53 protein-coding genes and 1 riboswitch (1 of these 54 running past the window's edge) are annotated in these 56,916 nt (G+C 70.5%); of the genes, 27 read left to right on the top strand and 26 right to left on the bottom strand.

Annotated elements, in window-relative coordinates:
- The 6 genes from ABD108_RS03415 to ABD108_RS03390 form a co-directional block, all read left to right on the top strand.
- On the top strand, positions 1-1,023 hold the 3' portion of the coding sequence (locus ABD108_RS03415; RefSeq protein WP_305110028.1) for an amino acid permease. The gene continues 477 nt to the left of window position 1, outside the view; only the last 1,023 of its 1,500 coding nucleotides appear in the window; its start codon lies beyond the left edge, outside the window; its stop codon occupies positions 1,021-1,023.
- Positions 1,024-1,208: 185 nt separating this feature from the next.
- Positions 1,209-3,341: a DUF6421 family protein gene (locus ABD108_RS03410; RefSeq protein ID WP_255585503.1), complete on the top strand. Its 2,133-nt coding sequence runs from the start codon at positions 1,209-1,211 to the stop codon at positions 3,339-3,341.
- Positions 3,338-4,051, top strand: coding sequence for an SDR family oxidoreductase (locus ABD108_RS03405; RefSeq protein ID WP_343929334.1), 714 nt, complete (start codon positions 3,338-3,340; stop codon positions 4,049-4,051). The genes ABD108_RS03410 and ABD108_RS03405 overlap by 4 nt, the downstream gene beginning before the upstream one ends.
- On the top strand, positions 4,048-5,100 hold the full coding sequence (locus tag ABD108_RS03400) for a threonine aldolase family protein (protein ID WP_343929332.1): 1,053 nt from the start codon (positions 4,048-4,050) through the stop codon (positions 5,098-5,100). The genes ABD108_RS03405 and ABD108_RS03400 overlap by 4 nt, the downstream gene beginning before the upstream one ends.
- A 272-nt stretch (positions 5,101-5,372) precedes the next feature.
- Entirely contained in the window at positions 5,373-6,098 is a 726-nt protein-coding gene (locus ABD108_RS03395) for a hypothetical protein (protein WP_343929330.1), read from the top strand.
- Complete coding sequence (locus tag ABD108_RS03390) at positions 6,095-7,678, top strand: DNA polymerase Y family protein (RefSeq protein WP_343929328.1); 1,584 nt, start codon at positions 6,095-6,097, stop codon at positions 7,676-7,678. The genes ABD108_RS03395 and ABD108_RS03390 overlap by 4 nt, the downstream gene beginning before the upstream one ends.
- A gap of 2 nt (positions 7,679-7,680) precedes the next feature.
- On the opposite strand, the gene ABD108_RS03385 is transcribed toward ABD108_RS03390, so the two are convergent.
- The 3 genes from ABD108_RS03385 to ABD108_RS03375 all read right to left on the bottom strand — a co-directional run bounded on the left by ABD108_RS03385 (position 7,681) and on the right by ABD108_RS03375 (position 11,396).
- Positions 7,681-9,075 (bottom strand): hypothetical protein, encoded by a 1,395-nt coding sequence (locus ABD108_RS03385; RefSeq protein WP_343929326.1) that lies wholly within the window; start codon positions 9,073-9,075, stop codon positions 7,681-7,683.
- A gap of 90 nt (positions 9,076-9,165) precedes the next feature.
- Positions 9,166-10,434: a serpin family protein gene (locus ABD108_RS03380; RefSeq protein ID WP_305110021.1), complete on the bottom strand. Its 1,269-nt coding sequence runs from the start codon at positions 10,432-10,434 to the stop codon at positions 9,166-9,168.
- Positions 10,435-10,490: 56 nt separating this feature from the next.
- A complete protein-coding gene (locus tag ABD108_RS03375; protein ID WP_343929324.1) occupies positions 10,491-11,396 on the bottom strand; it encodes an amidohydrolase family protein in 906 nt (301 codons plus the stop codon).
- A gap of 174 nt (positions 11,397-11,570) precedes the next feature.
- Between ABD108_RS03375 and ABD108_RS03370 the strand changes: the two genes are divergently transcribed.
- The gene (locus tag ABD108_RS03370) at positions 11,571-12,068 is read left to right on the top strand and encodes a MarR family winged helix-turn-helix transcriptional regulator (protein WP_220656379.1); all 498 of its coding nucleotides are present in this window, start codon (positions 11,571-11,573) and stop codon (positions 12,066-12,068) included.
- Here the strand turns inward: ABD108_RS03370 and ABD108_RS03365 are convergent.
- Positions 12,036-13,079 carry an FAD-dependent oxidoreductase gene (locus ABD108_RS03365; protein WP_343929322.1) on the bottom strand — a complete coding sequence of 348 codons (1,044 nt, stop codon included), beginning with the start codon at positions 13,077-13,079 and terminating at the stop codon, positions 12,036-12,038. The two genes, ABD108_RS03370 and ABD108_RS03365, sit on opposite strands and share 33 nt — an antisense overlap.
- 44 nt (positions 13,080-13,123) lie before the next feature.
- Here ABD108_RS03365 and ABD108_RS03360 point away from each other — a divergent pair, with 44 nt between their 5' ends.
- Entirely contained in the window at positions 13,124-13,666 is a 543-nt protein-coding gene (locus tag ABD108_RS03360) for a TetR/AcrR family transcriptional regulator (protein WP_343929320.1), read from the top strand.
- Here the strand turns inward: ABD108_RS03360 and ABD108_RS03355 are convergent.
- Positions 13,644-14,204 (bottom strand): GNAT family N-acetyltransferase, encoded by a 561-nt coding sequence (locus ABD108_RS03355; protein ID WP_343929318.1) that lies wholly within the window; start codon positions 14,202-14,204, stop codon positions 13,644-13,646. The two genes, ABD108_RS03360 and ABD108_RS03355, sit on opposite strands and share 23 nt — an antisense overlap.
- Positions 14,191-14,520 (bottom strand): YnfA family protein, encoded by a 330-nt coding sequence (locus ABD108_RS03350; protein WP_220656375.1) that lies wholly within the window; start codon positions 14,518-14,520, stop codon positions 14,191-14,193. Before ABD108_RS03350 ends, ABD108_RS03355 begins: the two co-directional genes overlap by 14 nt.
- Positions 14,521-14,604: 84 nt before the next feature.
- On the opposite strand from ABD108_RS03350, the gene ABD108_RS03345 reads away from it, so the two are divergent.
- The 3 genes from ABD108_RS03345 to ABD108_RS03335 all read left to right on the top strand — a co-directional run bounded on the left by ABD108_RS03345 (position 14,605) and on the right by ABD108_RS03335 (position 18,731).
- Positions 14,605-17,886 (top strand): error-prone DNA polymerase, encoded by a 3,282-nt coding sequence (locus ABD108_RS03345; protein WP_343929316.1) that lies wholly within the window; start codon positions 14,605-14,607, stop codon positions 17,884-17,886.
- Positions 17,887-17,982: 96 nt separating this feature from the next.
- Positions 17,983-18,312, top strand: coding sequence for a nuclear transport factor 2-like protein (locus ABD108_RS03340; protein WP_343929314.1), 330 nt, complete (start codon positions 17,983-17,985; stop codon positions 18,310-18,312).
- Entirely contained in the window at positions 18,309-18,731 is a 423-nt protein-coding gene (locus ABD108_RS03335) for a nuclear transport factor 2 family protein (protein ID WP_343929312.1), read from the top strand. Before ABD108_RS03340 ends, ABD108_RS03335 begins: the two co-directional genes overlap by 4 nt.
- Before the next feature lie 234 nt (positions 18,732-18,965).
- On the opposite strand, the gene ABD108_RS03330 is transcribed toward ABD108_RS03335, so the two are convergent.
- The gene (locus ABD108_RS03330; protein ID WP_343929310.1) at positions 18,966-19,895 is read right to left on the bottom strand and encodes a patatin-like phospholipase family protein; all 930 of its coding nucleotides are present in this window, start codon (positions 19,893-19,895) and stop codon (positions 18,966-18,968) included.
- Positions 19,892-20,488, bottom strand: a complete 597-nt coding sequence (locus ABD108_RS03325; protein WP_220656370.1) for a CHAP domain-containing protein — start codon at positions 20,486-20,488, stop codon at positions 19,892-19,894. The genes ABD108_RS03330 and ABD108_RS03325 overlap by 4 nt, the downstream gene beginning before the upstream one ends.
- Positions 20,489-20,529: 41 nt before the next feature.
- Here ABD108_RS03325 and ABD108_RS03320 point away from each other — a divergent pair, with 41 nt between their 5' ends.
- Positions 20,530-20,763: a DUF167 domain-containing protein gene (locus ABD108_RS03320; protein WP_220656369.1), complete on the top strand. Its 234-nt coding sequence runs from the start codon at positions 20,530-20,532 to the stop codon at positions 20,761-20,763.
- A gap of 12 nt (positions 20,764-20,775) precedes the next feature.
- On the opposite strand, the gene ABD108_RS03315 is transcribed toward ABD108_RS03320, so the two are convergent.
- From ABD108_RS03315 to prpD, 4 genes are all read right to left on the bottom strand, one after another.
- Positions 20,776-24,162 (bottom strand): pyruvate carboxylase, encoded by a 3,387-nt coding sequence (locus ABD108_RS03315; protein WP_343929695.1) that lies wholly within the window; start codon positions 24,160-24,162, stop codon positions 20,776-20,778.
- Positions 24,163-24,448: 286 nt separating this feature from the next.
- Positions 24,449-25,567, bottom strand: coding sequence for a bifunctional 2-methylcitrate synthase/citrate synthase (locus ABD108_RS03310; protein ID WP_343929308.1), 1,119 nt, complete (start codon positions 25,565-25,567; stop codon positions 24,449-24,451).
- A complete protein-coding gene (prpB, locus tag ABD108_RS03305) occupies positions 25,564-26,481 on the bottom strand; it encodes a methylisocitrate lyase (RefSeq protein WP_343929693.1) in 918 nt (305 codons plus the stop codon). Before prpB ends, ABD108_RS03310 begins: the two co-directional genes overlap by 4 nt.
- 8 nt (positions 26,482-26,489) lie before the next feature.
- Positions 26,490-27,995 carry a 2-methylcitrate dehydratase PrpD gene (gene prpD / locus ABD108_RS03300; RefSeq protein ID WP_343929306.1) on the bottom strand — a complete coding sequence of 502 codons (1,506 nt, stop codon included), beginning with the start codon at positions 27,993-27,995 and terminating at the stop codon, positions 26,490-26,492.
- Positions 27,996-28,143: 148 nt separating this feature from the next.
- Here prpD and ABD108_RS03295 point away from each other — a divergent pair, with 148 nt between their 5' ends.
- Complete coding sequence (locus ABD108_RS03295) at positions 28,144-29,583, top strand: short-chain fatty acyl-CoA regulator family protein (protein ID WP_343929304.1); 1,440 nt, start codon at positions 28,144-28,146, stop codon at positions 29,581-29,583.
- A 40-nt stretch (positions 29,584-29,623) separates the two neighbouring features.
- Positions 29,624-31,582, top strand: a complete 1,959-nt coding sequence (locus ABD108_RS03290; protein WP_425579758.1) for an alpha/beta hydrolase — start codon at positions 29,624-29,626, stop codon at positions 31,580-31,582.
- On the opposite strand, the gene ABD108_RS03285 is transcribed toward ABD108_RS03290, so the two are convergent.
- Entirely contained in the window at positions 31,583-32,047 is a 465-nt protein-coding gene (locus ABD108_RS03285; RefSeq protein WP_220656365.1) for a tRNA (cytidine(34)-2'-O)-methyltransferase, read from the bottom strand.
- 51 nt (positions 32,048-32,098) lie between these two features.
- Positions 32,099-32,677, bottom strand: a complete 579-nt coding sequence (locus ABD108_RS03280; RefSeq protein WP_343929302.1) for an HdeD family acid-resistance protein — start codon at positions 32,675-32,677, stop codon at positions 32,099-32,101.
- Between the two features lie 87 nt (positions 32,678-32,764).
- On the opposite strand from ABD108_RS03280, the gene ABD108_RS03275 reads away from it, so the two are divergent.
- The 3 genes from ABD108_RS03275 (at position 32,765) to ABD108_RS03265 (ending at position 35,475) form a co-directional block, all read left to right on the top strand.
- Complete coding sequence (locus ABD108_RS03275) at positions 32,765-33,631, top strand: bifunctional methylenetetrahydrofolate dehydrogenase/methenyltetrahydrofolate cyclohydrolase (protein ID WP_343929300.1); 867 nt, start codon at positions 32,765-32,767, stop codon at positions 33,629-33,631.
- The gene (locus ABD108_RS03270) at positions 33,632-33,946 is read left to right on the top strand and encodes a DUF3017 domain-containing protein (protein ID WP_255585501.1); all 315 of its coding nucleotides are present in this window, start codon (positions 33,632-33,634) and stop codon (positions 33,944-33,946) included.
- 125 nt (positions 33,947-34,071) lie between these two features.
- Entirely contained in the window at positions 34,072-35,475 is a 1,404-nt protein-coding gene (locus ABD108_RS03265) for a hypothetical protein (protein ID WP_343929298.1), read from the top strand.
- Positions 35,476-35,485: 10 nt separating this feature from the next.
- On the opposite strand, the gene metX is transcribed toward ABD108_RS03265, so the two are convergent.
- Positions 35,486-36,640, bottom strand: a complete 1,155-nt coding sequence (metX, locus tag ABD108_RS03260) for a homoserine O-acetyltransferase MetX (protein WP_343929296.1) — start codon at positions 36,638-36,640, stop codon at positions 35,486-35,488.
- A gap of 8 nt (positions 36,641-36,648) precedes the next feature.
- Positions 36,649-36,769, bottom strand: a riboswitch (SAM riboswitch).
- Positions 36,770-36,929: 160 nt separating this feature from the next.
- Here metX and ABD108_RS03255 point away from each other — a divergent pair.
- From ABD108_RS03255 to ABD108_RS03225, 7 genes are all read left to right on the top strand, one after another.
- A complete protein-coding gene (locus ABD108_RS03255) occupies positions 36,930-38,075 on the top strand; it encodes an MFS transporter (RefSeq protein WP_425579757.1) in 1,146 nt (381 codons plus the stop codon).
- A gap of 10 nt (positions 38,076-38,085) precedes the next feature.
- Entirely contained in the window at positions 38,086-38,553 is a 468-nt protein-coding gene (locus tag ABD108_RS03250) for a guanyl-specific ribonuclease (RefSeq protein WP_220656359.1), read from the top strand.
- Positions 38,550-38,981 (top strand): barstar family protein, encoded by a 432-nt coding sequence (locus ABD108_RS03245; protein ID WP_343929292.1) that lies wholly within the window; start codon positions 38,550-38,552, stop codon positions 38,979-38,981. The genes ABD108_RS03250 and ABD108_RS03245 overlap by 4 nt, the downstream gene beginning before the upstream one ends.
- Positions 38,978-39,787 carry an exodeoxyribonuclease III gene (locus ABD108_RS03240; RefSeq protein WP_343929290.1) on the top strand — a complete coding sequence of 270 codons (810 nt, stop codon included), beginning with the start codon at positions 38,978-38,980 and terminating at the stop codon, positions 39,785-39,787. The genes ABD108_RS03245 and ABD108_RS03240 overlap by 4 nt, the downstream gene beginning before the upstream one ends.
- 214 nt (positions 39,788-40,001) lie before the next feature.
- A complete protein-coding gene (gene trpS / locus ABD108_RS03235; protein WP_220656356.1) occupies positions 40,002-41,027 on the top strand; it encodes a tryptophan--tRNA ligase in 1,026 nt (341 codons plus the stop codon).
- Positions 41,028-41,057: 30 nt separating this feature from the next.
- Positions 41,058-42,056: an inner membrane protein YhjD gene (yhjD, locus tag ABD108_RS03230; protein WP_220656355.1), complete on the top strand. Its 999-nt coding sequence runs from the start codon at positions 41,058-41,060 to the stop codon at positions 42,054-42,056.
- Positions 42,057-42,237: 181 nt separating this feature from the next.
- Positions 42,238-43,041 (top strand): DJ-1/PfpI family protein, encoded by an 804-nt coding sequence (locus ABD108_RS03225; protein ID WP_343929288.1) that lies wholly within the window; start codon positions 42,238-42,240, stop codon positions 43,039-43,041.
- Between the two features lie 4 nt (positions 43,042-43,045).
- Here ABD108_RS03225 and ABD108_RS03220 read toward each other — a convergent pair whose 3' ends face one another.
- The 4 genes from ABD108_RS03220 to ABD108_RS03205 are packed head-to-tail and all read right to left on the bottom strand — an operon-like array spanning position 43,046 to position 47,659.
- Entirely contained in the window at positions 43,046-44,530 is a 1,485-nt protein-coding gene (locus ABD108_RS03220; protein ID WP_343929286.1) for an APC family permease, read from the bottom strand.
- A gap of 1 nt (position 44,531) precedes the next feature.
- A complete protein-coding gene (locus tag ABD108_RS03215) occupies positions 44,532-45,833 on the bottom strand; it encodes a D-alanyl-D-alanine carboxypeptidase family protein (RefSeq protein ID WP_343929284.1) in 1,302 nt (433 codons plus the stop codon).
- A gap of 28 nt (positions 45,834-45,861) precedes the next feature.
- Positions 45,862-46,293, bottom strand: coding sequence for a MarR family winged helix-turn-helix transcriptional regulator (locus tag ABD108_RS03210; RefSeq protein WP_343929282.1), 432 nt, complete (start codon positions 46,291-46,293; stop codon positions 45,862-45,864).
- Positions 46,283-47,659, bottom strand: a complete 1,377-nt coding sequence (locus tag ABD108_RS03205; RefSeq protein WP_425579756.1) for an MFS transporter — start codon at positions 47,657-47,659, stop codon at positions 46,283-46,285. Before ABD108_RS03205 ends, ABD108_RS03210 begins: the two co-directional genes overlap by 11 nt.
- A gap of 28 nt (positions 47,660-47,687) precedes the next feature.
- Here ABD108_RS03205 and ABD108_RS03200 point away from each other — a divergent pair, with 28 nt between their 5' ends.
- From ABD108_RS03200 to ABD108_RS03190, 3 genes are all read left to right on the top strand, one after another.
- Entirely contained in the window at positions 47,688-48,575 is an 888-nt protein-coding gene (locus ABD108_RS03200; protein ID WP_343929278.1) for a ferredoxin family protein, read from the top strand.
- Between the two features lie 159 nt (positions 48,576-48,734).
- Positions 48,735-49,316 (top strand): PadR family transcriptional regulator, encoded by a 582-nt coding sequence (locus ABD108_RS03195; protein WP_343929276.1) that lies wholly within the window; start codon positions 48,735-48,737, stop codon positions 49,314-49,316.
- Between the two features lie 61 nt (positions 49,317-49,377).
- A complete protein-coding gene (locus tag ABD108_RS03190; RefSeq protein ID WP_255585716.1) occupies positions 49,378-50,838 on the top strand; it encodes a DHA2 family efflux MFS transporter permease subunit in 1,461 nt (486 codons plus the stop codon).
- A 60-nt stretch (positions 50,839-50,898) separates the two neighbouring features.
- On the opposite strand, the gene ABD108_RS03185 is transcribed toward ABD108_RS03190, so the two are convergent.
- From ABD108_RS03185 to ABD108_RS03155, 7 genes are all read right to left on the bottom strand, one after another.
- Positions 50,899-51,669, bottom strand: coding sequence for an ABC transporter permease (locus ABD108_RS03185; protein ID WP_343929274.1), 771 nt, complete (start codon positions 51,667-51,669; stop codon positions 50,899-50,901).
- Complete coding sequence (locus tag ABD108_RS03180) at positions 51,666-52,463, bottom strand: ABC transporter ATP-binding protein (RefSeq protein ID WP_220656346.1); 798 nt, start codon at positions 52,461-52,463, stop codon at positions 51,666-51,668. Before ABD108_RS03180 ends, ABD108_RS03185 begins: the two co-directional genes overlap by 4 nt.
- 28 nt (positions 52,464-52,491) lie before the next feature.
- Positions 52,492-53,337 (bottom strand): DUF4097 family beta strand repeat-containing protein, encoded by an 846-nt coding sequence (locus ABD108_RS03175; RefSeq protein ID WP_343929272.1) that lies wholly within the window; start codon positions 53,335-53,337, stop codon positions 52,492-52,494.
- Positions 53,338-53,432: 95 nt separating this feature from the next.
- Entirely contained in the window at positions 53,433-53,957 is a 525-nt protein-coding gene (locus ABD108_RS03170; protein WP_220656344.1) for a toxin-antitoxin system HicB family antitoxin, read from the bottom strand.
- A 91-nt stretch (positions 53,958-54,048) separates the two neighbouring features.
- A complete protein-coding gene (locus ABD108_RS03165) occupies positions 54,049-55,215 on the bottom strand; it encodes an SGNH/GDSL hydrolase family protein (RefSeq protein WP_343929270.1) in 1,167 nt (388 codons plus the stop codon).
- A gap of 75 nt (positions 55,216-55,290) precedes the next feature.
- Positions 55,291-56,061, bottom strand: a complete 771-nt coding sequence (locus ABD108_RS03160) for a succinate dehydrogenase iron-sulfur subunit (RefSeq protein WP_220656343.1) — start codon at positions 56,059-56,061, stop codon at positions 55,291-55,293.
- Positions 56,061-56,916, bottom strand: an 856-nt coding sequence (locus tag ABD108_RS03155; protein WP_343929268.1) for an FAD-binding protein, incomplete at its 5' end; no start/stop codon positions are given. The genes ABD108_RS03160 and ABD108_RS03155, both read right to left, overlap by 1 nt.

Below are 56,916 nucleotides of genomic sequence, written 5' to 3'. Positions count from 1 at the left end.
GCCTCGATCAAGGTGATCGCCGTGGTGGTCTTCCTCATCGTGGGCGTGCTCATGGTGTTCGGCGTGATCGGCGGCCCGTCGCCCGGTTTCCAGAACTGGACCATCGGCGATGCGCCCTTCGTGGACTGGCCGCTCGGCATGCTTTCGGTGTTCCTCATCGCCGGCTTCGCCTTCCAGGGCACGGAGATGATCGCCGTCGCGGCGGGCGAGGCGGTGGAGCCCAAGAGCGCCATCCCGAAGGCCGTGCGCACGGTGTTCTTCCGGATCCTGCTGTTCTACATCGGCACGCTCACGATCATCGCCTTCCTCATCCCGTACACGAACCCGGAGCTGCTCGACGCCTCCGATGAGAACGTGGCGGTGGCGCCTTTCACCCTGGTCTTCAAGCTGGCGGGCATCGACGCGGCGGCGTCGATCATGAACGCGGTCATCCTGATCGCCATCCTGTCGGCGGGCAACGCCAGCCTCTACGCCGCCACCCGCGCGCTGTACGGCCTCGGCGTCCAGGGCAGCGCCCCGAAGATCTTCGGCAAGGTCAGCAAGTCGGGCATCCCCGCGGCGGCCGTCGCGGCCACGGCGGCGATCGGCGCGCTGTGCTTCGTGGCGAGCCGGGTGGGCGACGGCACGGCGTACAAGGCGCTGGTGACGGCCTCGTCGGTGGCCGGGTTCATCACCTGGATCGGTATCGCGTGGGCGCACTACCGATTCCGGCGGGCGTGGAACCTGCAGGGTCGCTCGCTCGATGAGCTGCCGTACAAGGCGTGGCTGTACCCGGCGGGTCCGGCCGTCGCGCTGTTGATGTGCATCGCGGTGATCGCGGGCCAGTACTACGTCTCCGTTCGCAGCGGCTCGGAGGGTGGCTGGGAACTGCTGCTCACCTCGTACGCAGCGCTGATCCTGTTCCTCGGGCTGTGGGCCGGGCACAAGCTGGTCAAGCGCGATCCCACCGTGGATCTGCGCACCGCCGACCTGACGCCGATCACCGCGGCCTCGGCCCACCGCGACCCCGATCCCGTGGCGTGACCCACCCGGCCTGATCAGGCCCGTGATCTCCGGCCCCGCGGCATGCGCCGCGGGGCCGTTCGCGCTCTCGGCCCGGGGCCCGGCCGGTTACGTTCACGTTTCACCTCCGCATTCCGTTCGGTTCCGCGGGTTTTTGCCGCTAAGATCGCGTTAAGAGTTGTAAGAGGTAAACGATGGGAACGACTATGTCTGATGTCACCGTCTTCCCCCGCGTGCAGGTCGAACAGGCCCGAAGCAGCGCGTGGGCCACGACGATCGAGCGCGCCCGCGAGATGCTCCCGGTGAACCCGGAGGACGCCAGCCTCGCCGTCGCGGTGGACGCACTGCGCCGCCGCGGCATGACCGTCACGGATGCGACGGCACCGCAGGTCACGGTGGACGCGCTGCGCGCCGCCGATGTCTACGTGATCCCCCATCTGGCCCGCGCCGGCGTCGAGCGCGTCACCGGTGACCTGCCCCCGGTGTACGCGGATGCCGAGCTCGACGCGATCGAGCAGTACGTGCGCGGTGGCGGCGGCCTCGTGGTGCTCGCCGAGTGCGATACCGCCACCTCCGGAAGCAATCTCGCCGACCTGCTCGCACGCTTCGGTGTCACGGTGGAGTCGCTGGTGGTGCAGGAGGCCACGGGCGATCGCCGGTTCGGCGGCAACGCCACCTGGATCCGCTCCGTGATTGCCCCCGAGCTGCGCGGACAGGGCCTGGTCGCCGGTGTCGACGAGGCCTGTTTCTACCGCACCGGCGTGCTCGACGTGGGCCCTCCCGGCACCCCGGGCGTCAGCGTCCTGGCCCGCACCAGCGAGAGCGCGTCGCCCGCCGGACGGCCCCTCGCAGTAGCCCTGCAGGTCGGCCTCGGACGCGTCGTGGTCTTCGCGGACTCCGACCTCTTCGGCGACGATTCGATCGATGATTTCGATCAGCGCACGCTGTGGACCAACGTGGTCACCTGGGCCTCGGGCGCACACGGCGACCGCGGCGCGCGGTCCGTCTCGGCCGCCGCGCAGAGCGCCGACTGGGGCGCCCTGAAGGCCGCCGTCAACGAGCTGCGCGCCCTTCAGGAGGCCGACGGCTCCATCGCCGACGCCGCGGATCACGCCCGGGCCGGAGCGCTCGTGGACACGATCGTGGCCCGGATCGCGGCGCTCGCACCGCTGTTCGCGCACGACGCCGAGTACCTCGCCGCGCTGCCGCGCGACTTCCAGCGCTGGGTCGACGGCGGCTTCGGCAAGCCCCTGTTCGACGAGTCGCTGGCCGCCTTCCGTCCCGACCTCGACCGGGTGGACGGCGCGGAGCACCTCGTGGTCTTCCCGATGTACACGCAGAACGGCAACGCGGGCAAGGTCTTCGAGGCCGTCCTGCTCTCCGTGGTCTGGCCCACCTGGCTGGCCGATGTCGAGCAGCGCTTCGACAACGGCAAGTTCCTCGCGGTGGCCTTCGAGGACTTCACCCCCGGCTACGACACCGATTCCGCGGTGCTCTTCCCCGAGACGGTCACCGTGGAGAAGACGCCCGAGTTCCATTGGGGCGCCATCTTCTGCGACCGTGAGGCGGCCCGCTTCCGCCGGGTAACCGGCGCGGCCTCGGAGGTGCTCTCGCTGCAGCTCCCGCCCGACGGTGAGCGGCTGGTGGCCTCGCAGGCCCTGGCGCAGTCCACGTTCGCGATGTGGGATCTGATCCACGATCGCACCCACAGCCGCGGTGATCTGCCCTTCGATCCGTTCATGATCAAGCAGCGGATGCCCTTCTGGCTGTACGCGCTCGAGGAGCTGCGCTGCGATCTCACCACCTTCCGCGAGGCCTACGGCCTGCAGCAGGAGGGGCATCCGTACGGTCTGCCGGTGCAGCTGGCCATACTGTGCGATCGGCTCTTCCGCTTCCCGATCACCGGCAACCGCGTGCGCAACTACGACGGCCTCGGCGGTCAGCTGCTGTTCGCCTACCTGCACCGTCACGGCGCGCTGCGCTGGCGCGACAACCGGCTCTCCTTCGACTGGAAGGAGCTGCCGCTCCAGGTGATCCGGCTCGCCGAGGAGATCGAGGAGCTCTACCGCACCGGCATCGACCGCTCGAAGGTGGGCCAGTGGCTGGCCACCTACGAGTTCGTCTCCTCGTACGTGGTGCCCGCTCCCGGGTCCACCTGGGCGAAGGGCGCGCAGGCGTTGCCGCTCGACGGTGAGCCGCGCGGTCTGGTGGATCTCGTCCTGCCGGACGAGTTCCCGCTGAACGTCTTCTTCGAGGCCCTGCGCCGCAAGATGGGCGCCGTCGTCGATTCCACCCGCGGCATCACCGCCGACGCCGAGCAGGTCGGGGCCGGGGCGTGACCGGGGTCGCCGGGCGCACCGTCGTGGTGACGGGCGCGAACGGCGCCCTCGGACAGGCGGTCACCGCGCTGCTCGTCGAGCGCGGGGCACGGGTGGCCGTGATCAGCCGGGGCGAGGCGGATTCCGCTCTCACCGCGCTCGACGGCGTGCGGGCCTACCGGGCCGATCTCAGCGACGATGCGGCGACCGCCGAGGCGGCGCGGAGCATCGTCGCCGATCACGGCGGTATCGACGGTGTGCTGCACCTGGTGGGCGGCTGGCGCGGCGGTGTCGCGATCGAGGAGTCCGATCCGGCCGATTGGGATTTCCTGGACCAGGGCCTGATCCGCAGCCTGCAGTGCGTGACCCGGGCGTTCTACGCGCCGCTGGCGGCGAGCTCCGATGCCCGGTTGGCGATCATCTCCTCGACCGCGGTCGCGAAGCCGACCGCCAAGAACGCGATGTACGCCTCGGCGAAAGCCGCCTCGGAGGCCTGGATCCTCGCGCTCGCCGATGCCTTCGGCGACGGGGCCGCTGCGGCCACCGCGCTGCGGGTGATGGCGCTGCTCACCCCGCAGATGCGGGAGGCCTCGCCGGAGCGGAAGTTCCCGCGGTACACGCCGATCGAGACGGTGGCGCAGCGGCTCGTCGGGCTGTGGGACGTTCCCGCGGCCGAGCTGAACGGCACCGTGCACACCCTGATCCCCGGTGAGGAGAACACCACCGCATGACACAGCTGCACGATCCCGCCAAGCGGGGTTTCGCGAGCGACAACTACTCCGGCGTGCTGCCGGAGGTGCTGGCCGCGATCGGCGAGGCCAATCTGGGGCACCAGGTGGCCTACGGCGGAGACCAGTACACCGCCGCACTGGGGGAGCGGGTGCGCGAGCTGTTCGGTGAACGCGCGCAGGCCTTCCCGGTGTTCAACGGCACCGGCGCGAACGTGGTGGCACTGCAGGCCGTGAGCGACCGCTGGTCGGCGGTGGTGTGCGCGGATTCCGGGCACATCCACGTCGACGAGGGTGGCGCGCCCGAGAAGGTGGCCGGCCTCAAGCTCTTCGTGGTGCCCGAGGTGGGCGGCAAGCTCACCCCCGAGGCGATCTCGGCGGCGGTCCCGGACCGGGCCGGCGATGAGCACTGGGCGCAGCCGCGGGTGCTGTCGGTGGCGCAGTCCACCGAGCTCGGCACGGTGTACACCGTCGATGAGCTTCGTGCACTTGCCGATTACGCGCACGAGCGCGGCTGGCTGCTGCACATCGACGGTTCCCGGCTGGGTAACGCTGCGGCGAGCCTCGGGGTGGAACCGCGGGCCATCACCACCGATATCGGAGCCGACATCGTGAGTGTGGGCGGCACCAAGAGCGGTCTGCTGGGCGGCGAGCTGGTGCTGGTGCTCAATCCCGAGGCCACCAAGGGGATCGAGTACGTGCGCAAGCTGTCGATGCAGCTCGCCTCGAAGCAACGGTTCATCGCCGCGCAGTTCCTCGCGCTGTTCACCGACGGCCTGCACCTGCGGGTCGCGGGGCACGCGAACGCGATGGCCACGCTGCTGGCGGAGCTGGTGGGCGAGATCCCCGGCGTCGAGCTCACCCAGCCGGTGCAGTCCAACGCCGTCTTCGCCGTGCTCCCGCACGCCGCCTCCGAGGCGCTGATGCAGCGGGTCCCGTTCTACTTCTGGGACGAGGCCCGCGGTGAGGTGCGCTGGATGTGCTCCTGGGACACCACCGAACAGGACGTCCGCGACTTTGCCGAGCTGGTGCGGAGCGAACTGGCCTCGTAGGTCTGCTCTGGCGGTACCGGAGGCCCGCTCGGTGCGGCGGGTTCCGGCCGCCCACGGACGGTCGTCATTCCCGCTCCCGTTTCCGCTTCCCGCTCCCTTCGTATCAGGAGCGGGACGCGGAAACGGGAGCGGGAACAGCTCTCTTGACGCCGATCGGCACCCGGTCGTACTCTTGAATCAATCGAAAGCAGTTTCGAGTCGCGTCTTCCCCGCGGCTCCGCCGAGGGTGGTGAACCTCCGGCGGAAGAGAACCTAGGGGAGGGGTGCGACAGGTGATCAACAGGCTTTCCGCGGTGGATTCCGGCAGTCGCGAGGAGAAGCTGGCGGAGCTGCGCAAGAGGCTCGCGGCGCTTCCGGAACGGCATCAGCCGGCCGGTTCCCGCAGGCTCGCCGCGGCATCTCCGGAGCCGGAAGCGGGCTCATCGCAGCAGTTCACGCAGGGTGTGCTCCCAGTGCATCCGGAACTGGCCCGGCTGCTCCCGGGTGGTGGGCTGCCACGCGGCAGCGTCGCCACCGTCGAGGGCGCGGCCTCGCTCGCCGTCTCCCTGGTGGCCACCGTCACCGCGGCGGGGGCGCGCGTCGCGCTGTGCGGGGTCACGGGCTTCGGCATGGCCGCGGCACTCGAACAGGGGGCCGATATCGAGCGCATCGCGCTCATCGAAGGCCCGCTGGCCGATCCGGTCTCCGTGGCCTCCGTGCTGCTCGACGGTGCCGATGTGGTGCTCTGCGGGCTCGGCGGCATCGCCGTCCCGCCCAGCCGCGGCCGGGCGATCACGGCGCGGGCCCGCTCCAAGGGTGCGGTCCTGCTCGTGACGGGCGGCCGCTGGGAGGGCGCCGCCCTGCACCTCGGCGCCCGCGTGCAGGGCTACGCCGGGCCGGGCGGCCAACCGGGCCGGGGGCGCATCCGCGGCATCGACCTCGCCTTCTCGGCACGCGGCCGCGGCTGCCTGAACCCGTACCGCGGCCTGTCGGAACCGCGTGCGGCGGTGGCGCGATGAGCGAACGCGAACAGCGGATACTGGCGTTGTGGTGCCCGGACTGGCCGGCCGCGGCCGCCGCGGCCGATGTCGATCTACCGCCCGATCACCCCGTGGCGGTCCTGCACGGCAACCGGGTGATCGCGTGCAACGCCGCCGCCCGTGCGGACGGGGTGCGGCGCGGTATGAAACGCCGGGACTCGCAGGCGCGCTGCCCGGACCTGCACGTGACGGCGGCGGACCCGGGGCGCGATGCGCGGCTCTTCGAACCGGTGGCGGGTGCGGTAGCCGCGCTGATTCCGCTCATCGAGGTGCTGCGTCCCGGGTTGATCGTGATCCCGGCCCGCGGCGCCGCCCGCTTCTTCGGCGGTGAGGAGCAGGCGGCGGAGAAGCTGGTGGACGCCGCCTCCTCGGTGGGCGCCGAGTCCCTCGCCGGGGTCGCCGATGAGGTCTTCACCGCGGCGCTGGCCGCCCGCACCGGGGTGATCGTCCCGCCCGGAGGCTCGGCGGAGTTCTTGTCCCCGTTGGCCATCGCCCAGCTCGGTGCCGAGCCCGCGCTGTCCGCGGAGGACCGCACCGAGCTGATCGACCTGCTGCGCCGGTTGGGTGTGCGTACCCTCGGCGCCTTCGCCGCGCTCTCCACCTCGGACGTGGCCACCCGCTTCGGTGTGGACGCGATCGCCGCGCACCGTCAGGCCCGGGCTGTCGCCGATCGGCCGCCGTCCACCGCGCCCCTGCCGCCGGGCCTCGAGGCGGAACTGCAGCCCGATCCGCCGATCGACCGGGTCGACGCCGCGGCCTTCGCCGGCCGCGCGCTGGCGGCCGAACTGCACCGGAAGCTGTCCGCAGCCGGGGTGGCCTGCCTGCGGCTGGAGGTCTCGGCCGTCGCCGAGAACGGGGAGCGGCACACCCGCATCTGGCGCTGCGCGCAGCCGCTGACTCCCGACGGCACGGCCGACCGGGTGCGCTGGCAGATCGACGGCTGGCTCACCGGTGGCCGCGGCCGCTCGGGCGGCCCGGGCGCACCGATCACGCTGCTGCGGCTGGAACCGGTCGAGGTGGTCGATGCCGGGGCGCTGCAGGCCGGCATGTGGGGCGACGAGGGCGACGGTGCCGCCCGCTTCCGCCGGGCACTGGTGCGGGTGCAGGGACTCCTCGGCGGGGAGGCCGTGCGGGTGGGGACGCGCAGCGGCGGCCGCGGTCCCGCCGAACAGGTCACCTGGACTCCGCTGGGCGACGAGGCGGTGCCCGCCCGGGACCCCGCGGCGCCCTGGCCGGGCCGCATGCCGGAGCCGGCACCCGCGGTGCTGCTGTCCGGGGCCGCGGTCGCGGTGACCGATGCGGCGGGCTCCCCGGTGCGAGTCACCGAGCGGGGCGCCTTCACCGCCGAACCCACCCATCTGACCTGGGGCAGCCGCGGGTGGACACTGCGCTGGTGGGCCGGGCCGTGGCTGGTGGACGAGCGGTGGTGGGAGCCCGGCGCCGGAACCCTGCGCGCCCGCGCCCAGGTGCTGCTGGAGCCGGCCCCGAACAGGGACGACGGCCGCGCCCTACTGCTGCGCTACGCCGACGGCTGGGAGGTGGAAGGAGTGTACGAGTAGAGCTAGCTCGAACTGCCGGAGATCGATACCGACAGCCACGGATTGGTATCGGTGGAACGGTCGATCGCGAAACGTCGCCGGCCGGACTTGCTGCGCTTCCCCGGCTGGTCCGTCGCCTCGGCCTGGGTCTCGTTATCGGAGTGCGACTGTGCCGCAACGCCTGCCAATGTCGCATCAGCCGGCGGTGCCACGCGCCGGGAACCGGTCGGCAGCTCGTCGGCCTGCGCCTGATCGATCGTGAGGATGTCGCCCGATGTGGTCGCCGCCGCGAGTGCGGGGAGGGGGAGGCCGCGGGGCGTGGTGTCGGGTGCGGTCTCGGCACCGCCCGGATCGGCCGCCTCCGGTTCTCCGGCGGCAACGTCGTTGAGAGCGCCGTCGTTGAGAGCGCCGTCGGTGGGTGCCGCGTCGGTCAGGGTCTCGTCGGCTGCGGCGCGGCGGGCCAGACGGTGCGACAGGGCGAGCGAGAGCAGGTAGGTCAGGATGCCGGCGATGCCACCGACGATGAGCGCCCACGCCAGGGGCCGGGCGGTGCCCGGGTCCGGAGCGGGGGCGGGAGCGTCGGTCACCGACCGCAGGCGGGTCTGGGTGAGGGCGAGCTGCCCGTCGATCGCGCCGAGTGCGGTCTTGAGCTGGCCGACGCCCGTGGTGAGGTTCGCGACCGACTCGTTGACGTCCTTGCGGGCGCTCGCCAGTTTGCCGAGACCGTCGCGCAGTTGCCGTGCCGCGCTGCGCGCCGAGGCCAGCGACGAGTCCGCGTTGGCGGACGCACTCGACAGGCTGGCCGACATCGAGGAGAGCGTGCCGCGCAGCCCGGCCACATCGTTGAGGGCGCCCACGCCCTGGGAACTGCTCAGCGCGCGGTCGAGCTGCGCCACTGCGCCGGCCGAGCCGGGCGACGGGTTCTCCACCAGCCGCTGCCGCAGCACCACCAGCGTGCCCCGGGTGCCGGCCGCCACCTGCTGCAGGCCCTGCGTGCGATCGAGAGCGCCGCCCAGCGCCACGGACGCGCGGCTCACCTGGTTCAGGGCCACCGACAGCGACGATGCCTCGTCGAGCCCCGTCACCAGCTGGTCGGCGCCCTGCTTCGCGGTGTCGATGCTGTCGAAGATCTGCGGTACCGCGCCCGCCGAGGTGTTCAGTCCCGCACTCGCGGAGGTGAGGCCGTTGGACACGAGGCCGAACAAGGCCCGTGACTCGTCGGCCGCCTTGAGTGCCACCCGCGTGTTCTCGGCGTTGACCCGTTCCTGCTCCGGCGCGGGAGGCTTGGTGCCCGCGGCCACGAGGAAGGCGGTGCCGCCGGCGACGAGCGCCACCATGACGGCGAGGAGCGCGGTGCCGGTGAGGGCCCAGGCCGAACGAGCCGCAGCGCGAAGCGCGCGGGTCCAGGTCGAGGTCATGACCTCAACCTTAACCTGAAGTGGAGGGTTTAGCGAAAGATTAATCCGGGTAGACTTTTTGGAGACCGAATCTGCGCTCGCCGAAGGAACTCAGGATCCGGGGCGGTTCACCGTGCCCATGAGGAGGGAGAGCCCGGTGGCCGTGTCCACCACCGCGTAGGCGAACGCACGATCCGCGACGAAGGGCGCGGGACCGGGCGGCGGATCGAGTGCGGCGGATGCCGCAGCCGAGTCCGACGCCGTTCCCTTCTCGCCCACGGTCAGCACCGCGGCCGCGCGGGCATCGGTGAGTGTGGGCGCACCGTCGGCGATCCCGGTCAGTCCGTGCCCGCCCGGGAGAACCCCGGTCACGCCCAGCGCGCGCAGCGGCTCGGCCAGGCCCGTCCACGACGTGCTGCGCCACTTGGGCAGCGAGACCTCGTGCGCCGCCACAGGCGCCGCGGCCAGCGCCAGGCGCGCCGCGGTGAACCGCGATTCGGCGGTGACATCGGCGAGCGGGACGCCGGGGTTGGGCAGCAGGATCTGCAACGCCAGCGTGCCCACGCCGTAATCGAGTTGCAGTGCGGTGAAGCCGTCGCCACCCGCGACCCGGGCGGGAACGGTCCCCCGCATGGTGGGCGGTTCGACCACACCGCCGTCGACCGGGGTGAAGGGGCGCGGCCGGGTGTTCGCCGCATCGAACGGATACCGCCACGCCACCGCGAGGTAGGCGGTGGTGGCCGCAGCGAGCCGGGTGTCGTGATCGGTGCGCAGCGGCGACGAGGTCAGCGTGCTGCCCGTGTTCACCGCCACCCACTCGCCCAGGGGCGCCCCCACTCCACGGTCGAAGTCGACGGGGTACACACCCGTCCCGTAGTTCGTGGCGAGGGCCTCCAGGTACGACTCGCGCACTGCGGGTTCCTTCGCCGCCAGCAGTGCCACCTGCGATTGGAACAGGGGTGCGGCCGGGGGCGATCCCGCCGGCACGGTTCCCGGGTCGCCCGCCCACTGCGCGGTCTGCCCCGTGAGGGCCGCCATCGCGCGGGGCAGATCCCGTGCCGCACCCAGGCCCGCCGCATCGAGCTGGGCCGCCGTCGCACCGTCGGCTCCGGCGCGGAGCATCCCCAGCAGGGACAGCGCCGACCACGGGGAGACCGCGGTGGCGCTCGCGCGGGGATCGGGTTCCGCGAGCCGGGCGCCGATCCGGGTGGCCGCGTCCACCAGCGCGGCCACGTCGGTACGGGCGTCGTCGATGCCCACCTGGTTGAAGGCCGCCGTCGAGCGATCCAGGGCGAGCGGACCGGGCTCCGGCTGCGCGCCGCTGCACGCCGTGAGGGTGCCCGCCGCGAGCAGCGCGATCGCGGCCCGTCGGATCTGCATGCGCCCATCGTATCGACGGAGCGCCGCCGGGCCCCGGCCGCGGCACCGCGTGGTGCTCACCCGTCGTGCCCGAGCAGCCTCCGCCCGTTGTGCCACAGCACCTTGCGCATCCACTCGTCGCCGAGGTCGAGGCGCGCGAGACCGAACAGCTGATGCGCGTACTGATAGGGGATGTTCGGGAAGTCGCTGCCCAGCACCACGCGATCGGCGAGCCCGGCGAGCCGCTCCCGGTAGCCCGGCGGCATCGGCGCGAGTTCCTCCGTGAAGTCCGTCGCCGCCATCGTGGTGTCGAGGTGGACGTTCGGGAAGCGTTCGGCGAGATCGGCGAACTGGTCGTACTCCGGCATGCCGAGATGGGCGATCACCAGCGTCAGCTGCGGATGCCGGCGCAGTGTCTCGGCGACGTGAGCCGGCCCGGTGTAGGGACCCTCCAACGGACCGGACCCGGCGTGGATCACCACGGGCACCCCGGCGTCCGCGAGGGCGTCCCAGGCCGGATCGAGCAGCGGATCGTCGGGAGCGAAGACCCCCACCTGGACGTGCATCTTGAACAGTCGGGCACCGTCGGCCAGCGCGGCGGCCACGTAATCGCCCACTCCCGGTTCGGGATACAGGGTGGCGCAGTGGATCCCATCGGGAACCCGGCGGGCGAAATCGGCGCACCAGGCGTTGAGCCACTGCGCCATCCCGGGCTTGTGCGGGTAGCACAGCGCGGGGATCTCACGCACTCCCATGCCGCGGATCAGGTCGAGCCGGGTGTCCTCGTCGAACCGGTACGTGACCGGCCACTCCCGGCCGTACTCGACATCGGCGCGGTCGAAGAAGTCCCAGACCTTCGCCAGCATGGGCTCAGGGAGGAAATGCACATGGACATCGGCGAGGCCGGGGAGGCCGAGCGCCTCCAGGTACGCCGGGATCTCGGCGTCGGTCCGGGGTCCGGGGGTGGTCTGAGAGCCGCTCACCGATGCCAACTTACCGACCGGTCCGAACCGCTGTCCGGCGAATCCGCTCGCGGCGATCGGGCGATCAGCGCCGTCGAATCGATGCTCGTTTCCGGCCCGCGGCGGCGTATACAGTGGGGTCACGCGTCATTCGAGAAGCGCGGTGACGCCGATCATTCATGGGGGTGAATCATCGTGGGCCCGACCGACGACGTGCGATGGCTGTCCGACGCCGAGATGTCGGCGTGGCTTCCGCTGATCAACATCGCGATGCAGTTGCCGGCGAAGCTGGACACCCAGCTGCGGACCGACTCCGGTCTCACGCACTACGAGTTCATGGTGATGGCGCAGCTCTCCCAGGCGCCGGGGCGGCGGATGGGCCTGTCCGCGCTGGCCGAGGCCGCCAACTCCTCGCCGTCGCGGCTGTCGCACGTCCTGCGCAAGCTCGGGGAGTCGGGCTGGCTGGTGCGGCACGCGGCCGGCCGGTCGGCCTCCGCGGAACTGACCGACGCCGGTTTCGCGGTTCTCGACTCCGCGGCCCGCACGCACGTCGCGGAGGTGCGGCGCCGCGTCTTCGACGACCTCGACCCGGGTGATGTGGATGCCCTTGCCCGGATTCTGCCCAAGGTCAGCGCTGCCCTGGTCGATCGGCCGGAGAGCTCAGGCGACAGCGGCGATCCCGCGCAACAGTAGATCGCGCGGCGCACGCAATCTGCTGGTCAGCGCGGTGTAGCGCATCGCCCGTGACAGCAGCATCGTCCGTTGGCCGGCGAGCCTGCGGGCGCGTTCGTAGCCGGCCAGGGCCGCCGACGCGTCGCCGGAGAAGGTGTCGGCCGCACCGAGCGCATCGGCGAGGGCGGCGGCGTCGAGCAGCGTCTCGCACGCGCCGCGGCCGAGGTTCGGCGCCATCGCGTGGGCGGCGTCGCCGATCAGCGCCACGTTGTCACGGACGATCCGGGGCAGCCGGGGCAGATCGCGGGAGCGGTAGTGCAGCGCCGACTCGACCTCGATGCCCTCGATCGTCTCGATCACGCGGGGGTCCCAGCCGCGGTACGCCGCACGGAGGAAGCCGCGCGGGTCTGCGTCCGGATCGGGACACGCCGCCGGTATCGCCGCCGGATCGAACTCGGCGTACCAGTTGATGAAGCCGCCGTCGCGCGGTGTGACGCCGAACAGTCTTCCGGGGCCCCAGTATTCGGTGAAGACGTCGGTGCTGCCGGGGCATCTGCCGATGAGCACGTCCACGCCCAGCGGGCGCGGCTCCACCACGTGTCCGAGCACGTGCGTGCGGGTGATGCTGTTGATCCCGTCGGCGCCCACGATCACGTCGTGATCGAGCCCGTCGAGATCGGTGCGGCGCTCGCCGAACCGGACGGCCGGGGCGGCCGCGGCGAGGGATTCCAGCAGCCGCGGACGGGAGATGATCACGGTGGCGCCCTTCGCTTCGACCCGGGAACCGAGGCGGTGCCCCTCCGCGCTGCGGATCTCGGCGAACCGCTGGTCGATGCCGATCTCCCGCACGCGCTCCCCGGCGCCCGCCCGGTCCAGGACGGCGAGCGCCTCGGGCCACATCCCCAGTGCGGTCCCGGTACCGGGCAGTGACGGTGCCCGCTCGAAGACCTGCACCTCCCAGCCCTGCTCGGTCAGGAGTGCCGCGGTGGCGAGTCCGCCGATGCCGCCGCCGATGATCGCTGCTGTTGCCATGAATCCAACGTACTACAAATGTAGTGGCGGTACTGTCGGACCGCATGGGACGACGGGAAGAGGTGCTCGACGCGGCGATCGAGGTGGTGGGCACCCGCGGGTTGCGAGGCCTCACGCATCGCGCCGTCGACGGTGCCGCCGCTGTGCCGGCGGGCACCACGTCGAACCATTTCCGGTCGCGAGCTGCGCTGGTACGCGGGATCGTCGACCGGATGGTCGAGCAGGACCTTGCCTTCTGGGAGGGCTTCGACGGAGGCGTCGATCTCCCGGTCGAGGAGGTGACCGAGCGCCTCGTCGACTACGTGCGGTGGTCGGTCGGGCCCGGCCGGGTGCGCGGCGTCGCGCGCCTGAACCTGTTCGCGGCGGCGGCCGTCGACCCGGAACTGCAGGAGCCGCTCCGCCGCGGGCGCGCCGCCGTCGAGGCGGTGGGGATGGCGATCGGCGCGAGCCTGGGGCTCGACGGTGCCGCCTCGGCGCTGGTGATGGATGCGACCGACGCGGTGGTCATCCGGCAACTGGCGCTGCCGGCGGAGGATTTCGATCCGCAGCCGCCGCTGGCCCGGCTCATCGCCTCCCTGCGCGCATAGCGGGCCGGTCCCGGTTGCTGGGGATCTCGTAGATCAACTCCAGCCCGTCGTCCTCGTCGATCTGCGAGCCCACCTGGGCGAACCCGTACTGGGCGATCAGTGCCGACGATGCCGTGTTGTCCGGTGCCACGGTGGCGCGCACCGTCCGGACCGACGGTTCCCGGGCCGCCCGGTCGAGAAGGAATTCGAGGGCGCCGCGGGCGTATCCGCGGCGGCGGTACTCCTCGTCGACGGCGTATCCGATCTCCACGGTGCCCGCGGCGTTCGGCGGCGCGTGGTAGCCGGCGCGCCCCACCACGAGGCCCAGATCGCCGTCCACGATCGCCCCGGTGATCCAGTCCGCGCTGGCCGGGTCGTCACTGATCTGGCGGTCGCGTAACCGCCACAGGCGCACCGACTCCGGTGTGATGAACGAGGACGGAAGGTGATGCTCGCTGAACCGGTTCGCGCGCCGCAGATCACCCGCGGCGAGCGCCGATACCGTGCGGGGGTCGAGTTGTTCGACCAGGACGGCCGCGAGCGGTTCAGCGCGGCGCATACATGATCACCGCCACGCCGACGAGCGCGATCAGGGCGCCCGTCACGTCCCAGCGGTCGGGGCGGAAGCCGTCCACCGCCATCGCCCACAGGAGTGAACCGGCGATGAAGACGCCGCCGTAGGCCGCCAGGATCCGGCCGAAGTCCGCGTCCGGCTGCTGCGCCGCGACCACCCCGTACAGGCCGAGCGCGATCACGCCCGCGCCGATCCACAGCCACCCGCGGTGTTCCCGGATGCCCTGCCACACCAGCCATGCGCCGCCGATCTCGAACAGCGCGGCCACTCCGAACAGCAGGATCGACTTGGTCACCGTCACGGGGTCCACTCTAGGTGGGGAGCCCCTCGCGAGCGACGTTCGATACGAAGTATGAAATCGAACGTGTGAGCGTATGCTGAAGGGGTGGGTTGGAGTAACGGGCCCAGCTGGGCGGAGATGGAGCGGGTGCTCTCGGGGCGCGCGCCGGCGCGGCGGGAGGAGCCCCCGGGCGACGGTGGTGATTCGCCGGCCTGGTCGCGCAAGCGTGAGTCCTACGTGCCGGGCGAGCGGGGGCCCGGTGTCTCCCGGGTGCCCTACGCCGAGCTGCACGCCCACACCGCGTTCAGCTTCCTCGACGGCGCCGCGCAGCCCGAGGAGATGGTGGAGCAGGCGCACGCCCTGGGGCTGAAGGCCCTCGCCGTCACCGATCACAACGGCTTCTACGGGGTGGTCCGGTTCGCCGAGGCGGCGCTCGGCCTGGGCGTGCCCACGGTCTTCGGGGCGGAACTCTCGCTTCAGCACGATGCGGAGCGCACCGGCGCGGAAGACCCGGACGGCGAACACCTGCTGGTCCTCGCGCGCGGGCAGGAGGGCTACCGCCGCCTGTCCCGCGCCATGGCGCAGGCGCACATGGAGGCGGGGGAGAAGGGGCTGCTGCGCTTCCATCCGGACCGCCTGGCCGAGTGGTCCGGCGGGCACTGGCACATCCTCACCGGCTGCCGCAAGGGTGCGGTCCGGCGCGGGCTCGACGCCGCGGGGCCCGACGGTGCGGCGGCCGCCCTGGCGCAGCTCCTCGACCGGTTCGGTCCCGACCGGGTCAGCATGGAACTCACGGTGCACGGCGTCCCCGAGGATGATGAGCGCAACCACCTCCTCGCCGGGGTCGCCGCCAGGATGGGGGTGGGCACCGTCGCCACCACGGGTGCGCACTTCGCCCGTCCGGACCAGCGCCGCCTCGCGGCCACCCTGGCCGCGATCCGCGCCCGGCGCAGCCTCGATGAGCTCGACGGCTGGCTGCCCGCGGCCGGGGGTGCGCATCTGCGTTCGGGCGACGAGATGGCGCTGCTGCTGCCGGAGCATCCGGGCGCGATCGCGGGCGCCGTGGAACTGGCGGCCGAATGCGCCTTCAACCTCAGGCTGATCGCGCCGAACCTGCCGCCCTTCGACGTTCCCTCCGGCCACACCGAGGCCACCTGGCTGCGCGAGCTCACCCGCCGCGGAGCGCTCGGCCGATACGGTCCCCCGGAGTCGAATCCACAGGCGTACCGGCAGATCGAGCACGAGCTGAACGTGATCGAGGCCCTCACCTTCCCGGGCTACTTCCTCATCGTGCACGACATCGTGAGCTTCTGCCGCGATGCCGACATCCTGTGCCAGGGCCGTGGCAGCGCCGCCAACTCCGCCGTGTGCTTCGCGCTCGGGATCACCGCGGTCGATCCGGTCCGTAACGAGCTGCTGTTCGAGCGTTTCCTCGCCCCGGAACGCGACGGTCCACCCGATATCGATATCGACATCGAGTCCGACCGTCGCGAGGAGGCGATCCAGTTCGTCTACCGCAAGTACGGCCGCGCGTACGCCGCGCAGGTGGCCAACGTGATCACCTACCGCGGACGGTCCGCGGTGCGCGACACCGCCCGCGCCCTCGGCTATTCCCAAGGGCAGCAGGACGCCTGGAGTAAACAGGTCTCCAGCTACGGCTGGCGCAACGACCCGGTGCCCGACGGGGTGCCCGGCCGCGTGATCGATCTGGCCACGCAGATCGCCGATCTGCCGCGGCACCTCGGAATCCACTCCGGCGGCATGGTGATCTGCGACCGCCCCATCGCCGATGTCTGCCCCACCGAATGGGCCCGCATGGAGAACCGCAGCGTGCTGCAGTGGGACAAGGACGACTGCGCCGCCGCGGGGCTGGTGAAGTTCGACCTGCTCGGTCTCGGCATGCTCAGCGCCCTGCACTACGCGCAGGATCTGCTCAAGCAGCACAAGGGGATCGCCGTCGATTTCGCCGAGCTCGACCTCACCGACGACACGGTCTACGCGATGCTGCGCCGCGCCGATTCCGTGGGCGTCTTCCAGGTGGAGTCCCGGGCCCAGATGGCCACCCTCCCGCGGCTCAAACCGGAGAACTTCTACGACCTGGTGGTGGAGGTCGCGTTGATCCGGCCCGGCCCCATCCAGGGCGGTTCGGTGCACCCGTACATCCGCCGCCGCAACGGGAAGGAGGAGCCGCACGTGGAGCATCCGTCGATGTGGAAGACGCTCAGGCGCACGCTGGGTGTGCCGCTGTTCCAGGAGCAGCTCATGCAGCTCGCGGTGGACGTCGCCGATTTCACCCCGGCCGAGGCGGATCAGCTGCGCCGCGCCATGGGGTCGAAGCGGTCCACGGAGAAGATGGAACAACTGCGGGACCGGTTCTACGCGGGGGCGAAGCGGCTGCACGGCATCGAGGGAGAACTGGCCGACCGCATCTTCGAGAAGCTCGCGGCTTTCGCGAACTTCGGTTTCCCCGAGAGTCATTCGCAATCGTTCGCCTCGCTGGTCTTCTACTCCTCGTGGTTCAAGTGCTATCACCCGGCGGCCTTCTGCGCCGCCCTGCTGCGGGCGCAGCCCATGGGCTTCTACTCCCCGCAGTCCCTGGTGGCCGATGCGCGGCGGCACGGGGTCACCGTGCACGGTCCGGACGTGAACATCAGCCTGCCCTGGGCGAACCTGGAGAACGCCGGACTGGAGGTGCGGCTGGGTCTGGCCGCGATCCGCACCATCGGCGACGAACTGGCCGAGCGGATCGTCGCCGAGCGGGACGCGCACGGTGCCTACACGCGGCTCACCGATCTCACCTCCCGGGTGGAACTCACCGTGGCACAGGCCGAGGCGCTCGCCACCTCGGGGGCGCTCGACTGCTTCGGCCGCGACCGCAGGCAGGCGCTGTGGGAGGCCGGGGCGGCGGCGCGTGAGCGACCGGACCGTCTGCCGGGCACCGCGACCGCGGGCGCCCCGCCCGCCCTGCCCGGCATGAGCGAGACCGAACTCGCCGCCGCAGACGTCTGGGCCACCTCGGTCACCGTCGGGAAGTACCCCACGGAGTTCCTGCGCCCGAAGCTCGACGAGCTCGGGGTGATCACGGCCGATCGCCTGCTCTCCCTGCCCGACGGTGACCGGGTCCTGGTGGGTGGCGCCGTGACGCACCGGCAGCGCCCCGCCACCGCGGGCGGCGTCACGTTCATCAATCTGGAGGACGAGACGGGCATGGTGAACGTGGTGTGTAGTCAGGGTCTGTGGGCGCGTTACCGGCGGCTGGCGCAATCCGCGCCCGCGCTGCTGATCCGCGGCAAGCTGCAGAACGCCGAGGGCGCGGTCACCGTGGTCGCGGATCGGCTGCAACGCATGGACCTGACGGTGCCCTCGCGTTCGCGCGACTGGCAGTAGGCGTCACAAGGTCCGCTTGTGGGTATCTCGACACCGCGAGTACATAGGTATGGCGAACCTGAGTACGGTGGGAGGCACCCGACGATTGGAGTGAACATGTCAGACGTCACCGTCCCCGAACCTGTCGCGACGTTCATCGCCGCCGTCAACGCCGGCGACGAGCAGGGCTTCTTGAACGCCTTCACCGACACCGGATTCGTCGACGACTGGGGTCGGGTCTTCCCCGACCGGGCCGCGATCAAGAAGTGGAGCGACGGGGAGTTCCTCGGTGCCAAGGGCGTCCTGACACCCGAAAAGGTGACCGTGGACGGATCCACCATCGTGGTGATCGGCGACTGGCGCAGCACCCACGCGAACGGGCTCAGCGAGTTCACCTTCGCCGTGGACGGCGACAAGATCGCCTCCATGACGATCCGCGAGGGGTGACCGCGCTCGACCCGCGGGACATCGAGCGCGAACCGGATCGCACCACGGCGCGCGAACTGCGCGAGGTCCTCGAGGACCTGCGCCGTCGCGAGCCGATCTTCCATCGCCCGGAGTGGGGAACCACCCGGGAGGATTTCCTCGCCCTCACCGCCCCCGACTTCTGGGAGGTGGGCGCGTCCGGGAAGCGGTACAGCAGGGACTACGTGTGGTCGGTGCTCGAACAGCGATACGCAGATCCGGCGCTCGACGAATGGGAGACCAGCGACTTCCAGGTGCGCGCCACCGGTGCCTCGACCTACCTGCTCACCTACACCCTGATCCAGGGCGACCGGGTCACCCGCCGCCTCACCGTGTGGAAGCGCCGCGAGAACCGGTGGTCGGTGCTGTTCCACCAGGGCACACCCGTCGCCGCCGACTGAATCAACCGCGATAGCGGCGGAGGGCGTTCTCACGGTCGATCATTCGAGCCGATTCGCGGCTTCCGGTGTACACCTGCGGGTATCGCGCCGCCCGCCACTCCGGCCGCCGAGCGGACCGATTCCCCGGGCCGCCGCCGTCGAGCAGCATCAGCACGGCGTGCACGAGGACATAGCGTAGAAGAGACAGGACGTAGCGGGGGACCGCTGCGTACAGCGGCCGCCGTGGCAGCCCTGTCACGCGGAGCCCGTCTCGCGGTGTGCCGGTGCTGCGGCGGAGAGCACGTCCATCGCCGCAGCCCGGCCGAGCTCGACCGCGCGCGAGATGACCGCACCGTCGCGGGACAGGCGCCCCACCTCCGGGCCGCCAGCGGGTGACCAGATCTGCAGCACGGCGTGCTCGGCGATCCGGGCCGCCGGAGCATCGAAACCACTGGGTGCCGCGCGGAAGCGGCGCCGCGCGGCGAAATAGGCGTCCAGGATCAGTGTCTCGCCCCGCGAGGCGCGGGGCGGTGCGGACTCGGGAACCGTCCGCAGCATCACCAGATGCGTGGCGCCCTGCGCGAGCGGCGTCGCGAACGGCACCTTCTCGGCCAGGCCACCGTCGAACCACTCCCGCCCACCGAGCCGCACCGGCGGACCGGCGAGCAACGGCAGCGCAGTGGTCGCCCGCAGAGCGGACCGCAACGACGCGTGGTCGGTGATCAGCGGGGCGAGATCGGCCGCCTGTCGGGTGGCGGCATCCACGGCGAGTGGGTGCAGGGTGATCGGATTCGCCAGGATCGCATCGAAGTTCATCGGCGTCACCGCCGAGTACACCCGCTCCACCAGGTGCCGGGTGTCCACCACGACGCCACCGCGCAGCACGCGGCGCGGGTGCACCACCCGCTCGGCCAGCACATCGTCCCACCCCCACGAAGGCAACCAGGCCGAGCCTTCGCCGGACAGCAACCACGCCGCATTGAGCCCGCCGCCGGACGTGCCGTACACCGCATCGAAGGCGGGGAGCAGACCCAGCTCCTCCACGGCCATCGCCATTCCCGCCGAGTACGCCGAGCGCGAGCCGCCCCCCTCGATCGACAGCGCGATCCGCAGCCCGTCGGACCGTTCTCCGGGCCGGCTGCCCTCCGCGATGCGCCTGCTCAACGCGGTGATGACTGAGCTCACCGAACCGGAATCCCATAGCCCACGACACCGGCCGTGTCGGCGTGATCGAAGGTCAGCGCCGTGATCCCGCCCGGCTGGTTACCGCCGACGGTGGTGACCACGCCATCGGCCACCGCCACCACGAAGTTGGTGTGCTGCCCGAACCGATGCTCCGGTGCGTAGAGAACGACGTCGCCGACCGCGGGCACGTAGCCCGCGGGACGGAATCTCCCCTCGCGCTGGAAGTACTCCGTCAGCGTGTACACGCCGGGGATCCTCCACGTGCCCGAATTCGGGTTGCGCACCGCGAGACCGGAATCGCGCAGCACCGTCGAGACGAAATCGGCGCACCACGGCTCGACCACGCCCTCGGAGAAATCGGTGCCCGGCCGGTTCTGCGCGAACTCGCGGCGGAGGTTGTCGACGATCCGCACCCGTTCGGGCGCCAGCCCGTCCGTCTGCACCACGGGGAACACCCGCGGCCGCAGCTCGGCGGGCAGGTGGCGGGTGAGCGGGGTCTCGCGCACCGTCGACAGCCAGAGCACACCACACGCCAGCAGCACGAGGGCCAACGCCGCCGAAGCGGCGCCGATACCGATTCTCCGCATCCCCATGCGACCACGTTACCGACATCGGGACCTGAGACGATGTGCGCATGAGCCCGCGCATCGTCACGTGCACGATCAAACCCGGGAGCCGTCGTGGCCCCGCGGTCGAGATCGCCGACGACGGTGCGCTCACCCTCATCGTCCGGGAGCCCGCCACCGAGAACCGCGCCAATCAGGCCGCCGTCCGGCTGCTCGCCGATCACCTCGGGGTGCCGAAATCGCGGATCCGGCTGGTGGCCGGACACACCAGCCGTACCAAGCGCTTCGCCGTGGACGACTGAACCACGACGCGGTCAGCCCTCGATCACGGCCACCAGATCGCCGCCGTCCACCTGGGTGGGTCCGGCGAGCGCGACCCGGGAGACGGTGCCGGCCACCGGCGCGGTGATCGCCGCCTCCATCTTCATCGCCTCGATGGTGGCGATCTGATCGCCCACCGCCACCGTCGATCCGGCGTGCACCGTGGGCGTCACCACCCCGGCGAACGGGGCGGCCACGTGGCCGGGGTTCGCCTTGTCGGCGCGCTCCGCGGCGGGCACATCGGCCTGGACCGCACGGTCGCGCACGGCGACGGTGCGCAGCTGTCCGTTGAGCGTGCACACCAGCGTGCGATTGCCGTGCTCATCGGGTTCGCCCACGCCGTCGAGCTTGATCAGCAGTTCCTTGCCGGTCGCGAGCTGCACCCGGTGCTCCTCGCCCTGCCGCAGCCCGTACAGGAACTGGTTGGTGGAGAGCTTGGAGACATCGCCGAATTCCCCCAGATGTTCGGTGAATTCGCGCATCGGCCCGGGGAACAGCAGGCGGCTCAGTGCCGCTCGCCGCTGCTCGGACGAACCGGCGAGCTCGGTCGCCTCGGCCTCGGGCACTTCCGTGACGGGCGTCGCCTCCGCGCGCCCCTGCAGGGCGCGGCTGCGCAGCGGCTCCGGCCACCCGCCGGGCGGCGTGCCGAGCTCACCGCGCAGGAACCCGATCACGGAGTCGGGGATGTCGTAGCGCGCCGGATCGGCGGCGAACTCCTCGGCGGAGACGCCCGTGCCCACCAGGGCCAGGGCGAGGTCGCCCACCACCTTCGACGACGGTGTGACCTTCACCAGGCGGCCCAGCATGCGGTCGGCGGCGGCGTAGGCGTTCTCGATGTCCTCGAAGCGTTCCGCGAGTCCCAGGGCTCCCGCCTGCTGCCGCAGGTTCGACAGCTGACCGCCGGGGATCTCGTGGTGGTAGACGCGACCCGTCGGGGCCTTGAGTCCCGATTCGAAGGGTGCGTAGGCGCCGCGGACGGCCTCCCAGTAGGGCTCGAGCGCGCAGACCGCGGCGAGATCGATGCCGGTGTCGCGCTCGGTGTGCGCGGTGGCGGCCACGATCGACGACAGCGAGGGCTGACTCGTGGTGCCCGACAACGGCGCCGCGGCACCGTCGACGGCATCGGCCCCCGCGTTCCACGCCGCCAGGTAGGTGGCGAGCTGTCCGCCCGGGGTGTCGTGCGTGTGCACGTGCACCGGCAGGTCGAACTCGCCGCGCAATGCGCGCACCAGTCTGTCCGCCGCGGCGGGGCGCAACAGCCCGGCCATGTCCTTGATCGCGAGGACGTGGGCGCCGGCCCGGACGATCTTCTCCGCGACGCCCAGGTAGTAGTCCAGCGTGTACAGGGTCTCGGCGGGATCGGCGAGGTCGCCGGTGTAGGAGAGCGCCCCCTCGGCGACGGCGGTGCCCGTGGCGAGCACGGCCTCGATGGCGGGCCGCATCTGCTCGACGTCGTTGAGGGCGTCGAAGATCCGGAAGATGTCCACGCCGGTCGCCGCAGCTTCGGCCACGAAGGAATCGGTCACCTGCTGCGGATACGGCGTGTAGCCCACCGTGTTCCGGCCGCGGAGCAGCATCTGCAGGCAGATGTTCGGCATCGCCTCGCGGAGAGTCGCGAGCCGCTCCCACGGATCCTCGTGCAGGAAGCGCAGCGCCACATCGTAAGTCGCGCCGCCCCAGGCCTCCACCGACAGCAGCTGTGGCGTGAGGCGCGCCTCGTAGGGCGCGATCGTGGCGAGGGCGGAGGTGCGCACGCGGGTCGCGAGGAGCGACTGGTGGGCGTCGCGGAAGGTGGTGTCGGTGACCGCGAGTGCCGTCTGTGCGCGCAAGTCGGCGGCGAATCCCGCCGGGCCGAGGGCGGTGAGACGCTGTTTGGAGCCGTCCGGTGCGGGCGCCGACATATCCACGGGCGGGAGCTTGTCGGTGGCGTACACCTTCGTCGGGCGCACGCCGTGCGGCTTGTTGACGGTGACATCGGCCAGATACCGCAGGATCTTGCTCGCGGTATCGGAGGAACCGCGGGCGGTGAGCAGTTCGGGCCGCTGCTCGATGAAGGACGTGGTCACCTTCCCGGCCACGAAGTCGGGATCGGCGAGCACGGCCTGCAGATAGGGGATGTTGGTGGCCACGCCGCGGATCCGGAACTCCGCGAGTGCGCGGCGGGCACGCACGATCGCCGTCTGCCGGTCGCGACCGCGCGTGGTGAGCTTGACCAGCATCGAATCGAAGTGCGGGCTGATCTCCGCGCCCACCGAAGTGCCGCCGTCGAGCCGGATACCGGCGCCGCCCGGGGTGCGGTACGCGGTGACGCGGCCGGTGTCCGGACGGAATCCGTCGGTGGGGTCCTCAGTGGTGATGCGGCACTGCAACGCCGTGCCGTTGAGCCGGATCGCGTCCTGGGTGAGTCCGAGCTCCGGGAGCGTGGCTCCCGCGGCGATGCGCAGCTGCGCCGCCACGAGGTCGACGTCGGTGACCTCCTCGGTCACGGTGTGTTCCACCTGGATCCGCGGGTTCATCTCGATGAAGACGTGGCGGCCCTGCGGATCGACGAGGAATTCGACGGTGCCCGCGCAGCTGTAGCCGATGGACGTCGCGAAATTGACCGCATCCGTGCAGAGCCGCTCGCGCAGCTCGTCCGAGATGTTCGGCGCCGGCGCCATCTCGATCACCTTCTGGTGCCGGCGCTGCAAGGAACAGTCCCGCTCGAACAGGTGGATCACGTTGCCCGCGGTATCGGCCAGGATCTGCACCTCGATATGGCGCGGATCGATCACCGCCTCCTCGAGGAAGACGGTGGGATCGCCGAAGGCGGATTCCGCTTCCCGCGAGGCGACCTCGATCGCGTCACGCAGATCGTCGAGCTCGGCAACCCGGCGCATGCCGCGGCCGCCACCGCCGGCGACCGCCTTGACGAAGACGGGGAAGTGCATGTCCTGCGCGGCAGCGAGCAACTCGTCCACATCCGCCGACGGCGCGGACGAGGTGAGTACCGGCAGGCCGGCCGCCCGCGCCGCGGCGATCGCGCGGGCCTTGTTGCCGGTGAGTTCGAGGACCTCCTTCGGCGGGCCCACGAAGGTGATCTCCGCCTCGGCGCAGGCGCCGGCCAGCTCCGGGTTCTCGGAGAGGAATCCGTAGCCCGGGTACACGGCGTCGGCGCCGGCGTGCTTGGCGATCCGGATGATCTCGTCGACGCTCAGGTAGGCGCGGACCGGATGGCCCTCCGTACCGATCTGGTACGCCTCGTCGGCCTTCTGCCGGTGCGGGGAGTTGCGATCCTCGTACGGGTACACCGCCACGGTCTTGGCGCCGCTCTCGACGGCGGCGCGGAATCCGCGGATCGCGATCTCGCCGCGGTTGGCCACCAGGACCTTGTCGAACATCGTCACGGCCGGGCCGTCGGTGGCTGTCACTGGGGTGCTCCCGTCGTTGTGCGGTGGGGTCGATGCCGGTGCCACGGAGTTCGCTGCGCCGCCATGCCGAGTCTCGCGCGTAGTAGGCGAGAGACCCGATCAATGTTATCCCGCCGATCGTGGATTGCTGGGCCGATCCCGCATTTGCTGGTCGCAAAGAATGCCCTGGCTAGCTAAACATCCGATGAATAATGATGGCGACCGGTTGCTTCGGATCCGCGGTCGGGCGCGTGACCAGCGCAGGGGCGGGGATCGGTTAGGCCACCACCGGGCGCTGCGGGACGCCGACGTACTCGGAGAGCGGACGAATCAGCGCATTGGCCGCGGTCTGCTCGATGATGTGCGCGGTCCACCCGGTGATCCGCGCCATCACGAAGATGGGCGTGAAGACCTCGGTCTCGAAGCCGAGCAGGTGATAGGCCGGACCGGTGGGGAAGTCGAGGTTGGGCTTGATCCCGGTGGCCTCGTCCATGGTGTGCTCCAGGACGTCGTACATCCGCACCCAGACGGCGCCGTCGGTGCGCTCGGCGATCTGATGGAGCGCCGCCTTCATGGTGGGGACCCGCGAGTCGCCGTTCTTGTAGACGCGGTGCCCGAAGCCCATCACCTTCTCCTTGCGGGCGAGCTTGCCCCGCAGCCAGGCCTCGGCACGGGCGGGATCGCCGATCTCCGTCATATCGTGCATGACCGCCTCGTTGGCCCCGCCGTGGAGCTTGCCCTTGAGGGCCCCGATCGCCGCGGTGACGGCGCTGTAGATGTCCGAGGTCGTGGAGGTGACCACGCGGGCCGCGAAGGTCGAGGCGTTGAAGCTGTGCTCCGCGTACAGGATCAGCGAGACCTCGAAGGCCCGCACCAGCTCGGGTGCCGGAACCTCGCCGAAGCTCATCCGCAGGAAGTTCGCGGCGAAGCCGAGCGACGGGTCCGGTGCGATCGGCGGCAGCCCGCGCCGGCGCCGCAGATCCGCGGCCACGATCGTGGGCAGCACCGCCATCATCCGCAGCGCCTTGTCGTGGTTGGCCTCGGGTCGGGTGTCGTCCTCGAAGGGATCTTCGGCGCCGAGGTAGCTGACCGCGGTGCGCACCACGTCCATCGGGTGGCAGGTGGCGGGATGCCCGGCGATCAGTTCGAGCAGCGAGCGATCCGCCACCCGCGCTGCGCGCTCGGCGGACTCGAACCGGGCGAGCGTCTCCTCGTCCGGGAGTTCGCCGTTCCACAGCAGGAAGGCCACTTCCTCGAAGCTGCACTTGGCCGCGAGGTCCTGGACGGCATAGCCCCGGTAGGTCAGGGAGTTGGTCTCGGGCACCACCTTCGAAACGGCGGTGGTGTCCACCACCACACCGGCGAGGCCCTTGAAGATCGTGGCGGGATCGGTCATCGCTGACTCCTGGAGAGGGTGAAATTGAAGATGCCGGAATCGAAATCGTTGTAGCGCTCGTACTGGAGCAACTCGTAGAGCCGGCTGCGGTGCTGCATCCGGTCCAGCAGGTCCTTCTGGGTGCCGGTGGTGGCGATGGCCCGCAGGCCCTCCTCGGCGGCGAACATCGCGAGCCGCAGCGTGGTCACGGGATAGATCACCGCGTTGTAGCCGATCGATTCCAGGGTCTGTGCGTCGATGAGATCCGACTTGCCGAACTCAGTCATGTTCGCCAGCAGCGGGGCGTCCACCGCGGCGCGGAAGCGCTCGAAATCCGATGGGGTGTACAGGGCTTCGGTGAAGATGAGGTCCGCCCCGGCATCGGCGTAGGCCCGAGCCCGCCCGATCGCCGCGTCGATTCCCTCGATGCCCGCGGCATCGGTCCGTGCGCAGATCACGAGGTCCGGATCGCGCCGGGCGGCCACGGCGGCCCGGATCCGGCGCACCGCCTCCTCGGTGGGCACCACGGCCTTGCCGTCGAGATGTCCGCAGCGCTTCGGGTTCACCTGGTCCTCCAGATGGAGCCCGGCCAATCCCGCATCCTCCAGCACGGTCACGGTGCGCGCCGCACTCATCGGTTCGCCGAAGCCGGTGTCGGCGTCGACGAGGGTGGGCAGGTCCGTGACCCGCGCGATCTGCTGCGCCCGGGTGGCCACCTCGGTCAGAGTGGTCAGCCCGATATCCGGCAGCGCGAGATCGGCGGCGACCACCGCGCCGGAGACGTACACGCCCTCGAACCCGATCTCCTGGATGAGCTTGGCGGTGAGCGGATTGAAGGCGCCCGGCATGCGGACGATCCGATCCGAGGCCAGTCCGGCGCGCAGTGCCCTGCGCTTGTCGTTCGCCGACGGAGCCGCCGCCAACAGGCCCGAGATGTCCGTGCTCACCGGAACAGCCCACCGGGAAGCTGCGGAGCGCGGGCAAGCACCTCGTCGGTCACGGTGAACGTGAGCAGATCCAGTTCTCCGGCCCCGAGGCTCGCGGTGGCCTGCGCCGCCTCCAGGAAGCGGTCCTGTTCGTCCTTCTCGATCACCCCGTCGGCGAGGATCCGGAACTTCTCGATGTACTGCTCGCGGGCGAAGGGCCTGGCGCCCAAGGGGTGCGCATCGGCTACGGCCAGCTCGTCCACGATGACCTCGCCGGACGTGAGGGTGACCTCGGCGCGAGCGCCGAAGGCCTTCTCGGCCGGGTCCGTCGAGTGGTATCGCCGCGTCCATTCGGGATCCTCGGCCGTGGAGATCCGGCGCCACAGCTCCACCGTGTCGGGCCGCTGGGCCCGCTCCGGCGCGTACGACCGCTCGTGGTGCCAGCCGCCGTCCTGCAAGGCGACCGCGAAGATGTACATCACCGAGTGGTCGAGGGTTTCGCGGGAAGCGCGTGGATCGAACTTCTGTGGATCGTTCGAGCCGGTGCCGATCACGTAGTGCGTGTGATGGCTGGTGTGCAGCACGATCTTCTCGATCTGCGTGAGGTCGCCGATCCGCTCGCGCATCCGGCGTGCGAGGTCGATCGGCGCCTGGCTCTGGTACTCGGCCGAATGCTCCTTGGTGTACGAGTCGAGGATCGCCCGCTTCGCCTCGCCGGGAGCGGGGAGCGGCACCTCGTACTGCGCCTCCGGACCGCCCAGCAGCCAGGCGATCACGCCGTCCTCGCCCTCCCAGATCGGCGACGGTGCGCCCTCGCCCCGCATCGCACGATCGACGGCCTCGACCGCCATCTTCCCGGCGAAGGCCGGCGCGTAGGCCTTCCACGAGGAGATCTCACCCTTGCGGGACTGGCGTGTGGCCGTGGTGGTGTGCAGCGCCTGCCCGATCGCCTGATAGATCGTCTCGGCGGGCAGGTGCAGCAGGGTACCGATCCCGGCCGCGGCGGACGGGCCGAGGTGCGCCACGTGGTCGATCTTGTGTTCGTGCAGGCAGATCGCACGCGCCAGATCGATCTGGATCTCGTAGCCGGTGGCGAGACCGCGGATCAGATCGGCGCCGTTCGCTCCGGTGTGCTGCGCGACCGCGAGGATCGGCGGAATGTTGTCCCCGGGGTGGCTGTACTCCGCGGCCAGGAAGGTGTCGTGGAAGTCGAGCTCGCGCACCGCGGTGCCGTTCGCCCACGCCGCCCACTCCGGCGAGAACCGGCCGGGCACACCGAACACCGTCGAACCCGGCGCGTACGGGTGCGCCACCGCCTGGGCCCGCGCGTTCGCGACGGGCCTGCGCGCCAGCGAAGCCGCCGCGACCGCGGCGTTGTCGATGATCCGATTGATCACCATCGCCGCGGTGTCCTCCGGCACGGCCACCGGATCGGCGGCCACCTGCGCAACCTTCCAGGCGAGGTGCTCCTCGCGGGGGAAGGTCTCGGCCGAGCGGTGGGTGCGCACGGAGTGGGTCTGCACGGTTGGCTCCTCTTCACGAACGGGGCGGTTCCTTCACACGCTATGCACGACGCCCAGCGCGCGAAAGATGTTGCAGATGTGTATCTGTGCGAACCGCACCGACGAAGTTTGCGAAAGTGGCGAAAGCCGGTGGTGCTAGATTCCGACCATGCAGAGGCTGTACGTGGGTCCGCGCCTCAAGCGCCTGCGGGACGAGCGGGGCCTCACCCAGACGGCCCTCGCGAAGGCGCTGGGGCTGTCGGTCAGCTACATCAACCAGCTGGAGAACGATCAGCGGCCGCTGTCGGTCCCCGTGTTGATGCGGCTCAACACCACCTTCGACCTCGATATGGCCTTCTTCGCCGCCGAATCGGACGCCCGGCTGGTCGCCGACCTGCAGGATGCGCTCGTCGAGAACGGCGAGGCGGGCGACGTGGGGCCCGCCGAGCTCGACGATCTGGTGGCCCGGTCCCCGGCGGTGGCGCGTGCGATGGTCGCGATGCACCGGCAGCTCCGGGGCGCGACCGAGCAGGTGGAGCGGCTCTCGACGGGCGCCTCCCCGGGAGGTGCCGGGGGAGCGGTGTCGACGCCCTACGAGGACGTGCGCGACTTCTTCTACGACCACCGCAACCACATCCCGGTGTTGGACATCGCCGCCGAAGAGCTCTTCGACAGCCGCGGGCTCACCGTGGGCGGCCTGGACCTGCAACTGGCGCGGCTCCTGCGCGACGAGCACGGCGTCACCGTCCGGATCGGGGAGGGCGAGCCCGACCGGCCCGGCCCGCGTCGCAGTTTCGACGCGGAATCCGGCGTGCTGACCCTCGCGCGCCGGCTCGATCATGGGCAGCGCGCCTTCCAGATCGCCACGCAACTCGCCTTCCTCACGCAGGCGGACGCGATGGAGGGCGTGATCGGCGAGGCCGGGTCCCTGCCGACGCACTCGCGGGCGCTGGCGCGGGTTGGACTCGCGAACTACTTCGCCGGGGCGCTGGTCCTGCCCTACGAGCGGTTCCTGCGCGCCGCAGAGGAGCTCCGCTACGACGTGGACCTGCTGGGCGCCCGATTCGAGGTGGGTTTCGAGACGGTGTGCCACCGGCTCTCCACCCTGCAGCGTCCCGGCCGCCGCGGTGTCCCGTTCTTCCTCGTGCGCACCGACCGGGCCGGCAACATCTCGAAGCGGCAGTCGGCCACCGCTTTCCACTTCTCCCGCGTGGGCGGGAGCTGCCCGCTGTGGGTGGTGCACGACGCCTTCGCCACGCCCGGGCGGATCCGCACGCAGGTCGCCCAGATGCCCGACGGCCGCAGCTATCTCTGGGTGGCGCGCACCACCTCGGACGCCGGGGCCGGTTACCTCGGTCAGGGGCGCGACTTCGCGGTGGGACTCGGCTGCGATCTGGCGCACGCCCACCGCCTGGTGTACTCCCGCGGGCTCGCGCTCGACGACCCGGAATCGTTCACGCCGATCGGTGCGGGGTGCAAGGTGTGCGACCGTCCGCGCTGTGCGCAGCGCGCCTTTCCTCAGCTGGGCAGACCGATCGCGGTGGACCCGAATCGGGCGGAACCGATCCCGTACACCTTTGCAGGCGCAGCGGCCGACGACGGGGCATGATTAGCTAGCTCCGATACGGGACAGTGAACCAGGAGGTCGCATGAGCAAGGTCGACGAGTCGCCCGACGAGCCGAGCGGGTCCCGCTCGGCAGAGCAGGCCGCAGCCGACGCTCCGAAGGTGGTCGCAGCACCCCAGGTCGGCAAGCACGAGGCCACGGAGGCGACACCCGCCGATACCGCGCCCGCGACCACCGACGACGCGACTCCCGCGGCCTCCGACGACGCGACTCCCGCGGCCTCCGACGATGCGGCGCCCGCGGCCTCCGACGATGCGGCGCCCGCGCCGGCGACCGCGGTCGCCGCGAAGGAGGGGAACCTCCTCACCCGCTTCGGTGCCTGGTGGACCGGCCGTTACACCTTCACGGGAACCGCGGTCGGCCTCGTCTTCATCTGGTTCTCCCTGACCCCGTCGCTGCTGCCCCGCGGCCCCCTCTTCCAGAGCCTGGTGAGCGGCGGTTCCGGCGCGATCGGCTACGGCCTCGGCGTCTTCGCGGTGTGGCTGGTGCGATTCATGCGGTCGCAGGACAGCAGCCCCAAGCCTCCCGCCCGCTACTGGCCCGTGCTGATCGGCGTGGGCGTGGTCGGCACCATCGGCATGGTGATCTGGTTCGACCGCTGGCAGGACGAACTGCGCGACATGATGGCCACCGAGCACCTGGTGCCGATCGACTACGTCGAGATCGCCGTGCTGTCGGTGGTGATGCTCTACATCCTGGTCGAGTTCGGCAAGGCCATCCGGTGGGTGGTCCGGTGGCTCATCCGTCAGCTCGAGAAGGTCTCGCCGCCGCGGGTCTCCGCCGTGGTCGCCGTCGCCCTGGTCCTGCTGCTCTCGGTGGGCATCATCAACGGCGTGGTCGTGCGCGGCGCGATGGACGCGATGAACACCACCTTCTCGAAGGTCAACCGGGAGGGCGGCAACGACCGGCCCGAGCCGACCAGCCCGCTGCGCTCCGGCGGACCGGGATCGCTCGTCAGCTGGGCCTCGCTGGGCAAGCAGGGCCGGATCTTCGTCTCCAACGCCCAGACGGTGGAGCACCTCACCGCGTTCAACGGGACCCCGGCGATGGAGCCGATCCGCACCTACTCGGGTCTCGGTTCCATCGATGCCTCGGACCCGAACCGGTACAAGGTGATCGCCGAGAAGGCCGCCGCCGAGCTCGAGCGCACGGGCGGCCTGCAGCGCAAGATCGTCGCCGTCGCCACGACCACCGGCACCGGCTGGGTCAACGAGGCCGAGGCCGGCGCACTGGAGTACATGTACAACGGCGACTCGGCCATCGTGAGCATGCAGTACTCGTTCCTGCCGAGCTGGCTGTCGTTCCTGGTCGATAAGCAGAACGCGCTCCAGGCCGGACAGGCCCTGTTCGAGGCCGTCGATAAGAAGGTCAAGTCGCTGCCCGAGGGCCAGCGGCCGAAGCTCGTGATCTTCGGTGAGAGCCTGGGCTCGTTCGGTGGCGAGGCTCCCTTCCTCTCGCCCAACAACATCCTGGCGCGGACCGACGGTGCGCTGTTCTCGGGTCCCACGTTCAACAACGAGATGTGGGTGCAGATGACCCGGCAGCGCGACGCCGGCTCGCCCGAGTGGCTCCCGGTGTACCAGCAGGGCGCGAACATCCGCTTCGCCGCGAACGCCGAGGACCTCACCAAGCCCGAGCAGCCGTGGAGCTACCCGCGCGTGGTGTACCTGCAGCACGCGTCCGACCCGATCGGACGGTGGAAGCCCGAACTCGCCTTCAGCAAGCCGGACTGGCTCCGGGAGAAGCGCGGCAACGACGTGCTCTCGTCGGTGTCGTGGGTGCCGATCGTGACCTTCCTCCAGGTCTCGGCCGATATGGCGGTGGCGGTGAACGTGCCCGACGGCCACGGCCACAGCTACGTCAAGGCGGCCGCGGACGCCTGGGCGGCGATCCTGGAACCGCCCGGCTGGAACGCCGAGAAGACGGCGCGGCTGCGCCCGATCCTCAACAGCCAGACCGGCTACAACGAGCCGAAGGAGTAGTCAGACGCCGCCGTCGAATCCCTGCTGGCGCCAAGCCTCGTAGGCGACCACGGCGGCGGCGTTCGACAGGTTCAGCGAACGCCGCGAGGGCAGCATCGGGATCCGCACCGACTCGGTGACGTGCGGATCGCCGAGCACCTCGGGCGGCAGGCCCGTGGGCTCGGGCCCGAACAGCAGGACATCGCCCGGCGCGTACTCGATCTGGTGATGGAATCGCTGCGCGTGGGCGGTGAAGGCGAAGACGCGCTCGGGACGCAGGGCGGTCCACGCGGCGGCGAGATCGGCGTGCACCCGTACGTGCGCGAGGTCGTGGTAGTCGAGTCCCGCGCGCCGGAGCTTGGGCTCGGAGAGGTCGAAGCCCAGCGGCTCGACGAGATGCAATTCGCACCCGGTCACCGCCGCGAGCCGGATCGCGTTGCCGGTGTTGGGCGCGATCCGGGGTTCGAAGAACAGAATGCGGAACACGGATGACGATCCTGTCACCCGTGTTCCGCATTCACCACTGCTGGGGGGTGGTCAGCTCACGAAGTCCGAGACCTTCTTCTCGAACTTGCCGGCCGCGCTGCGCAGCTGGAAGGCCGCGACCACCTCGACGATGCCGATCGCGATCGCCCAGATGCCGGAGATGAGCACGAGGATCTGCACCTCGTACGGGTAGGAGACGAGCACGAAGCCGCCGATCGCGGTGAGGATGCCCAGGATGATCACCCAGACCCGGTTCGGCAGCGACTTGTTGGCGAAGCCGATGGTGATCGAGGTGATGCCGAAGAAGATCCAGCTGATGCCGATCCAGATGCCGAGCACGGTGATCGAGTTGTAGACGTTGTCGCGGAAGCAGAAGACGCCCAGGATGAGCGACAGTGCGCCGCTGATCACGGCGAGCACCCGGTGCTGCGATTCACCGACCAGGCCCGAGATCACCTGGAAGATGCCGGTCAGGATCAGGAAGACGCCGAACAGCACGCCGACGACCAACGTGGTGGGGCCGGGCCACGCCGCGATGATCGCGCCCATGACGATCGACACGATGCCCAGGAACAGCGTCGTCTGCCACGTGCTCTTGATGCCCTGCTGCAGGGGATTGTTGGTAGTCATGCTTTCAGTATCGAACGAAGTGAGGCCGAGCGCTCATCGAATCGGCTGAATGTGTTGTGCGCAGCTCGAATGGATAGACTGCTGGTCGTGACCGCACGTGTTCTGGATGGCAAAGCGACCCGCGACGAGCTCTTCGAGCAGTTCCGAGGGCGCGTGGACGCGCTGCGCGCCCGCGGTGTGGCGCCCGGGCTGGGCACCGTGCTGGTGGGCGACGAACCGGGTTCGCACTGCTACGTCAAGGGCAAGCACGCGGACTGCGCCAAGGTGGGCATCGAGTCGATCCGCCGCGATCTGCCGGCCGACATCTCGCAGGCCGAGCTGGAGGCCGTGATCGATGATCTCAACGCCGATCCGGCGTGCACCGGATACATCGTGCAGCTGCCCCTGCCCAAGCACCTCGACGAGAACGCGATCCTGGAGCGGATCGACCCCGCCAAGGATGCAGACGGCCTGCACCCGACCAATCTCGGCAAGCTGGTGCTCGGCGCCGAGGGGCCGCTGCCCTGCACCCCGCACGGCATCGTCTACCTGCTGCGGCGGTACGGCGTGGAGATCAACGGCGCGCACGTGGTGGTGATCGGTCGCGGGGTCACCGTGGGCCGGCCGATCGGCCTCCTCCTGACCCGTCGCACCGAGAATGCCACGGTCACGTTGTGCCACACGGGCACTCGTGACCTGGCGGCCGAGGTCCGGCGCGCCGACATCGTGATCGCCGCCGCCGGTGTGCCGGGGCTGATCACCGCCGACATGGTCAAGCCCGGTGCGGCCGTCCTCGACGTGGGCGTGAGCCGCACGGCCGACGGGCTCCGGGGCGATGTCGCCCCCGAGGTGGCCGAGGTCGCCGGGTACCTCTCGCCCAACCCCGGCGGGGTCGGCCCCCTGACCCGGGCCTTCCTTCTGGGCAACGTGATCGACGCCGCCGAACGCGATCTGGCGCGTGCGGACGGGGCCTGAGTGACCGAGTCCGAGGTCGTCCGGTACCGCCGCGCCCGAGTGGTGCGGTCGGTGGTGGCGAACGCCGGATACGCCTCGGTGATCGGCGTGCTGACGGTGGGCATGGTTCTCGTGGGGCTCGAGTACTGGCGGCGAGGCCTCGTCGTCTTCGGTGCCGGTACCGGACTCGCTGCCGTACTGCGGGCCACCCTGCCCGATCGCCGGCAGGGCCTGTTGCGCGTCCGTAGCCGCTGGTTCGACACCACCGTACTGGCGCTCGCCGCGATTGCGATCCTGGTCGTGACCTGGAAGATCAGCCCGCTCGGAACGAAGTAGACTCCGCGCGGCACACGTCGTCTGCGGTCATCGCATTTCATCCTTCAGGATGACGTATGTAACGATTTCGTATCGGGTACGATGTGACCAGATAACGGACTAATGCGACGTGATCGGAGGTGCCCATGACCACCACGTCATTCGGCGCTTCCATCGGTCGCGGCCCGGTCCACTGCGTGTTGCTCGAATGGGAGGACGGCGAGGTCGTCGGTCAGCAGACCCGCACCATCGACCCCGGCCCTTACCGTCTGGGCCGCCGCAGCGACCTGCTGGCCTCGGGCTTCGACCTACTCGCCGCCCGCGCCGAACGCCCCGTCGATGCCTCCGCCGTCGCCGTGCGCACCCGCCGCGATCTGCTGGCGGCGCGGTTCGGCATCCGCGGCGAACTCCGCGCCGCCGAGGTCGTGCGCGAGACCGATGCGGTGCTCCGCGCGCTCGACGACAGTGGAGCCATCGCCCGCTATTCCGTGACGCTGATCGCCGATATCGGGGCCGGTGGGATGCGGGTGCACACCGTGACCGACGGTGCCGTGACCGCGACCGCCCGCACCACCGCGGTCGCCGTTTCCGGCACCGAACCCGGATTCGATACACCGAGTGCCGCAGCGGAATTCGTCCGCGGAGTGGTCGACGGGGCCGGTACCCCGCCCGAGGCGCTGGTCCTGATCGGCGGTGGCGCCCAGCACGCCGCGATCCGCGAGGCGATCTCCGGTGTGGCCCGTACCTCTCACATCGAGACGGTGGACGTCGACGAGCCGGAAGCGGTCGCGGCCACGGGCGCGGCGCTCCTGGCCGCCGATCGGACCGCCGGCGCCGCCCCTGCGGGCACGGCCCGCCTCGGCTCCGGCTTCGGCGCCTTCGGTGGGCACAGCGTGCGGCTCACTGCGACCATCCTCCCGGTACTGGTGGTGGCGGCGCTCGCCTTCGCCGTCCTCATCACGACCTACGCGACCGGCCTCATCGGCCCCACCGGGGACAGCACCGACCGGTTGCCCCTGGTGACCGATGCCACGACGTCGGATGCGGTGCAGGGCAGCACGACTCGTGAGGAGTTCACCTCGACGACCACCACCTTGGCCGGCGGCGAGCTGGTGGTGCCGACCAACGTGCCTCGCGATCATTCCCGCGACGAGGTCACCGTGCCGCCCGTGATGACGACCTTCGCTCCGCCGCCCACTGCGCCGCGGACGCGAACCCCCGGCCGCACCGTCGGGCCGCTGCCGACGACGCCCACCGTCCCATCCACGCCGGGTACCGGTTGGCCCACGATCCTGTTGCCGACTCCGCCCACCGGCAGCCCGACGACGGGCACCCCGAGTCCGACCAGTCCCGGCGTGCCCACGACGGGTGGCACCGGAACGCCGACCGCGCCGTCGCCCACGTCCGAGCATCCGCCGCTGCCGATCGTGGGCGGTGGGGCACACCTTCCCGAGGGTGCCTCCGGGCCGGACGTACCGCCCGCGCCCGTGCAGCCATCGGCGGGGGAGCAGGCGCCCGAGTCGCCGACCGTGACCACGCCCGCGGCGTAGCGCTTGCGGCTCAGCGTGGTCGGCGGGCCAGTTCCATCGTCGCGGTGAGCAATTCGGCTACCGCATCCCTCTCCGTGAGGAAGCCGTCGTGGCCGTCGCGGGAGTGCACGACGCGCAGCCCCTCGCAGCCGGGGAGCAGATCGGCGATCTCCTGCTGCAGGCGCAGCGGGTAGAGGCGGTCGGAATCGATGCCGCCCACCACGGTGGGCACGGGGCAGCCGCGCAGGGCGGCCTCGACGCCGCCGCGGCCCCGGCCGACGTCATGGTGATTGAGTACCTCCGACAGCACCACGTAGCTGCCGGCATCGAAGCGCTGCACCAGCTTCGACGCCTGGTGATCGAGGTAGGAGGTCACGGCGTACCGTCCTCCGTTCAGTGGATCCTCTTCGCCCTGAGGGTGATTGGCGAAGCGCGAGTCGAGTTCGATCTCGGTGCGATAGGTCAGGTGCGCGATCCGACGGGCGATGCCCAGGCCGGCCTCGGGTGCGGCGCCGGAATCGTGGTAATCGCCGCCGCGCCAGTTCGCATCGGAGGTGATCGCCTGGATCTGCGTTGTCTGGGTGCCGATCTGATCCGCCGTGGCCCGGGCGCCGACGGCGAGCACCAGTGCGGCGCGCACCGAATCGGGATGGCTCACGGCCCACTCCAGGGCCCGGGCGCCGCCCATCGAGCCGCCGGCGACCGCGGCGATCTCCCGGACGCCGAGAGCCCGCAGCAGCTCGCGTTCGGCCTCCACCTGGTCGCGCACGGTGATCGTCGGGAATCGCGAGCCGTATCTGCGGCCGTCGGCGGCCACCGACGACGGGCCGGTGGACCCCGAGCATCCGCCCAGGACATTGGCCGAGACCACGCACCACTCGTCGGTGTCCACCGGTGCACCGGAACCGATCAGTCCGTTCCACCATCCCGCCTGGCCGTGCTCGCCGTCGGCGGTGCCGGCCGCATGCGAATCGCCGGTCAGTGCGTGCAGCACCAGCACGATGTTGTCGGCGGCCTCATTGGGCGCACCCCAGCGCTGGAAGGCGATCGTCACATCGTCGAGGACCTCGCCCGATTCCAGCCGGAAGGCGCCGATCCCGACCGATTGCATCGCACCGTCGGGAACCCGCGCCCAGTCACCTGCGTGACTGCGATCGGTCCTGCCTGCGGGAATGCTGATGGTCACCGAACCTCTTCTCGCGTTTGCCGCCCGGCGGGGCTGTCCGCCGGGAAACCTGGTCATCACCCGGGGCACCCCACCGCGGCGGAGGGTTGCCGGTCAGCGAGCCGGGGCCTGACGCTGACACTCATGACCTGGCCTGCATCATAACCGACCGGATTCGGGCGGCAGGGGTAGCGGGGAAGGCCCCGCCCTGTGAAGGAGTTCACAGGCGCGATGGGGAACCAATCGCGCCCGCCCGGTGTTGCACCGGCGTGTGAACCCATCCACGCGCATCAGTCTTGCCGTCGGCGCGATGGCCCTCGGAGGCTTCGGCATCGGCACCACCGAATTCGCGGCGATGGGTCTGCTCCCCGACATCGCGGCCGATCTCGGCGTATCGGAACCGGTCGCCGGCCATGTGATCGCCGCCTACGCCCTCGGCGTGGTGGTGGGCGCTCCGCTCATCGCCGCGGCCTTCGCCCGCGTGCAGCGCCGCACCCTGCTCGTCGCGCTGATGGTGGCCTTCACCCTCGGCAACACGCTCTCGGTGATCGCGCCCAACTACGAGACCCTGATGGCCGCGCGCTTCATCGCGGGCCTGCCGCACGGCGCCTTCTTCGGGGTGGCCGCGCTCGTCGCCGCGCACCTCGCCGGACCGGCGGGCCGCGGGCGCGCCGTCGGCCAGGTCCTCATGGGCCTGTCCGTGGCCAACGTGATCGGAGTCCCCCTCACCACCTGGCTCGGCGACGCCTTCGGCTGGCGGTACGCGCTGTCGGTGGTCGTGGTGATCGGCGCCGCCACGGTGATCGCGCTCCTGGTGTGGCTGCCCGCCGTCGACATCCCCGTCACCAACCCGCTCACCGAGCTCGGCGCCCTGCGCCGCCCGCAGGTGTGGTTCGCGCTGCTCACCGGTGTGGTCGGGTTCGGCGGCATGTTCGCGGTCTACACCTACATCAGCACCACTCTGACCAGTGTGTCCGGGCTGGAGAAGTCCGCGGTGCCCTTCGTGCTCGCTGTGTACGGCGTGGGCATGGTGATCGGCAACGTGGTGGGCGGTCGTGCCGCCGACTTCTCGGTGAACCGGTCGATCGTCGCCACGCTCGCCGGTCTCGTGGTGCTGCAGGCGCTGTTCTCGGCGTTCGCGCCGGAGCCGGTCGCCGCGATCTCGCTGTTCTTCCTCATCGGCCTCACCGGGTCGGCACTCGTCCCCGCGCTGCAGACGCGCCTGATGGACGTCGCGGGGGAGGCGCAGACCCTGGCCGCCACCCTCAACCATTCGGCGCTCAACATCGCCAACGCTCTCGGTGCCTTCCTCGGCGGTGCCGTGATCGCCGCAGGCTACGGCTACACGGCACCGGCGCTGGTCGGCAGCGGCCTGGCCGTCGCGGGCCTGGGCGTCTTCGGCATCGGCCTGCTGGCGGCGCGCCGCGCCCCGGAACCTGTCGGTGCCCGCCGGTAGGGTCGGGCCCATGCGAAGGATCCTCGCGCTGTGCGCGATCACCCTGCTCGCGGTGTTCGGTCTCACGGCCTGCGGTAAGTCGAGCCAGCCGGCAGCGGAATCCGCGGGCGCCACGTCGGCGGCCGCCAAGGCCCCGTCGGGCGCCTCGCGCTCGGTCACCGCCAAACCCGGTGCCCCGTCCCGCTCCGCGGCGAACACGGCCGTACCCCAACGGGTCTCCGACACGCTCGCCAAGATCGACGCCGGCACCTGGCCGCCGAAGGACGGCTCCGGAACGCAGGGCGGCCGCAACTTCGGCAACTTCGAGAAGCGGCTGCCGGCCACCGGTGCGGACGGCAAGAAGGTGCGCTACACCGAGTGGGACGTCAACATCAAGAAGCCGAACCGCGGCCGGGATGCCGAACGCATCATCACCGGCTCGGACGGCAGCGCCTGGTACACCCTCGACCACTACGAGACCTTCACGAGGATCCGATGAGCACTCTTCCGCAGTTCCTGGCCTCCGGCTCCGGGGCGGCGCTCACCAGCGCCGATCTCGACAGCCTCAAGCAGCGCGAGCGGCCCCGCGTGCTCGTCGCCCGCGGAAGCCGCATGCGCGCCAAGGCGGCGCTACTCGACGAGTTGTCCGCCGTCCTGCAGTTCCCGCTCGACTTCGGTGCGAACTGGGACGCCCTCGCGGATTGTCTGGGAGACCTGGGCTGGCTGGGCGGCCCGGCCCTGGTGGTGGTCGCGATCGCCGAGGCCGAGCAGGTTCTCGCGGATGAGGCGGGTTCGTTCGACGTCTTCGTCTCGGTGCTCGCCGACCGGGGCGTCCAGGTGCTGCTGAGCACCGGCCCCGATGCCGACGATGCTGCTGTCCGCGCCACCTGGTCCGATGCCGGTCTCACCGTGGCGGCGCTCGCATGATCGTCACGTCGATCAACGTCAACGGCATCCGCGCCGCGGTCAAGCAGCGGTCCGAGGAGAACCTCGGGATGTTGCCCTGGCTGCGCGCGACGAAGGCCGACGTCGTCGCGCTGCAGGAGGTGCGTGCCACGCACAAGCAGACGCTGACCGCGCTCGCGCCCGCTCTCGACGAGGGGTGGCACGTCACCGCTGCGGAATCGTCGACCGCGGGCCGCAACGGCGTCGCGATCCTCTCGCGCCGCGAGCCCGATGCGGTGCGCATCGGCTTCGGCAGTGCCGAATTCGACGAGGCTGGCCGATACCTGGAGGCGGACTTCGGCACGCTCACCGTCGGCTCGCTCTACCTGCCCTCGGGCGATGTGGGCACCGAACGCCAGGACGAGAAGGACCGCTTCCGCAAGGAGTTCGGCGAGTACCTCGCCAAGCTCGGACGCCGCCGGCGCGACGTGGTGGTGTGCGGTGACTGGAACATCGGCCACACCGAACTGGACATCAAGAACTGGAAGGGAAACGTCAAGAACTCGGGCTTCCTCCCCGAGGAGCGGGAGTGGATGAGCACCTACATCGGTGCCGGCCGTCCCTTCACCGACGTCGTTCGCGAGCTGCATCCCGATACGCCGGGCCCGTACGCCTGGTGGTCGTGGCGCGGCAAGGCCTTCGACAACGACTCCGGCTGGCGGATCGACCTGCAGATCGCGAACAACGCCCTCGCCGCCCGCGCGACAGCAGCGCGGGTGGAGCGCGCGGACACCTACGCCCTGCGCTGGTCGGACCACGCGCCGGTCACCGTCGAGTACCGCGACTAGCGGCGACGAGCGGGCTGCCGCACGGGGAGGCGGATCGCGTGTCCCGCCGGCGGCAGCCACCAGGTGCTCGGGTACGCGGCGGCGGCAACGGTGGCGAAATGGCGGCGACCGGGCCGGGCGGTGCCGCCCCTGCTCCCGTCGGTGCACCGGCCGGCCGGATACCGACCGGATACTGAAGAGACGTGGCGAGCGGCGGTCGATAGACTCAACGATCGTGACTGAGACCGCCCCCACCCCCGCGAAGCGGCAGCGTGCGCTGTCGGGAATCCAGCCGACGTCGGACTCGTTCCACCTCGGCAACTACCTCGGCGCGGTACGGCAGTGGGTGGCCCTGCAGGACGAGTTCGAGACCTTCTACTTCATCCCGAACATGCACGGCATCACCACGCCGCACGATCCGAAGGCACTGCGCGAGCGCACCGTCTTCGCCGTGGCGCAGCTGCTCGCGCTCGGGGTGGACCCCGAGCGGTCCACCATCTTCGTCCAGTCGCAGATCCCGGAGCACGCGGAGCTCACCTGGGTCCTCAGCTGCATCACCGGTTTCGGCGAGGCCAGCCGGATGACGCAGTTCAAGGACAAGTCGGCCAAGAACGGCACCGACAGCTCGTCGGTGGGACTGTTCACCTACCCGATCCTCATGGCCGCCGACATCCTGCTCTACCGCCCGCAGGTGGTGCCGGTCGGCGAGGACCAGCGCCAGCACCTCGAGCTGACCCGGAACCTGGCTCAGCGCTTCAACACCCGGTTCAAGAAGACCTTCGTAGTGCCCGAGCCGTACATCGTCTCCGGCACCGCCAAGATCTACGACCTGCAGAACCCGACCGCGAAGATGAGCAAGTCCGCGGAATCGGATGCGGGCCTGATCAGCCTGCTCGACGATCCCAAGGTGATCGCCAAGCGGGTCAAGTCCGCCGTCACCGACACCGAGCGCGAGATCCGGTTCGACCGGGAGAACAAGCCCGGCGTCTCCAACCTGCTCACCATCGAATCCGCCTTCACCGGCGCCACCATGGAGCAGCTCGAGACCAAGTACGAGGGGAAGGGCTACGGCGAGCTCAAGACCGATGTCGCCGATATCCTGGTCGACTTCACCACGCCGCTGCGCGGGCGGGTGGACGAGTACCTCGAGGACCGCACGGAGCTCGGCCGGATCATCGCCCAGGGCCGCGAACACGCGCGGGAGATCGCATCCCGCACCCTCGCGGATGTCTACGACAGGGTAGGGTTCCTGGCGCCCTAAGCGGTTGCAAAAGCAGGAGGTCGTCCGGGGATGCTCGACAAGTATCGGCAGCGCTGGCCATGGTTCGATCACCTCATGGCCGCCGCCGAGCGGTACCAGGACAAGAAGGGCGACTACTTCGGCGCGGGTATCACCTACTTCAGCGTCTTCGCGCTGTTCCCGCTGGCCATGGTCGCCTTCTCGGTCGGTGGCTACGTCCTGATCAACGACGCGGACCTGCTCGCGGAGCTCAAGCTCACGATCAATTCGGCGATCAGCGACGAGAGCCTGCGCAAATCGGTCAACGACCTCATCGATCAGGCGATCGGCTCGCGCGGCACCGTCGGCATCGTGGGCCTCGCGGGTGGACTCTGGGCCGGTCTCGGGTGGATGTCGAACGTGCGCGCCGCGCTGACCGCGATGTGGGACAGCGAGGTGCCCGAGCAGAACTTCGTCAAGACCAAGCTGCAGGACCTCGGAGCCCTCATCGGCCTGTTCGTGGTGATCGTGGCCTGCATCGCCCTCATGGCGGTCGGCAACAGTCCGCTCACCTCGAAGATCCTCGACGCGCTCGGCCTCGGTGACGTTCCGGGCCTGCAGGGGCTGGTCACCACCGCCACGATCATCGTCACCATCCTGGCCGGCTGGGCCCTGTGGACCTTCGTGATCGCCAAGCTTCCGCGGGTGCAGTTCCCGTGGCGCAACGCCCTGCGCGCCGGGCTCCTGACGTCGATCGTCTTCTACGCCTTCATGCAGGTGGCCGCCCTTCTCATCGGCAACACCATGAAGGGGCCCGCCGGGGCGACCTTCGGGCCGATCCTCGGCATCATGCTGTTCATCTACTTCACGGCGCGGATCGTGCTGTTCGCGACGGCGTGGGCGGCGACCGACCCGCGCAATCAGCAGTACGTGATCCCCGCGGTACCCGACCCGGTGGTGATCTCGCCGGTGATCCGGCAGGAGTCCGATCCCGGCCGCAGCGTGGCGGCGGGTGCGGCGGGCCTGGTCGCGGGCATCGGCCTCGGCGCGTTGGTGCGCCGCCGCCGCTGATCCGCCGCCGTTGAGTTGTGGTCGTTGTCCCGTGGCCGTTGACCCGTGGCCGTTGGCCGGTGGCCGGTCGTCACCGCGGGCGTGAAGGATTCATGAAAATCCGTTGCGGGGAGCGGGTTACGGGTTCCGCGCCGCCGCTGACCGGACTACGGTCCAGATAGTGACCGGAAGAAGGGACCAGATGACAGTGAGTAGACGAGCCGTGATCGCCGGCGCAGGGGTATCTGCCGCCGCGGCGGCAGCGGCGGTGGCCGGTGGTGCGTCCGCGGCGCCGAATGACCAGGGCCAGAAGGGCATCGAGGAGCACGGCAGTGCACCGGCGCCGTTCGAGGCGGGCCGCGCCGTGGTGGTGTCCATCCTGCTGTACGACGGCATGACGGCCCTCGACGCGGTGGGACCCTACGAGCTCCTCAATTACGTTCCGGGCGTCACGATGCAGTTCGTCAGCGAAGACGGTGCGCCGGTGCGGATGGACTCGGGCCTGCTGCGGCTGCCGGCCACGCACTCCTTCGCCACGGCGAAGCCCGCCGATGTGCTGCTGGTGCCCGGCGGACCGTCGGCTGATGACACGGGGCGGCGGACAGTGCTGCGGGACTGGGTGTCCCGCACCAGCGGCCGGGCGACCTGGACGGTCTCGGTGTGCACCGGCGCGCTGATCCTGGCGCACGCGGGCCTGCTGGCGGGACGTCCCGCCACCACCCACTGGATCGCGATGGACCTCCTCGGATCGCTGGGGGCGAAGCCCCGGCCCGAGGCCCGGATCGTGCGATCGGACCAGTTCGTCAGCGCCGCCGGGGTATCCGCCGGGCTCGACTGCACGCTGTGGCTGATCTCGCGGATCCGAGACCGCGCGACGGCCGAGGCGGCGCAGCTGAGCATCGAGTACGACCCGCAGCCGCCCTTCCGCAGCGGCCACTACAGCACTGCCTCCGAGACCACCCGCAAGACTGCGCGCACACTGCTCATGGGTGCCCTCAAGCGCTGATTCCTCAGCGCTCCGCGGCGTCCCGCGGGAGGGTCACGCCGCGGAAGAAGGCAGGCCGGTGGACGGCGCACGCGATCATCAGCGGGATCCCCAGCACCAGCATGCCCACGCCCAGTACGAAGACGCCGCCGATCCCGCCGATGGTGGTGGCACCGTAGTCGGGCGCGATCATGTCCACGGCGCTCTGTCCGAAGGCCCACACCATGGTGAGCCCACCCAGGAGCGGGAACAGCAACCGCAGCACGAAGTTCCGGGCCGACCGCAACAGTGTGCGGCGGAAGTACCAGACGCACGCGAAGGCCGTGATCGCGTAGTAGAAGGCGACCGCCAGGCCCAGCGACTTGATCGAGTCCTCGAGCGCATTGCGGCTGACCACGGACAGCGTCAGGTAGAACAGCAGGGCGGAGGCGCCCATCACGACCGTGCCGAAGGACGGTGTCAGGTACTTCGGATCGACCCGCGCGAATCGGTCGGGCACCGCCTTGTACACCGCCATCGCGAGCGTGCCGCGGGCCGTGGGCAACACCGTCGACTGGGTCGAGGACAGTGCCGAGATCGCGACGGTCAGCAGCAGTAGTCCGGCGAGCACGGCGCCGCCCACGGGTGCGCCGAGCACGGTGAGTACGTCGTCGCGGTTCTCGGGATTGTTCAGGCCGATCCCGGTGGTGCCGAAGCCGGCGTAGGCCTGCACGGCCACGGCGACGAGCACGTAGGTGCCGAGGAGGACGACGGTCGAGAGCACCGCCGCCCGTCCGGGAGTGGTGGCCGAGCCCTTCGTCTCCTCGCCCACTGCGAGGCAGGCGTCCCAGCCCCAGTACAGGAAGATGCACAGGATCACCGCCGCGGCGATCTGCGAGGCGCTGAGTCCGGCGGGATTGAGCCAGGACCAGCTGGGGCGCACCGCCTGTGCTCCGGCCCGGCCGGAGTACACGAGTACCAGGGCCGCCACCGCGGCGAACACCAGGACGGCGAACTGGATGGCCATCAGCACGTTCTGCAGGCGTTCGGAGACCACGATGCCGCGGTAGCTCACCCAGGTCATCGCCACGATCAGGACGCACCCCAACCCGGTCACCAGCCAGCGCGAATCCGCCAGCTCGGGCATGCCGAGGAAGCGGAACAGGTACACGCCCGAGATCTCGGCGACGTTGGCCAGCACGATGATCGCCGAGACCGCGAGGCCCCAGCCGCCCATCCAGCCCACCCACGGACCGAAGGCCTTGCTGCCCCAGGTGAAGGTGGTGCCGCAGTCGGGCACCGCGTCGGCCAGCTCCCGGTAGGCCACCGCCACCATGAGCATCGGGATGAACGCCAGGGCGAACATGGCGGGCGATTTGTCGTGCACCGTGGCCACGACGTAACCGAGGGTGGCGGCCAGGCTGTAGGCGGGCGCCGTGGACGACAGGCCGATCGCCATGTTGCCCAGCAGCCCCAGGGAGTCCGAGCGCAGTCCCTTGTCGGGCACGGGTTCCAGGATCGAGGAGGTCATCTCAGCGCCCCCGGCTGGTGCGCATCGCGGCGCCGACGAGCGCACCGATCACCACCAGACCGCCGAGGCCGATCGCGATCCGGGTACCCGTGCCCATACCGCCGGAAGCCTCGGATGCGGTGGTCTCCGGCACCGCGGGCCGCTCGCGGGTGGCGCCGGCGGTGGGGGAGACCAGCGTGCCCACCGAACTGCCGCGCAGCCCGACGCCGTAGTCGAGGAGGCGCCGGAACTGATCCCAGTAGGTGTTGCCCGTGTACGCCAGGCCGAACAACTGCACCACCACGTACCGGCGGCCGTCCCGATCGACGGCGCCCACGTAGGTCTTCTTCGCATCGTCGGTGAAGCCGTTCTTCCCCGCCACTGCACCGGGGACATCGGTGAGCATCCGGTTCTCGTTGACGATCGGATACGGCGCGACGGAGGTCGGTGCCGGGGGCGGCGTGGCGCCGGGCGGCAGCGGTGTGGGCGGCGCGGTGGTGGGCACCGGCGGATGGCCGGGGAAGGTGATCTGGCGGGTGGAGGCAATCTCGATGAACCGCTTGTCGCGCAGTGCGTTCTGCAGGATCAGCGCCATATCGTAGGGGCTGGTGGTCTGGCCCGGTCCGTCCAGGCCGGACGGTGTGGCGGCGCGGGTGTCGCGCGCCCCCAAGGACTTCGCCAGGTCGTTCATCTTCGTGACCGCGGCGTCGACCCCGCCCAGCTGGCGGGCGAGAGCGTGCGCGGTGTCGTTGCCCGAGATGAGCATCAGCCCCTCGATGAGCTGCCGTACCGTGTACCGGCCTCCGGGGGCGACGCCCGCCGAATCACCCTCCTGCGCGGCGTCTTCGGCGGTCCCGTCGACCACGGTGTCGAGATCGAGGTCACGCAGCGCCACTTGGGCGAGAAGGAGCTTGATGGTGCTGGCCGGCCGGTACCGCCCGTGCGGATCCTTGGCGGCCAGCACGGTGCCGTCGGTGAGGTCGGCCACCAACCAGCCGGCCGAGTCGATGCCCTGCGGTGCGGGCGGCGCACCGTCGGGCGCCACGACGCCGCAGCCCGACAGGCGTTCGCCACCCACCGGCGGCTTCGGAACCGGCAGCGGTTTCGGGGCGGGCTTCCCAGGGGCGGGCACCTCGGAGGCGTCGACGGCGGGCGGCGCCACCTGCTTGTGCGGACAGGAGTCCGTGTTCAGCGTGGTGACCGCCGGGACGGTGGTGACGCCGGGCGTGGGCGGAGGAGGTGGGACGGCGGCAGCGAGGCCGGGGGCGGCGAGGCCCCCGACCAGGCAGGCGGCGAGCGCACACCGGAGAAGTCGAGCTGTCATCGGCTCGAATCGTATCCGGCGGGCTCCGTCATTCCTGCAAGCGGCGAAGCATGTCGGCGAGGGCGCTCAACTCCGTGGGCGTGAACTCGCGCAACGGCGCGGGAGCAGGATCGGGCGTATCGGCGACGAGGGCCACGACGGCGCGGCCCGCATCGGTGAGCGTCACCAGCTTCGCGCGCCGGTCCGCGGGATCGGTGTCCCGCACCACGAGGCCGCGCTCCTCCAGGTCGTTGACGGTGACGGTGGCCGCCGGCGGGTCCATCGTGGCGGCGTGCGCGAGCTGCTTGAGCGTCATGGGCCCGGATCTGGCGAGCCGAGTGAGCGCGCGGATCCGGCTGAACGGCAATCCGGTCCGCTCCACGACGGCCCGGCGCCAGCCGTCGCGGCCGTCGAAGGCCACGCGGACCAGGGATCCCCAGACCTCGTCGGGATCGGGCCGGGTGACGGGTTCAGCGGGCATCGGCGCCCTCGCGATCCTCCAGCAGGGGCGCGATGCGCTCGATCGAGCGTGCGGCGGCCGGACCGGTGGAGACCACGCCGAGTGCGAGCACGCAGCTCGTGGTGCCGGCCACGATCCACCAGAGCTGAGCGCCGGCGGACAGGCCCGCCAGGGCCACGCCGATGCTGACGCCCACCTGGCGGCTGGTGGAGGCGAGCGCCGCCGCGGCGCCGGCCCGGTCCAGCGGCATGCCGTTCACGGCCGAGTTGGTGATCGGTGCGTTCACCAGGCCGAAGCCGGTCCCGAAGATCGCGAAGATCACCGCGATCAGGGGCAGCGGGGTGTCCGGATGGATCGCGGTGAGGAGCACGGCGCCCGTGGTCATCAGCAGCCCGGCACCGAGGAGCGAGGGCCGCGCGCCGTAGCTCGCCACCAGCCGGCCCGAGATCGGCGAGCAGATGAGCACGGCGAGCGCCATCGGCAGGAACATCAGGCCCGCGTGGACGGCCGAGAGGTGCCGCGTCTCCTGCAGGTACATCGACATGGTGAACAGGAAGGCGCCGAAGGCGGCGAAGGCGCACACCGCGGTGAGCGTGGCCGCCGAGAACGGGATGCTGCGGAAGAAGCGCAGGTCCAGGAACGGGGACGGGTGCCGGCGCTCGTGCAGGACGAAGGCGGCGAGCGCGGCCACGGTGCCGAGGAACACCAGGGGTTGCTCCTCGATCAGGCCGAAGACCAGGGTGAACACCACCGCCACGGCGAGCACGAGGCCCCACGGGTCGACGGGCCGGATCCGGGCCGCCTTCGACTCCGGGACCACGAGGAAGGTGAGGACCACCGCGAGCGCACAGATCGGCAGGTTGATCCAGAACACCGAGCGCCATCCCAGCGATTCGATGAGGATGCCGCCGACGAGTGGGCCCAGCGCAGTGGAGATGCCCACGACGGCGCCCCACACGCCGATCGCCCGCGCGCGCTCGGCCCGGCCGGTGAAGGTGGCGGTGATGATCGACATGGCCACCGGATTGAGCATGGAGCCGCCGACGGCCTGGGTGAACCGGGCGGCGATGAGGACCCCGACGGTGGGCGCGACGCTGCACAGCAGGGAGCCGACCGCGAAGGCGATCAGGCCGATCCGGAACACGCGGCGCCGCCCGAAACGATCGGCGGCGGCGCCCGCCAGTACCAGCAGGCCGGCGAGGGTGAGGGTGTAGACGTCCACCACCCACTGCAACTGCTGGACCGAGGCCGCCATATCGGTGCGGATCGACGGGAGCGCGACGTTGACGATCGTGGCGTCCATCGAGACGATCAGCAGGCTGAGGCTGCACGTGAGCAGGACCAGCTGCTTGCGCCGGGCCCTCGGCTCCGAGATCGTTGTAGACACACAATGATTGTAAACATACAATTGATTCATGCACCAGACTCCTCGCTGCTCGTACTTCGTCGACGAACCGCTGCCCGGTACGGCGACGCAGGAACCGGGCTGGCTGTGCATCGAGAACAACGCGGGCTGGGGGCGGGATCCGTTCTCGGGGGAGACCTTCGCGCCGGAGATCGGTGCCGCCATCGAGCGATTCGCGGAGGAGCGCGGCCTGCGCGTCCTGCTGATCCGCCGTCCCGGCCGCGCCGACGGGCCCCGCGGCCCGCGCCGGGTGTTCGTGGCCCGGAGCGAGGCGGGACAGACCTCCTTGCGCGCCTTCGTGATCGACGACGACGCGCAGATCCCCGCGCTGGCAGTGGACGATCCCGCCGCCGGCGCGCCGGCGGAGCCGATCGCGTTGGTGTGCACGAACGGCAAGCGGGACGTGTGCTGCGCGGTGCGCGGCCGCCCCCTGGCGGCCGAACTCGCCGCGCACTATCCCGATCCTGTGGTGTGGGAGTGCTCGCACACCGGTGGTCACCGCTTCGCACCGGTGCTGATCGTGCTCCCCGCCGGTTACACCTACGGGCGGGTGTCCGCCGGCGAGGCGCAGGAGGTCTTCGATGCCGCGCGCGCCGGCACCGTCTCGACGGTGGGGCTGCGCGGCCGCTCCTCGACCCCGCCCGTCGGTCAGGTCGCCGAGGTCGCGGTGCGGGAGTCGATCCCGCCGTGCGATCCGGACGCGCTCCGGGTCACCGTCGAGACCGGCCCCGTGCCGAAGCACGGTGCGGCGAGCGGTATCGCGACGGTGCGCCACACCGACGGACGCGCGTGGCGGGTCGCCGTGGCGGCCACCGAACTCGAGCCGCGGACGGCGTCCTGCGGGAAGTCGCCGTCGCCCGCCCGGGCCTGGCGGGTCACCGACATCGCGCAGATCTAGGCGTTCCCGCGCGGAGCGGTCAAGAACCGCGATCAGCACACACCTCGACCATCCCGCGAGGGTGGTTTCGGCCGGTATGGGCGGTAATTCCACTCCAAATATTCCACTTGGAGTAATCGTGGCGTAGCGTTGCCGGCGGTCGCGAATGGGAGGTGGAAGATGGCGCGGAATCGGCCCCTGACGCCCCTGGCAGTGGCGGCTCTGGCCCTGCTCACCGAGCGGAACATGCATCCCTACGAGATGTTCACCACGATGGTGCAGCGGCACGAGGACCTGGTGGTCAAGCTCCGGGCCGGATCGCTGTACCACACCGTGAACCGCCTCGCGGACGACGGACTGGTGTCCGCCCAGGGCGTCGATCGCGAGGGCAACCGTCCCGAGCGCACCACCTACACGATCTCGCCCGAGGGCCGGGACCGCTTGCAGGCCACCGTGGTCGACCTACTGGCCCGGCCGGCCGAGGAGTACCCGCAGTTCCCGCTCGCCCTCGCCGAGGCGCACCGTCTGGACCGCGACCTCGTGGTGGACCTGCTCGGCGCGCGCCTGCATCAGACCGAGAGCCGGGCCGCCGCACTGCGGTCCGGCCACGCCCGCGCCACGACCCATGTGGCGCAGGCGCACCTGCTCGACATCGACTACCTCGCCGCGATGGCGGAGGCCGAGGCGGCCTGGCTGCGCGGCCTGCTCGACCGGCTGAACAACGGAACCCTGGAATGGAAGGTCTCCTGTGACGACGACTGACGACCGCCCCGCCGGCGGCGGACTCCCCGCGAACTACCGTCCGTGGCCCGCGCTGTGGGCCATGGTCATCGGCTTCTTCATGATCCTGGTGGACTCCACCATCGTCTCGGTGGCCACCGACTCGATCATGGTGGGGCTCGGAACCGATCTCAACAGCGTGGTCTGGGTGACCAGCGCCTACCTCCTGGCCTACGTGGTGCCGCTGCTACTGGCCGGTCGGCTCGGCGACATGTACGGGCCCAAGAACCTCTACCTGATCGGCCTGGTGATCTTCACCGCCGCCTCGGCGTGGTGCGGGCTGTCCGGCACCGCCGGGATGCTCATCGCGGCCCGCGTGGTGCAGGGCTTCGGCGCCGCACTGATGACGCCGCAGACGATGGCCGTGATCACCCGCACCTTCCCGGCGGACAAGCGCGGCAGCGCGATGGCGCTGTGGGGCTCGGTGGCGGGCGTCGCGATCCTCGTCGGGCCGCTGGCCGGCGGCGTCTTGGTGGACCGCCTCGGCTGGGAGTGGGTGTTCTTCGTCAACGTGCCCGTGGGCGTGATCGCCTTCGTGCTGGCGATGCGGCTCGTGCCCTCGCTGCCCACGCACAAGCACCGGCTCGACATCCCCGGCATCGTGCTGAGCGCCGCGGGCCTGTTCCTGCTCACCTTCGGCCTCCAGGAGGGACAGAAGTACGACTGGGGCACCATCTGGCATCTCGGCCCGGTACCGATCGGCGTGTGGACCCTGATCATCTCCGGTGTGGTGCTGTTGGTGGTGTTCGTGTGGTGGCAGACCAAGGCGCCCGAGCCGCTGATGTCGCTCACGCTGTTCAAGGACCGCAACTTCTCGCTCGCCAACGTCGCGATCGCCACCATGGGATTCTCGGTGACGGGCATGTCGATCCCGCTCATGCTGTTCGCGCAGAAGTCGATGGGACTCACTCCCACCCGCTCGGCGCTGCTGCTGATCCCGCTCGCCGTGATCTCCGGCGGCCTGGCGCCCTTGTCCGGCAAGCTGATCGACCAGGTGCACCCCCGCTACCTCGCGGGCTTCGGCTTCGCCTCGAACTCGATCGCCCTGTTCTGGCTCGGTGCGGTGGCCTCGCCGACCACGCCGGTGGTGGGGATTCTGGCGCCCATCGCCCTCATGGGCGTGGGCAATGCCTTCATCTGGGGGCCGCTCGCCACCACCGCGAACCGCAACCTGCCGCTGCCGCTCGCCGGTGCCGGATCGGGTGTGTACAACATGACCCGCCAGGTGGGTGCCGTGCTGGGCAGCGCCGCCGTGGGCGTGCTCATGCAGAACCAGTTGCAGGCCAAGCTGACCCCGGCGTTCCCGCCGGGTCAGGCGCCGTCACAGGACGCGCTGAGCACCTCGGTGGGACCGCTGCCGGACTTCCTCAAGGGGCCGTTCGCGGATGCGATGGGCAACAGCATCTACCTGCCCGCCACGGCGCTGATCTTCGGTTTCATCGCCGTGATGTGCTTCGCGACGCCCGTGCATCTGCGCAAGGATCAGGACGCCGTCAGCAGCTAGCCGAGGAACGCAGACCGCTGCGCCGCGTGCGGAGGGCACGCGGCGCAATGGATCACGGGATCAGCTGATCTTGCGGCGGTACACGATCATCGCCACGGCGTAGGCCACCACCAGGATGCCGGTGCACCAGGCGAGGGCCGAGACCAGATCGAATGCCACCACGGGCCGCTCGGCGAGCAGCGCGGAGATGGTGTTGACGATCGAGGTGACGGGCTGGTTCTCGGCGAAGGCGCGCACCGGGCCCGGCATGGTGTCGGTGGGCACGAACGCGGAACTGATGAAGGGCAGGAAGATCAGCGGATAGGAGAAGCCGCTGGCACCGTCGACCGTCTTGGCCGAGAGCCCCGCGATCACCGCGATCCACGTGAGCGCCAACGTGAACAGCGCCAGGATGCCGAAGACGCCCAGCCAGGCGAGGGGGCCGGCCGAGGACCGGAAGCCCATCAGCAGCGCCACGCCGATGATGATCAGTACGGTGATCGCGTTCGAGACCATCGACGTGAGCACGTGCGCCCACAGCACCGACGAGCGCGCGATCGGCATCGACTGGAAGCGCTCGAAGATGCCGCCGTGCATATCGTTGAACATCCGCAGCGCGGTGTACGCGATACCCGACGCGATCGCCATGAGCAGGATGCCCGGCAACAGGTAGTTGACGTAGTTCTCCGACCCCGTGCTGGTCTTGATCGCGCCGCCGAAGACGTACACGAACAACAGCATCATGGCGATCGGCGTGAGCGCGGTGGTGATGATGGTGTCGGCGCTGCGGGTGATGTGTTTGAGCGAACGCCCCAGCAGGGCATTGGTATCGGAGACGGCGTGCGTGGTCATGATCGGCCTCGGTTCTCGGGACGGGCTTCGGTGGGGGTGCCGGTGAGCGCGAGGAAGATCTCCTCGAGCGTGGGCTGCTTCTCGACGTACTCGACCTTCGCGGGCGGCAGCAGCTGCTTGAGTTCGGCGAGTGTGCCGTTGGCGATGATGCGGCCGTCGCGCAGGATGGCGATGCGGTCGGCGAGCTGCTCCGCCTCCTCCAGGTACTGGGTGGTGAGCAGCACCGTGGTGCCGCGCGCCGCGAGATCCTTGACCACCTCCCAGACGTCGATGCGCGCTTCGGGGTCGAGGCCGGTGGTGGGCTCGTCGAGGAAGATCACCGCGGGGTCGCCGATCAGGCTCATGGCGATGTCCAGCCGGCGGCGCATGCCCCCGGAGTAGGTGCCCACCTTGCGGCCGCCGGCATCGGTGAGCCGGAACCGGTCGAGCAGATCGTCGGCCACCGCCTCCGGGTCGGCCTCGTGGCGCAGCCGGGCGATGAGGATCAGGTTCTCCCGGCCCGTGAGGACCTCGTCGACCGCGGCGAACTGCCCGGTGAGGCTGATGGATTCGCGGACCTGCTGCGGATCCTCGCGGACGTCGTAGCCGTGCACGATCGCCGTGCCCGCATCCGGGCGCAGCAGCGTGGACAGGATCCGGACCAGGGTGGTCTTGCCGGCGCCGTTGGAGCCGAGCAGGGCGAAGATGCTCCCGGTGGAGACGTCGAACTCGACGCCCCGCAACACCTGTAGATCCTTGTAGGCCTTCTCGATCCCGCGCACCGCGATCGCGGTGTCGGTGGTGGTGATGGTCATGGGTGTCTCCTTCTTCGGGGCGGCGCGCTCAGCGGGCGCGTCGGATGGCGATGTCGCCGTACTTGGTCCGGGCCATGACGGACACGGAGTTCTCGAGGTCGGACGGGGACTCGTCACCGTCGAGCTCGTTGCGGACGCGCCCCTCCTTGGAACTGAGGTCGAGCCAGGCGGGGGTGCCCGCGCTCACGCCGACGGTGACCTGGCCGTAGCCGCTCTCCACCTCGACCGAACCGGAGACCACCTCCTGCAGCGTGATCGAGCCGTAGGCGGTCTTCGCCGTCACCGATCCGAGGGACCGGGTGATGTCGAGGTCGCCGTACGAGAGGTTCGCCTCGACGGCACCGCCCGTCTCCTCCACGCGGACGCTGCCGTGCGAGGCCTTGAGCCGGGCGTCGCCGGCGATCCGCCCGACTCGGATCTGGCCGTGGTCGGCGGTCACCTCGGCGGAGCCGTCGACATCGCCGATCGTGGCGTTGCCGTGGCCGGCCCGCACCCACAGGGCGCCGGTGTCACCGAGCTCGACGAGACCTCCGGGGTTCTTGATCCGGGTGGCGCCGAGGCGGCCCGTGCTGCGGGTCCCGCCGTACGCGACCTCGGCCGTGAGCCGGGAGCCGGCGGGGAGCTCGACCCGCACATCGACGGACTCGGACGGGCCGAACAGGCTGAACTTGGGCTTCGGGGCCACCACGGTGACCCGTGCGCCGTCGAACTCGACGCGGGTGCTCTCGGCCGCGCGCCGGTCGGCCTCCTTGGAGGGGGAGGTCGGGGTGACCGTGACGACGGTGTCGGCGCGGTCACCGGCGACGACCTCGAGGTCGCCGACCTGCAGGTTGACGGCGAGGTCGATGGGGGAGGGGGTATCGAAGGTGGGCATGAGTTTCCTTTCGGGAGACCGTTTTCGGGTGTGGTCGGCCCGCCCCGCGGGGTTCGCGGGGCTGAGCAGGTGATCGAAGGGGCGGGGGAGGCGGGTTACCTCGCCCAGCCGGCGAAGTCGTCGCTGGTGCGCAGGGGGCGTGGTGAGGACCGGCGCTGCTTGGGGGCGACGGCCGCGGCGACCGCGCGGACCAGCCAGGTGTTCACCGACAGCCCGTCGGCCGCGGCGGCCTCGTCGACGCGGGCCTTGAGCGCGTCCGGGAGGCGCAGCGTGGTTCGGGTGGACCCGGTGTCGTCCAACGGGATTCCGGGCGCCGCGGCGACCGCCTCGGTCGCACCGCCGTCGACATCGCCCTGCGGCTGCGTGACGACGAAGTCCACCTCGCGGCCGCGGAGCCGAAGGTCGACCGAGCCGGGCGCCAGGTCGCGGGTGATGGACGCGGTCGCCGCGGACAGCGCGTCGAGCAGGACGAGCCGCGTGGCGGCGTCCAGGCTCGCGGCGAGCCGCTCGGCGGCCTCGCGCGGATCGTCGACACCGTTGTCGGCGGCGTCGGACAGTTCGCGCTCGGCCGGGCCGGCCAGCTGTCGCTGGAGTTCGTTGACGAAGGGCGTGAGGTCCATGACATTAGAGTGACACCACTGTGGTGTCATGTCAAGGGATTGGTGTCAGAAATGGAGGAACTGCCAGCTCACACGTGATGCATGGATGGTGTCACTGCGCGAAAACGCCGCCCGCTCCGAAGACCGTCGCGCCGAACCGGGTACCGATCAGCTGGTGTGTGGCACCGTCGGGATGCAGGGCATCGGGCAGCGGCAGGCGATCGTGGTCCTGCGTGCCGTACAGGGCTCGGCCGTCGAGCAGGTGCAGGTTCGCATCGTCGGCCGCGCGGTCCGCCACGATCCGCGCGAGCTCGTCCCGGATCACCGTGAGCGTGAGCCGCCCGAATCGCACCTGCTCCGGATCGCCCGTCGCCTCGAACCGCAGGCCGTCGCCCGTGGGGACTGGCATCACGGGCCCGGGGGTGTGCTCCTGGATCGGGCACAGGATGGGGGAGACGAGCAGTAGGGGGGTGGTGGGGTGACCGTCGCGGATCGTGTCCAGGAAGCCGTCCACGGCCGCGGTGAAGGCGCGCAGGCGCATCACGTCGCCGTTGGTGATGTTGATGCCGATCTTGAGACTGATCAGATCGGCCGGGGTGTCCCGGATCGCGCGGGCGACGAACGGATCGAGCAGCGCGCTGCCGCTGAATCCGAGGTTGATCAGGTCGACACCCGCTGCGGCCGCCGCGATCGCCGGCCAGGTCCCCGTGGGGTGAGTGGCGTTGGAACCGTGGCTGATCGAGCTGCCGTGATGCAGCCAGACCCGGGGGTGATCACCGTCCGGCGCGATCGGTGCGTCCGAGCGCAGCGCGACCAACAGGGTGGACTCGTTGTGCGGCAACCAGATCTCCACGCGCTTGTCGCCTGCCGGAAGGTCGGTGAATCGTGCTGTGCCGGAAGGCCCCTCGGTGTGCTCGGTCTCCTGCGTCACCATATCGACCACGGTGTCCACATCGCCGCCGGGAACCGTCGCCTGCGCCACCCGGCGACCGTCGACGACGAGGTCGTAGACACCGTCGGGCCGCGGCGGGAAACCGGCGTACACGCGCTTGGTGGGGATCGTCTCGAGCTCGACGACGGTGGCCGCCGTGCGGAACACCAGCCGCACGCCCGCGGGTTGCACCTCCGCGGAGGCGAGCCGCTCGTCGGGGATCCGGCGGCGCGCGGCGGGCGGAAGCCGGTGCGGCAGAAGGCCCCGTGCCGTGTGCTCCAGGTCGAGGTGGCCGCGCAGCAGGCCGCCGTCGATCGGGGTGGTGATCAGTGCGTCATCGGCGGTCACGGCGATCCTCTCGGCGGATACGAGAACGCCCCGGACCTCGTGCGAGATCCGGGGCGCCTCGGGCTGCAGTAATGGCTAGCGGCTGAACAGGAGGGCGCGCTTGACCTCCTGGATGGCCTTCGTCACCTGGATGCCACGGGGGCACGCGTCGGTGCAGTTGAAGGTGGTGCGGCAGCGCCACACGCCGTCGACGTCGTTGAGGATGTCGAGACGCTCGGCGGCGCCCTCGTCGCGGCTGTCGAAGATGAACCGGTGAGCGTTCACGATGGCCGCGGGGCCGAAGTACGAGCCGTCCATCCAGTACACGGGGCAGCTGGTGGTGCAGCACGCGCACAGGATGCACTTGGTGGTGTCGTCGAAGCGCTCGCGGTCGGTGGGCGACTGGATGCGCTCGCGGGTGGGCTCGTTACCCGAGGTGATCAGGTAGGGCTTCACGGCGCGGAAGGCGTCGAAGAAGGGCTCCATATCGACCACGAGGTCCTTCTCCACGGGCAGGCCGCGGATCGGCTCGACGGTGACGGTGATCTCCTTGCCCTCCTGCAGGAAGTCCTTCATCAGCATCTTGCAGGCGAGCCGGTTCACACCGTTGATGCGCATGGCGTCCGAGCCGCACACACCGTGGGCGCAGGACCGGCGGAAGGTGAGGGTGCCGTCCAGGTAGCCCTTGATGTACAGGAGCAGGTTCAGGAAGCGGTCCGAGGGGAGCGCGGGGACCTTGTAGCTCTGCCAGCCGGCCGCGTCGGGATCCTCCGGGTTGAACCGGTAGACCTTGATCGTGACCATGGTGGACCCGGGCGGGACCGGCGGATTGACGGTCGATGACGGGAATTCAGCGGTGGCGGTCATCAGTACTTACGCTCCATCGGCTCGTAGCGGGTCTGCACGACGGGCTTGGTGTCGAGACGGATCCCGGACTCCAGGCCCTCGCCCTCCTTGTACGCCATGGTGTGCACCATGAAGTTCTCGTCATCGCGGTTCGGGTAGTCCTCGCGGGCGTGGCCGCCGCGGGTCTCCTTGCGGTTGATGGCGCCGACCACGGTGACCTCGGCCAGCTCCAGCAGGAAGCCCAGCTCGATGGCCTCGAGCAGGTCGCTGTTGAAGCGCGTGCCCTTGTCGGTGACCGTGACGTGCTCGTACCGGGCCTTGAGGGCGCGCACGTCCTCGAGGGCCTGGGTGAGGGTCTTCTCGGTGCGGAAGACGGCGGCGTTGTTGTCCATCGTCTGCTGCAGCTCGGTGCGGATGGCCATCACGTTCTCGTTGCCGTGATCGCTGAGCATGTTCGCGACCCAGTTCTCGACCATCTCGGCCGGGTTCTCCGGGAGCGGGACGAAGTCGTGGGTGTTGGCGTACTCGGCGGCGGCGATGCCGGAGCGGCGGCCGAAGACGTTGATGTCGAGCAGCGAGTTGGTGCCCAGGCGGTTGGCGCCGTGCACCGAGACGCAGGCGCACTCGCCGGCGGCGTACAGGCCGGGGACCACGTGCTCGTTGTCGCGCAGCACCTCACCGTGGATGTTGGTGGGGATGCCGCCCATCACGTAGTGGCAGGTGGGGTACACGGGCACCAGCTCGGTGACGGGGTCGACACCGAGGTAGGTGCGCGAGAACTCCATGATGTCCGGCAGCTTGGCCATCAGGGTCTCCTCCGGGATGTGCGTGACATCCAGGAGCACGTAGTCCTTGTTCGGTCCGGCGCCGCGGCCC

The sequence above is a fragment of the Tsukamurella strandjordii genome, assembly GCF_039525985.1.
GTDB classification, from domain to species: domain Bacteria; phylum Actinomycetota; class Actinomycetes; order Mycobacteriales; family Mycobacteriaceae; genus Tsukamurella; species Tsukamurella strandjordii.
The sequence above is the reverse complement of the archived record's forward strand: the minus strand, read 5'-3'. Positions and strand labels throughout refer to the sequence as shown.

Coding starts and splice junctions, on each gene's coding strand:
- ABD108_RS03250 (WP_220656359.1), top strand. CDS start 38,086: ATGCGAAGGATCCTCGCGCTGTGCGCGATCACCCTGCTCGCGGTGTTC.
- ABD108_RS03390 (WP_343929328.1), top strand. CDS start 6,095: ATGAGCGAACGCGAACAGCGGATACTGGCGTTGTGGTGCCCGGACTGG.
- ABD108_RS03265 (WP_343929298.1), top strand. CDS start 34,072: ATGACCACCACGTCATTCGGCGCTTCCATCGGTCGCGGCCCGGTCCAC.
- ABD108_RS03170 (WP_220656344.1), bottom strand. CDS start 53,957: ATGGACCTCACGCCCTTCGTCAACGAACTCCAGCGACAGCTGGCCGGC.
- ABD108_RS03195 (WP_343929276.1), top strand. CDS start 48,735: ATGGCGCGGAATCGGCCCCTGACGCCCCTGGCAGTGGCGGCTCTGGCC.
- ABD108_RS03385 (WP_343929326.1), bottom strand. CDS start 9,075: ATGACCTCGACCTGGACCCGCGCGCTTCGCGCTGCGGCTCGTTCGGCC.
- ABD108_RS03310 (WP_343929308.1), bottom strand. CDS start 25,567: ATGACCGATCCCGCCACGATCTTCAAGGGCCTCGCCGGTGTGGTGGTG.
- ABD108_RS03225 (WP_343929288.1), top strand. CDS start 42,238: ATGACAGTGAGTAGACGAGCCGTGATCGCCGGCGCAGGGGTATCTGCC.
- ABD108_RS03380 (WP_305110021.1), bottom strand. CDS start 10,434: ATGCAGATCCGACGGGCCGCGATCGCGCTGCTCGCGGCGGGCACCCTC.
- ABD108_RS03180 (WP_220656346.1), bottom strand. CDS start 52,463: ATGACCATCACCACCACCGACACCGCGATCGCGGTGCGCGGGATCGAG.
- ABD108_RS03290 (WP_425579758.1), top strand. CDS start 29,624: ATGAGCAAGGTCGACGAGTCGCCCGACGAGCCGAGCGGGTCCCGCTCG.
- ABD108_RS03175 (WP_343929272.1), bottom strand. CDS start 53,337: ATGCCCACCTTCGATACCCCCTCCCCCATCGACCTCGCCGTCAACCTG.
- ABD108_RS03210 (WP_343929282.1), bottom strand. CDS start 46,293: ATGCCCGCTGAACCCGTCACCCGGCCCGATCCCGACGAGGTCTGGGGA.
- ABD108_RS03220 (WP_343929286.1), bottom strand. CDS start 44,530: ATGACCTCCTCGATCCTGGAACCCGTGCCCGACAAGGGACTGCGCTCG.
- ABD108_RS03400 (WP_343929332.1), top strand. CDS start 4,048: ATGACACAGCTGCACGATCCCGCCAAGCGGGGTTTCGCGAGCGACAAC.
- ABD108_RS03315 (WP_343929695.1), bottom strand. CDS start 24,162: ATGTTCGACAAGGTCCTGGTGGCCAACCGCGGCGAGATCGCGATCCGC.
- ABD108_RS03365 (WP_343929322.1), bottom strand. CDS start 13,079: ATGGCAACAGCAGCGATCATCGGCGGCGGCATCGGCGGACTCGCCACC.
- ABD108_RS03215 (WP_343929284.1), bottom strand. CDS start 45,833: ATGACAGCTCGACTTCTCCGGTGTGCGCTCGCCGCCTGCCTGGTCGGG.
- ABD108_RS03200 (WP_343929278.1), top strand. CDS start 47,688: ATGCACCAGACTCCTCGCTGCTCGTACTTCGTCGACGAACCGCTGCCC.
- ABD108_RS03255 (WP_425579757.1), top strand. CDS start 36,930: ATGGCCCTCGGAGGCTTCGGCATCGGCACCACCGAATTCGCGGCGATG.
- ABD108_RS03355 (WP_343929318.1), bottom strand. CDS start 14,204: ATGCGCCGCGCTGAACCGCTCGCGGCCGTCCTGGTCGAACAACTCGAC.
- ABD108_RS03185 (WP_343929274.1), bottom strand. CDS start 51,669: ATGACCACGCACGCCGTCTCCGATACCAATGCCCTGCTGGGGCGTTCG.
- yhjD (WP_220656355.1), top strand. CDS start 41,058: ATGCTCGACAAGTATCGGCAGCGCTGGCCATGGTTCGATCACCTCATG.
- ABD108_RS03245 (WP_343929292.1), top strand. CDS start 38,550: ATGAGCACTCTTCCGCAGTTCCTGGCCTCCGGCTCCGGGGCGGCGCTC.
- ABD108_RS03360 (WP_343929320.1), top strand. CDS start 13,124: ATGGGACGACGGGAAGAGGTGCTCGACGCGGCGATCGAGGTGGTGGGC.
- ABD108_RS03410 (WP_255585503.1), top strand. CDS start 1,209: ATGTCTGATGTCACCGTCTTCCCCCGCGTGCAGGTCGAACAGGCCCGA.
- ABD108_RS03280 (WP_343929302.1), bottom strand. CDS start 32,677: ATGACTACCAACAATCCCCTGCAGCAGGGCATCAAGAGCACGTGGCAG.
- ABD108_RS03325 (WP_220656370.1), bottom strand. CDS start 20,488: ATGGGGATGCGGAGAATCGGTATCGGCGCCGCTTCGGCGGCGTTGGCC.
- ABD108_RS03320 (WP_220656369.1), top strand. CDS start 20,530: ATGAGCCCGCGCATCGTCACGTGCACGATCAAACCCGGGAGCCGTCGT.
- ABD108_RS03340 (WP_343929314.1), top strand. CDS start 17,983: ATGTCAGACGTCACCGTCCCCGAACCTGTCGCGACGTTCATCGCCGCC.
- ABD108_RS03160 (WP_220656343.1), bottom strand. CDS start 56,061: ATGACCGCCACCGCTGAATTCCCGTCATCGACCGTCAATCCGCCGGTC.
- ABD108_RS03240 (WP_343929290.1), top strand. CDS start 38,978: ATGATCGTCACGTCGATCAACGTCAACGGCATCCGCGCCGCGGTCAAG.
- ABD108_RS03295 (WP_343929304.1), top strand. CDS start 28,144: ATGCAGAGGCTGTACGTGGGTCCGCGCCTCAAGCGCCTGCGGGACGAG.
- ABD108_RS03190 (WP_255585716.1), top strand. CDS start 49,378: ATGGTCATCGGCTTCTTCATGATCCTGGTGGACTCCACCATCGTCTCG.